This window comes from Flavobacterium branchiophilum FL-15 (assembly GCF_000253275.1).
GTDB classification, from domain to species: domain Bacteria; phylum Bacteroidota; class Bacteroidia; order Flavobacteriales; family Flavobacteriaceae; genus Flavobacterium; species Flavobacterium branchiophilum.
Genome location: NC_016001.1, coordinates 346,029 through 403,699 on the forward strand (window position 1 = coordinate 346,029; position 57,671 = coordinate 403,699).

At 33.7% G+C, this 57,671-nt stretch carries 45 protein-coding genes and 2 tRNA genes (2 of these 47 cut by a window edge); 29 read left to right on the plus strand and 18 right to left on the minus strand.

The genetic code is table 11. The features are described from left to right. Nucleotides 1–508, plus strand: the 3' portion of a protein-coding gene (odhB, locus tag FBFL15_RS01560) for a 2-oxoglutarate dehydrogenase complex dihydrolipoyllysine-residue succinyltransferase (protein WP_014082920.1). Its footprint begins 716 nt before the window's first position; 508 of the gene's 1,224 nt are visible here — the last part of the coding sequence; its start codon lies off the left edge, out of view; the stop codon is at nt 506–508. Between the two features lie 372 nt (nt 509–880). Here the strand turns inward: odhB and FBFL15_RS01565 are convergent, their stop codons facing one another. Next, nucleotides 881–1,924, minus strand: a complete 1,044-nt coding sequence (locus FBFL15_RS01565; RefSeq protein WP_014082921.1) for a Gfo/Idh/MocA family oxidoreductase — start codon at nt 1,922–1,924, stop codon at nt 881–883. 151 nt (nt 1,925–2,075) lie between these two features. Between FBFL15_RS01565 and pnuC the strand changes: the two genes are divergently transcribed. The 4 genes from pnuC to FBFL15_RS01585 all read left to right on the plus strand — a co-directional run bounded on the left by pnuC (nt 2,076) and on the right by FBFL15_RS01585 (nt 7,382). Further along, a complete protein-coding gene (pnuC, locus tag FBFL15_RS01570; RefSeq protein WP_014082922.1) occupies nt 2,076–2,696 on the plus strand; it encodes a nicotinamide riboside transporter PnuC in 621 nt (206 codons plus the stop codon). Next, nucleotides 2,657–4,777 (plus strand): DUF4301 family protein, encoded by a 2,121-nt coding sequence (locus FBFL15_RS01575; protein ID WP_014082923.1) that lies wholly within the window; start codon nt 2,657–2,659, stop codon nt 4,775–4,777. The genes pnuC and FBFL15_RS01575 overlap by 40 nt, the downstream gene beginning before the upstream one ends. A gap of 48 nt (nt 4,778–4,825) precedes the next feature. Further along, on the plus strand, nt 4,826–5,686 hold the full coding sequence (locus FBFL15_RS01580; RefSeq protein ID WP_014082924.1) for an MBL fold metallo-hydrolase: 861 nt from the start codon (nt 4,826–4,828) through the stop codon (nt 5,684–5,686). A 91-nt stretch (nt 5,687–5,777) separates the two neighbouring features. Then, nucleotides 5,778–7,382, plus strand: coding sequence for a S8 family peptidase (locus FBFL15_RS01585; protein WP_014082925.1), 1,605 nt, complete (start codon nt 5,778–5,780; stop codon nt 7,380–7,382). Between the two features lie 275 nt (nt 7,383–7,657). Here FBFL15_RS01585 and FBFL15_RS01590 read toward each other — a convergent pair whose 3' ends face one another. Then, nucleotides 7,658–8,047 (minus strand): HIT family protein, encoded by a 390-nt coding sequence (locus tag FBFL15_RS01590; protein ID WP_014082926.1) that lies wholly within the window; start codon nt 8,045–8,047, stop codon nt 7,658–7,660. A gap of 23 nt (nt 8,048–8,070) precedes the next feature. Further along, nucleotides 8,071–8,547 carry a transcription elongation factor GreA gene (gene greA, locus FBFL15_RS01595; protein WP_014082927.1) on the minus strand — a complete coding sequence of 159 codons (477 nt, stop codon included), beginning with the start codon at nt 8,545–8,547 and terminating at the stop codon, nt 8,071–8,073. A 226-nt stretch (nt 8,548–8,773) separates the two neighbouring features. Here greA and FBFL15_RS01600 point away from each other — a divergent pair, with 226 nt between their 5' ends. From FBFL15_RS01600 to FBFL15_RS01610, 3 genes are all read left to right on the plus strand, one after another. Then, on the plus strand, nt 8,774–9,238 hold the full coding sequence (locus FBFL15_RS01600) for a Rieske (2Fe-2S) protein (RefSeq protein WP_014082928.1): 465 nt from the start codon (nt 8,774–8,776) through the stop codon (nt 9,236–9,238). A 305-nt stretch (nt 9,239–9,543) separates the two neighbouring features. Next, a complete protein-coding gene (locus tag FBFL15_RS01605; protein WP_014082929.1) occupies nt 9,544–10,569 on the plus strand; it encodes a LacI family DNA-binding transcriptional regulator in 1,026 nt (341 codons plus the stop codon). Between the two features lie 467 nt (nt 10,570–11,036). After that, nucleotides 11,037–11,927 (plus strand): Rpn family recombination-promoting nuclease/putative transposase, encoded by an 891-nt coding sequence (locus FBFL15_RS01610; protein WP_014082930.1) that lies wholly within the window; start codon nt 11,037–11,039, stop codon nt 11,925–11,927. A 226-nt stretch (nt 11,928–12,153) separates the two neighbouring features. Here FBFL15_RS01610 and FBFL15_RS01615 read toward each other — a convergent pair whose 3' ends face one another. The 4 genes from FBFL15_RS01615 to FBFL15_RS01630 form a co-directional block, all read right to left on the minus strand. Then, nucleotides 12,154–13,188, minus strand: coding sequence for a glycosyltransferase family 9 protein (locus tag FBFL15_RS01615; RefSeq protein WP_014082931.1), 1,035 nt, complete (start codon nt 13,186–13,188; stop codon nt 12,154–12,156). A 21-nt stretch (nt 13,189–13,209) separates the two neighbouring features. After that, nucleotides 13,210–13,563: a hypothetical protein gene (locus FBFL15_RS01620; protein ID WP_014082932.1), complete on the minus strand. Its 354-nt coding sequence runs from the start codon at nt 13,561–13,563 to the stop codon at nt 13,210–13,212. Further along, nucleotides 13,563–14,537: a polyprenyl synthetase family protein gene (locus FBFL15_RS01625; protein WP_014082933.1), complete on the minus strand. Its 975-nt coding sequence runs from the start codon at nt 14,535–14,537 to the stop codon at nt 13,563–13,565. Before FBFL15_RS01625 ends, FBFL15_RS01620 begins: the two co-directional genes overlap by 1 nt. 80 nt (nt 14,538–14,617) lie before the next feature. Further along, on the minus strand, nt 14,618–15,721 hold the full coding sequence (locus FBFL15_RS01630) for an endonuclease/exonuclease/phosphatase family protein (RefSeq protein WP_014082934.1): 1,104 nt from the start codon (nt 15,719–15,721) through the stop codon (nt 14,618–14,620). A 136-nt stretch (nt 15,722–15,857) separates the two neighbouring features. On the opposite strand from FBFL15_RS01630, the gene FBFL15_RS16740 reads away from it, so the two are divergent. The 3 genes from FBFL15_RS16740 to FBFL15_RS01640 are packed head-to-tail and all read left to right on the plus strand — an operon-like array spanning nt 15,858 to nt 20,011. Then, nucleotides 15,858–16,271, plus strand: coding sequence for a carboxypeptidase-like regulatory domain-containing protein (locus FBFL15_RS16740; RefSeq protein ID WP_231847479.1), 414 nt, complete (start codon nt 15,858–15,860; stop codon nt 16,269–16,271). Further along, the gene (locus FBFL15_RS01635; RefSeq protein WP_231847480.1) at nt 16,195–18,627 is read left to right on the plus strand and encodes a TonB-dependent receptor; all 2,433 of its coding nucleotides are present in this window, start codon (nt 16,195–16,197) and stop codon (nt 18,625–18,627) included. Before FBFL15_RS16740 ends, FBFL15_RS01635 begins: the two co-directional genes overlap by 77 nt. Before the next feature lie 10 nt (nt 18,628–18,637). Then, the gene (locus tag FBFL15_RS01640) at nt 18,638–20,011 is read left to right on the plus strand and encodes a DUF5689 domain-containing protein (RefSeq protein ID WP_014082935.1); all 1,374 of its coding nucleotides are present in this window, start codon (nt 18,638–18,640) and stop codon (nt 20,009–20,011) included. Between the two features lie 345 nt (nt 20,012–20,356). Here the strand turns inward: FBFL15_RS01640 and FBFL15_RS01645 are convergent, their stop codons facing one another. From FBFL15_RS01645 to FBFL15_RS01655, 3 genes are all read right to left on the minus strand, one after another. Beyond that, a complete protein-coding gene (locus FBFL15_RS01645) occupies nt 20,357–21,016 on the minus strand; it encodes a hypothetical protein (RefSeq protein ID WP_014082936.1) in 660 nt (219 codons plus the stop codon). An 85-nt stretch (nt 21,017–21,101) separates the two neighbouring features. Next, nucleotides 21,102–21,500: a hypothetical protein gene (locus FBFL15_RS01650; protein ID WP_014082937.1), complete on the minus strand. Its 399-nt coding sequence runs from the start codon at nt 21,498–21,500 to the stop codon at nt 21,102–21,104. Between the two features lie 385 nt (nt 21,501–21,885). Further along, a complete protein-coding gene (locus FBFL15_RS01655; protein WP_014082938.1) occupies nt 21,886–23,487 on the minus strand; it encodes a fumarate hydratase in 1,602 nt (533 codons plus the stop codon). Between the two features lie 271 nt (nt 23,488–23,758). Between FBFL15_RS01655 and mce the strand changes: the two genes are divergently transcribed. Both mce and FBFL15_RS01665 read left to right on the plus strand, forming a co-directional pair. Further along, on the plus strand, nt 23,759–24,160 hold the full coding sequence (gene mce, locus FBFL15_RS01660) for a methylmalonyl-CoA epimerase (RefSeq protein WP_014082939.1): 402 nt from the start codon (nt 23,759–23,761) through the stop codon (nt 24,158–24,160). A gap of 204 nt (nt 24,161–24,364) precedes the next feature. Continuing rightward, a tRNA-Ile gene (locus FBFL15_RS01665) sits at nt 24,365–24,438 on the plus strand. A 49-nt stretch (nt 24,439–24,487) separates the two neighbouring features. On the opposite strand, the gene FBFL15_RS01670 is transcribed toward FBFL15_RS01665, so the two are convergent. Then, nucleotides 24,488–25,312: a universal stress protein gene (locus tag FBFL15_RS01670; RefSeq protein WP_014082940.1), complete on the minus strand. Its 825-nt coding sequence runs from the start codon at nt 25,310–25,312 to the stop codon at nt 24,488–24,490. Nucleotides 25,313–25,561: 249 nt separating this feature from the next. On the opposite strand from FBFL15_RS01670, the gene rimP reads away from it, so the two are divergent. Genes rimP through infB form a run of 3 tightly spaced genes read left to right on the plus strand, consistent with a single transcriptional unit; the run spans nt 25,562 to nt 30,302 of the window. Further along, the gene (gene rimP, locus FBFL15_RS01675) at nt 25,562–26,029 is read left to right on the plus strand and encodes a ribosome assembly cofactor RimP (RefSeq protein WP_014082941.1); all 468 of its coding nucleotides are present in this window, start codon (nt 25,562–25,564) and stop codon (nt 26,027–26,029) included. Nucleotides 26,030–26,038: 9 nt separating this feature from the next. Then, nucleotides 26,039–27,292, plus strand: coding sequence for a transcription termination factor NusA (gene nusA, locus FBFL15_RS01680; protein ID WP_014082942.1), 1,254 nt, complete (start codon nt 26,039–26,041; stop codon nt 27,290–27,292). A 46-nt stretch (nt 27,293–27,338) separates the two neighbouring features. Continuing rightward, nucleotides 27,339–30,302 carry a translation initiation factor IF-2 gene (gene infB, locus FBFL15_RS01685; protein WP_014082943.1) on the plus strand — a complete coding sequence of 988 codons (2,964 nt, stop codon included), beginning with the start codon at nt 27,339–27,341 and terminating at the stop codon, nt 30,300–30,302. Between the two features lie 61 nt (nt 30,303–30,363). On the opposite strand, the gene FBFL15_RS01690 is transcribed toward infB, so the two are convergent. Then, nucleotides 30,364–30,753 carry an SPOR domain-containing protein gene (locus tag FBFL15_RS01690; RefSeq protein WP_014082944.1) on the minus strand — a complete coding sequence of 130 codons (390 nt, stop codon included), beginning with the start codon at nt 30,751–30,753 and terminating at the stop codon, nt 30,364–30,366. A gap of 212 nt (nt 30,754–30,965) precedes the next feature. Between FBFL15_RS01690 and FBFL15_RS01695 the strand changes: the two genes are divergently transcribed. The 12 genes from FBFL15_RS01695 to FBFL15_RS01750 all read left to right on the plus strand — a co-directional run bounded on the left by FBFL15_RS01695 (nt 30,966) and on the right by FBFL15_RS01750 (nt 47,761). Next, nucleotides 30,966–32,294, plus strand: a complete 1,329-nt coding sequence (locus FBFL15_RS01695; RefSeq protein WP_014082945.1) for a c-type cytochrome — start codon at nt 30,966–30,968, stop codon at nt 32,292–32,294. 73 nt (nt 32,295–32,367) lie between these two features. Continuing rightward, complete coding sequence (locus FBFL15_RS01700) at nt 32,368–35,436, plus strand: TAT-variant-translocated molybdopterin oxidoreductase (RefSeq protein WP_014082946.1); 3,069 nt, start codon at nt 32,368–32,370, stop codon at nt 35,434–35,436. A 33-nt stretch (nt 35,437–35,469) separates the two neighbouring features. Continuing rightward, nucleotides 35,470–36,873, plus strand: coding sequence for an NrfD/PsrC family molybdoenzyme membrane anchor subunit (gene nrfD / locus FBFL15_RS01705; RefSeq protein WP_014082947.1), 1,404 nt, complete (start codon nt 35,470–35,472; stop codon nt 36,871–36,873). Further along, nucleotides 36,866–37,390 (plus strand): DUF3341 domain-containing protein, encoded by a 525-nt coding sequence (locus FBFL15_RS01710; protein WP_014082948.1) that lies wholly within the window; start codon nt 36,866–36,868, stop codon nt 37,388–37,390. Before nrfD ends, FBFL15_RS01710 begins: the two co-directional genes overlap by 8 nt. Nucleotides 37,391–37,397: 7 nt before the next feature. Then, on the plus strand, nt 37,398–37,958 hold the full coding sequence (locus FBFL15_RS01715; RefSeq protein ID WP_014082949.1) for a c-type cytochrome: 561 nt from the start codon (nt 37,398–37,400) through the stop codon (nt 37,956–37,958). A gap of 26 nt (nt 37,959–37,984) precedes the next feature. After that, nucleotides 37,985–39,307 carry a cation-translocating P-type ATPase gene (locus tag FBFL15_RS01720; protein WP_014082950.1) on the plus strand — a complete coding sequence of 441 codons (1,323 nt, stop codon included), beginning with the start codon at nt 37,985–37,987 and terminating at the stop codon, nt 39,305–39,307. 19 nt (nt 39,308–39,326) lie between these two features. Continuing rightward, on the plus strand, nt 39,327–40,466 hold the full coding sequence (locus FBFL15_RS01725; protein WP_014082951.1) for a cytochrome c oxidase subunit II: 1,140 nt from the start codon (nt 39,327–39,329) through the stop codon (nt 40,464–40,466). A gap of 33 nt (nt 40,467–40,499) precedes the next feature. Continuing rightward, nucleotides 40,500–42,296 (plus strand): cytochrome c oxidase subunit I, encoded by a 1,797-nt coding sequence (locus FBFL15_RS01730; protein ID WP_014082952.1) that lies wholly within the window; start codon nt 40,500–40,502, stop codon nt 42,294–42,296. Nucleotides 42,297–42,377: 81 nt separating this feature from the next. After that, the gene (gene ruvB, locus FBFL15_RS01735) at nt 42,378–43,400 is read left to right on the plus strand and encodes a Holliday junction branch migration DNA helicase RuvB (protein ID WP_014082953.1); all 1,023 of its coding nucleotides are present in this window, start codon (nt 42,378–42,380) and stop codon (nt 43,398–43,400) included. A 20-nt stretch (nt 43,401–43,420) separates the two neighbouring features. Beyond that, a complete protein-coding gene (gene queG / locus FBFL15_RS01740) occupies nt 43,421–44,329 on the plus strand; it encodes a tRNA epoxyqueuosine(34) reductase QueG (protein WP_014082954.1) in 909 nt (302 codons plus the stop codon). Between the two features lie 213 nt (nt 44,330–44,542). Next, complete coding sequence (locus FBFL15_RS15640; protein ID WP_014082955.1) at nt 44,543–45,883, plus strand: hypothetical protein; 1,341 nt, start codon at nt 44,543–44,545, stop codon at nt 45,881–45,883. 138 nt (nt 45,884–46,021) lie between these two features. After that, a complete protein-coding gene (locus FBFL15_RS01750; protein ID WP_014082956.1) occupies nt 46,022–47,761 on the plus strand; it encodes a hypothetical protein in 1,740 nt (579 codons plus the stop codon). 381 nt (nt 47,762–48,142) lie between these two features. On the opposite strand, the gene FBFL15_RS01755 is transcribed toward FBFL15_RS01750, so the two are convergent. Then, nucleotides 48,143–48,213: transfer RNA gene (locus FBFL15_RS01755), tRNA-Gln, on the minus strand. A gap of 235 nt (nt 48,214–48,448) precedes the next feature. Between FBFL15_RS01755 and FBFL15_RS01760 the strand changes: the two genes are divergently transcribed. Then, nucleotides 48,449–51,736: a glycosyltransferase family 117 protein gene (locus FBFL15_RS01760; protein ID WP_014082957.1), complete on the plus strand. Its 3,288-nt coding sequence runs from the start codon at nt 48,449–48,451 to the stop codon at nt 51,734–51,736. Nucleotides 51,737–52,628: 892 nt separating this feature from the next. Here the strand turns inward: FBFL15_RS01760 and FBFL15_RS15645 are convergent. The 5 genes from FBFL15_RS15645 to FBFL15_RS01785 form a co-directional block, all read right to left on the minus strand. Further along, the gene (locus FBFL15_RS15645; RefSeq protein WP_014082958.1) at nt 52,629–53,780 is read right to left on the minus strand and encodes a hypothetical protein; all 1,152 of its coding nucleotides are present in this window, start codon (nt 53,778–53,780) and stop codon (nt 52,629–52,631) included. A gap of 73 nt (nt 53,781–53,853) precedes the next feature. After that, nucleotides 53,854–54,714: a helix-turn-helix domain-containing protein gene (locus tag FBFL15_RS01770; RefSeq protein WP_014082959.1), complete on the minus strand. Its 861-nt coding sequence runs from the start codon at nt 54,712–54,714 to the stop codon at nt 53,854–53,856. 331 nt (nt 54,715–55,045) lie between these two features. Continuing rightward, complete coding sequence (locus FBFL15_RS01775) at nt 55,046–55,291, minus strand: hexameric tyrosine-coordinated heme protein (RefSeq protein ID WP_014082960.1); 246 nt, start codon at nt 55,289–55,291, stop codon at nt 55,046–55,048. 943 nt (nt 55,292–56,234) lie between these two features. After that, nucleotides 56,235–57,002 carry a DUF3050 domain-containing protein gene (locus FBFL15_RS01780; RefSeq protein WP_014082961.1) on the minus strand — a complete coding sequence of 256 codons (768 nt, stop codon included), beginning with the start codon at nt 57,000–57,002 and terminating at the stop codon, nt 56,235–56,237. Between the two features lie 81 nt (nt 57,003–57,083). Beyond that, nucleotides 57,084–57,671 carry the final stretch of an acyl-CoA dehydrogenase family protein gene (locus FBFL15_RS01785; protein ID WP_014082962.1) on the minus strand. The gene runs 591 nt beyond the window's last position, so the window shows 588 of its 1,179 coding nt (coding positions 592–1,179); its start codon lies off the right edge, out of view — the gene reads right to left on this strand; its stop codon occupies nt 57,084–57,086.

A 57,671-nucleotide genomic window follows, 5' to 3' on the forward strand; every position in this document is an offset into this window, starting at 1 on the left:
CTTGCAATTGTATCCAGATGTAAACTCTATGATTGACGGAAACGATAAAATATCTTATGATTTTTGTGATATTTCTATTGCGGTTTCTGGTCCAAAAGGCTTGATGGTACCTGTAGTAAGAAATGCCGAAAACCTTACTTTTAGAGGGGTCGAAGCTGAAATCAAACGTTTGGCCATCAAATCTAGAGATGGTCAGATAACTGTAGATGACATGACAGGTGGTACCTTTACCATCACAAATGGTGGTGTATTTGGAAGTATGTTGAGTACTCCAATCATCAACCCTCCTCAATCAGGTATTTTAGGGATGCACAACATTATTGAACGTCCAATTGCTGTAAATGGAAAAGTTGAAATCCATCCCATGATGTATGTAGCCCTTTCTTATGATCACAGAATTATTGATGGTCGTGAGTCTGTTGGTTTCTTGGTGGCCGTAAAAGAAGCCCTTGAAAATCCATTAGAATTATTGATGGGTGGTAATGCTCCAAAAGCATTAGAGTTGTAATACACCATTTTATAATATAAAACCCCCCTATTGAAACTTATTTTCGATAGGGGTTTTTATTTGAAAAAGAATCGAATGATGTTTTCAATCACACGGTTGATTTTTTAGGAATAATGTTTGTACTACATGTTGCTTTAGGGATAGTAATCCTTTTAGAAGCCCCCCAGCCCCAAAAAGGGTGTGTTATTTTGCACGAATAAAGTTTCTGAATGGGGTAATCAAAAAAGATTATTTCACAATATAATATTTCTTTTGGATTTCAATGAACGTTGTTTGAAACGTATTACCCGACCCTTGGGGAACGTCCAAAAGATAGTTGTATTTATTTGATTTTGTTTGTATTTTAATTATTTATGTAAAAAATTTATTATATTAAATATAAACTACTTTTTGTAGTTCTTGACTTTCGATGGCTTTTTCAATAATTGTCATTACCCGCACTCCATCATCAGACGTTACTGGCTCTTCTCTGTTTTGAGTGATGCTTTTGTAAAGTAAATCGTAAAAATGATAATAATTACCCTGTTTGGATTCGACATTTTCTGCAATAGATTTGCCGTCAATTTCCGTATTCAAATAACCACTGGCAGCAATAGGCTCTGTGCCCCATGTAGTCAAATTGGGTTTTTGTCCTGTTTTGAGTTGCTCTTCTTGTACATCGGCTCTTGGTTTTAAAAAACTCCCTTTCTTGCCATGTAGTATGTAGGATGCTGAAGGTTCTTTGACGAAAAAACTAGCTTTTAGTCTAACAGTCAATGATTTGTAATAAAGAAAAATATCGATATAATCATCAACTAAAGTTAAATTTCTGGTTTTGCGAATGTGGGCAAAAACCCGCTCGGGCATGCCAAACAAACACAAGGCTTGGTCTATCAAATGAGGGCCTAAATCTTTCAAAATGCCTGCACCATCGTTTGAAGTTTCTTTATGGATTTTGGGACTTAAATTAGGGTTATACCGATCAAAATGAAATTCGGCTTCTACCAATTCGCCAAGAACACCTTGATTTACAATGCTTTGAACCGTTAAAAAATCACTATCCCAACGGCGATTTTGAAAAACGGCTAATTTTAATTTTTTTTCAAAAGCCAATCGTTGCAATATTTTGGCTTGTTCTAATGTTGCGGTAAAAGCTTTTTCAACCACAACATGTTTGCCCGCCAAAAGTGCTTTTTGAGCATAATCAAAATGGGTGGCAACTGGTGTATTTACTACAATCAAATCAATAGACGGATTGTTTAAAATGGATTCTAAAGAATTAAAACTTTGAACATTGGGATAATCCTTTTGAATATTGGTTTGACTTCGCTCCCATGAACCAACAAGTTCAAAACCAGGATGTACATTTAAAAAAGGAGCATGAAATACTTTGCCAGACATGCCATAAGACAAAAGAGCGGTTTGGATTTTTTGCATATTTGTAAACAAGTTATAAATGTTGTAAAAGTATAAAAAACGACCTCTTATGGATGAAAAACTTTGAAAAAAAATAAAAAATTGATTTTTTTTATATATTTTAGCAAAATAATTATCATTTGATAAGTAATTCATTTTAAAACATCACAAAGTGCTAGATTTTTGGTTTGCCCAATACAAGAATGAAACTTTTTTGGAAATATTACTCGAAATCACAGCAGCATTGTTGGGCTTAGCTAGTGTTTGGTTTTCTAAAAAAAATAACATATTGGTATTTCCAACGGGGCTAGTAAATACAGCTATTTATGCTTATTTGTTTTGGAAATGGAGTTTGCTTGGCGATTCGATGATTAATGTTTATTATTTTGTGATGAGTTTGTATGGTTGGTATCTTTGGCAACAAAAAAGCAATCAAGCCGATTTACCTGTTACGATGATGGACAAATCCGATAGACAAAAGGCTGTGCTTTTGTTTTTAGGGGCGTTAGTTTTTGTGATTACAGTATATATATTTGTCCATAAATTAACCAATTGGATGTCGTACGTAGATACATTGATTACAGGATTGTTTTTTGTAGGCATGTGGCTTATGGCCAAAAAGAAAATAGAAAACTGGCTGTTTTGGATAGTAGGCGACATCATTTCGGTGCCATTATATTTTATAAAAGGCTATACCGTTACGAGTTTACAATATTTTATATTTACAATTATTGCCTTTTATGGCTTTTTAGAATGGAAGAAAATCTTAAACAAAACCAATCCAATATCATAAAAATTGCCTTATTTGGTCCAGAATCAACAGGCAAAACCACTTTGGCAAAACAATTGTCCGATCATTTTAGCACCGTTTGGACGCCTGAATTTGCTCGTGATTATTTGCAAGAAAAATGGCAAAACCATCAGCAAGTTTGCCAGCTCGAAGATATGTTGCCCATTGCTATTGGACAAACCAAGTTGGAAAACGACAATACGCTAAAAACAGAAAAACTGCTTTTTTGCGATACAAACTTGATGGTTACAAAAGTTTTTTCTGATTTGTATTATGGTTTTTGTGATCCAAATTTAGAAAAAGCGGCAAAAAAACATCGTTATGATTTGTTTTTTTTAACAGATGTTGATGTACCTTGGGAAAAAGACGATTTGCGAGACCGACCAACCAATAGGGTAGAAACGTTGGCTTTTTTTGAAAATGCTTTAAAGCAATACAAAAAACCTTACATCAAATTATCAGGTAACAAAGGGGTAAGGTTGCACAAAGCAGTTCAAATTGTTAATGATTTAATCAAAGCCAAAGCATTGGGGTTTTCGTCATTGGAGTTTGTTCAAATGTACGACCATCAATTAGATATCGACACGGTTGCAAACCATTTGGAAATATACAAAAAAGGCATTCCCAAAACTATCTTGGACAGACCTGCCAAAAAAAATGATGGCATTTGGGTTTTTTCTGAAAAAGAATTACAGGATTTTGCCCTTTATTTTGATCAAAAAAAGGAGCAACTCCAACTCCAAAAATTTGTACCCGCATCTGGAGCTGCAAGTAGAATGTTCAAATTTTTGAATGAATTTTTGAATGAATTTGACATTGAAAACGAATCGGTAAACGCTTATATCAATCGAAAAAATGCTACTGATTTGAGTGTTTTTTTAGCTGGATTAGAAAAGTTCCCTTTTTTTGAAAGCGTTTTTGCTACACTACGCACCTTGCACCCTGATTTTATGACGTGGGAAAGGGATAAAAAAATCTTGTTTTTTATTCGATATTTGATAGACACAGACAAGCTGGATTATGCCAATAAGCCTAAAGGTATTTTGCCTTTTCATAAATACCACAATTTGTTGGTGTCGCCAATAGAAGAGCATTTGGCAGAAACCATTGCTTATGCTAATGCCAACGGGGTTTCAAAAGTGCATTTTACAATTTCAGAACACCATCAGGATGCTTTTGAAAAAATTATTGCTAATGCAAAATCACATTTTGAAAACGAGGGTAAAACCACTATCGAAGTTACTTTTTCATATCAAAACACTGCCTCAGACACGCTTTCGGTAACATTGGATAATGAACCTTTTAGAGAGTCGAAAAACAAATTACTGTTTAGACCTGGCGGGCATGGTGCTTTGATTGAAAATTTAGGACAACTTGATGCCGATGTTATTTTTATAAAAAACATTGATAATGTTATTCAAAATAGAACCGAAGCCATTGCTAGTTACAAAAAAGCATTGGCTGGCATCATGCTTGATTTGCAAAAAAATATTTTTTCATATCTACATTGGATAGATCAACAACAAGAGGATGAAGCCATTTTGCAAGAAGTATTGCATTTTTGTAAAATCAATTTAAATATTAAAAGTTTTGATGATTTTGATAAGTTTACTTTTGAAAATAAATTGGTTTACTTGCATGAAATTTTAAACAGACCCATTAGAATATGCGGAATTGTAAAAAATGAAGGAGAACCTGGAGGAGGGCCGTTTTGGGTTAGAGACAAAAAAGGACGGGTGTCGTTGCAAATTGTAGAATCTTCGCAAGTAGATTTAAAAGTGGCTTCACAACTCAAAATCATGCAAAATGCCACCCATTTCAATCCTGTTGATTTGGTTTGTGGTATCAAAAACTATCAGCATCAAAAATTTGATTTGACACAATTTATCGATTTTGAAACTGGTTTTATTGTCGAAAAAAACAAAAATGGTATCGAACTCAAATCCTATGAATTACCAGGATTGTGGAATGGAGCTATGGCTCATTGGATAACCATTTTTGTTCAAGTTCCGTTGATTACTTTCAATCCTGTAAAAACAGTTAATGATTTGCTCAAACCAGCACATCAGCCTCAATCGATTTAAGTAAAATAAAAATATCAAACCAAAAATAACCTTTAAAATTGTATAATTATGACCTTATATCCTATTGAATCAGGAAATTTTAAGCTAGATGGTGGTGCCATGTTTGGCGTTGTTCCTAAAACCATTTGGAACAAAACAAATCCCGCCGATGCTAATAACCTCATAGACATTGCGGCCCGTTGTTTGCTTATTGAAAACGGCAACCGACTGATTTTGATAGACACAGGAATGGGCAATAAACAGTCGGATAAATTTTTTGGTTATTATTCGCTTTGGGGCCATCATTCGATAGACCATTCGTTGAGTCAATGGGGATTTCATCGAGATGATATTACAGATGTGTTTATGACTCACCTGCATTTTGATCATTGTGGTGGTAGCGTTCAATGGAATAAAGACAGAACAGGCTACGAACCTGCTTTTAAAAATGCCCAATTTTGGACAAACAGCAACCATTGGGAGTGGGCCACAAAGCCCAATCCGAGAGAAAAAGCCTCTTTTTTGGCAGAAAATATTTTGCCTATGCAGGAAAGTGGACAATTAAAGTTTATCAACAGACCAGACAATGATTTTTTGCCACAATCAGAATTGGATTTTGGAATTTACTTTGTAGATGGGCACACCGAAAAAATGATGGTACCACATATTCAATATCAAGACAAAACCATTGTTTTTTGTGCCGATTTGTTGCCAACAGCTGGGCATATCCCTTTGCCTTATGTAATGGGTTATGATACCAGACCTTTATTGACCATGCCCGAAAAATCAAAACTTTTAACTGCCGCAGCCGAGCATAATTATTATTTATTTTTAGAGCATGATGCTCATAATCATATAGTTACTGTAGAAAATACCGAACGAGGTATCAGGTTAAAAGACGTATTTCGATGTGATGAAATATTAAAATAAAGTTAATTTGACATTTTTTGTAACAATTTCATATTAATTTTGACTTATCGCAAGCCAGAAGGCTCAAGTTTTACTCATAAAAAAAGGATACATGAAAAAAATACAACTTACACAATGGTCGCTCGTGGCGGCTTTGGCATTTTGCCTTTCGGCCAATGCCCAATCAACAAGTGGCTTTACAACCAAAAAAGCCGCTTTGACAGATAATCAACTCAAAAGATGGAGTCATTTGGATTTAGCCAAAGACAGTATTCCAGGTATGAGTGTGGACAAGGCCTATGCTGAATTACTACAAAACAAAACGGGAGTTCCTGTTATTGTTGGTATTGTAGATTCGGGAGTGGATATTGAACACGAAGATTTGAAATCGGTTATTTGGACTAATAAAAAAGAAATTGCAAACAACGGCATTGATGATGATAAAAATGGATACATCGACGATATTCATGGCTGGAATTTTTTAGGTAATATTACCAAAGAGGATTATGAATATGTACGAATTCTAAAAAACAAAAGCTTGGTAGATGAAGCCACTTATTTAGTAGCAAAATCTTATAATGATAAAAAAGTAGCCGAGGCCAATACCAATATTTTGCAACTCGAACGGGTGTTTGAAGGCACCACAAAAGCAGACGAAGCTTTGCGCAAACATTTAGGAAAAGATACCTATACAGCCGATGATTTAAAAGCCATCAAGTCTGATGATGCTACGCTGATGAGAAGCAGTGCCATTATGCAACAAATGCTCAATTATGGAATGCCTATTGATGCTTTAATCAAAGAAGTTAAAAAAGAATTAGACGATTTTAAGAGCATTGCTAATGGCGATAATTTAAAAAACGACTACCGAAAAATTTTGGGCGACAATCCAGATGATTTGAAGGACAACAAATATGGCGACAACAATGTGATGGGGCCAGATAAAGAAGAAATTTTACATGGAACTCACGTTGCAGGAATTGTAGCTCAAGTCAGAAACAATAATATTGGTGGCGACGGTATTGCCAATCAGGTTCAAATTCTAACGGTAAGAGCGGTTCCAGATGGCGACGAATATGATAAAGACATTGCTTTAGGTATTCGCTATGCGGTGGACAACGGAGCCAAAGTAATCAACGCCAGCTTTGGAAAAGACTTTTCGCCACACCAACAATGGGTTTTTGATGCTATAAAATATGCCGAAAGTAAAGATGTATTGATTGTACATGCTGCAGGTAACGATGCCAAAGACATTGATACGGAGCCAAATTTCCCTAACGACGCTGCCGACAAAAAAAAGGAATTTGCTGATAATGTGATTACCGTTGGGGCATTAAATTTTGAATATGGCAAACAAATGGTTGCTGATTTTTCTAACATTGGAAAAATAAACGTAGATGTATTTGCACCTGGTGTAAAAATATATGCCTCTACTCCAAATAATGGTTACCAATTTTTGCAAGGAACTTCAATGGCTTCGCCCAATGTGGCTGGAGTAGCTGCTTTGATACGTTCGTATTATCCAAAATTATCGGCCAAACAAGTGAAACATATTTTGATGGACTCTGGTACTTCTATTAACGAAAATGTGGCATTTGCTGGCAACGTCAATGATGTTAAACCTTTTGCCTCGCTTTCCAAATCAGGAAAAATTGTGAATGCTTATAACGCATTGAAATTAGCAGCTAAAATGAGTACCCAAAAAGGTAAAAAATAAATAGTCAATTATTTTTTAAACCATAATAATTAATATAAAAAAGGTTCTTTTGATTTTCTCAAAAGAACCTTTTTTGACTTTACTAAATACATCAATATATACCTTTACCTACTTGTGCTTTTTTTTGAAGTACCGAATTTTTGTACTATTTGATGTTTGGTCAATATCCAAAAGTTATTGTGTTTATCCAGCATCATAATCGATAAACCCATCGACGCTTGTTGCAATCAAATGATGGAGTATATTAACGAGTATTTGATTGTAAACCAAAAATATTATAAAAATTTTTGTATCTGAAATGCCAATTCAGTAAACTCATTGGCTGTTAGCGTTACTTTGTTTATAAACCTCATTTCGTCCATTTCGTTGATTGGAATCAAATGAACATGAGCATGTGGCACTTCTAAACCCACAACAGCTACGCCAACTCGTTTGCAAGGCAACGCTTTTTCTAAGGCAGCAGCAACTTTTTTGGCAAAAAGCATTAACTCAGTATATTGTTCGTCTGACAAATCAAACAATTTGTCAATTTCTTGTTTTGGAATACAAAGTGTATGTCCTTTTGCATTTGGATTGACATCTAAAAAAGCTAAAAAATCGGATGTTTCTGCTATTTTGTAACAAGGAATATCACCGTTTACAATTTTTGTAAAAATAGAACTCATAAAATAGGGTGGTGTTAAGCGGATTAATCGCGGGTAATTTCAATAATTTCAAATTGTATCTTACCATTAGGTACTGTTACTTCGGCTATTTCTCCAACGGATTTACCCAAAAGGCCTTTGCCAATAGGCGATGTAACCGATATTTTACCGCTTTTAAGGTCGGCTTCACTTTCTGCAACAAGGGTATAAGTCATAGTGGCACCATTTGCCATATTTTTGATTTTTACTTTTGAAAGTACCAATGCTTTAGACACATCCAACTGCGATTCGTCTATTAATCGGGCATTTGCATGTATTTCTTCTAGCTTTGCTATTCTCATTTCTAGCAAACCTTGTGCCTCTTTTGCGGCATCATACTCTGCATTTTCAGATAAATCCCCTTTATCGCGTGCATCGGCAATATCTTGCGATGCTTTTGGACGCATGACATTTTTTAGATAATCTAACTCTTCTCTTAATTTTTTTAAACCTTCGGCTGTGTAATACGATACTGCACTCATAAATTTGTTATTTATATAAATAGAAAAAATCCCATCTCGACGGGATTTTTTTCCACAAAGATATTATTTTTTTTATTAATTCAAATTTTTTTAACTATTTTGAGTTTCAAAGTTACATAATTAAAATTTATTTTAGTTCAAAAAAAAAATTTTTTTTTCAACAGAAAACATATTATTTACTCTAATTAAAATATTACTTTTATGGTTTATTTAAAAAGTATTTAAAATGATGGTATTTAGAAAATTAATAGAACATATAACGAGCTCGTTTTATAAAAAAATAGTGGTTTTTATATTCATTGGATGTTTGTTTTCGTGTTCAAAAGAAACCATAAACAACAACAATCCTTATTTGCCAAATTATACTTTTACCTACAATGTAGATTTGAATTTGCCTAGTCATTCAAACCTACAATTTGCAGGAAACGGTATTACAGTAACCACTCAAGGAGTTGGGGTTCGGGGTGTTTTTGTGTTCAATACAGGAAGTGGCTATACCGCTTGGGATATGGCATGTCCTAATCAGAGTTTGAGCAGTTGCTCTACCATGACGTTGAGTGGCATCAATGCTGTTTGTCCGTGCGACGACAAAAAATACAGTTTATATACAGGACAATCTGCGGGTATGACTTACCCCTTAAAAGCCTATAGAGTAGAGGTGAACGGAACAGTTTTGAGGATATACAACTAACAAAAAATGCAGAATAAATTATGTAACACCACATTTTTATTTGCAATAATGCTTTTTTTATAATTTTACAAATTCATTTTTAGTCAAAAAAAATCTAGTTTATACAATATTTTTTGTATTTTTACAGCATTTAATCTTATTTTTGATACCCGTTTATAAGCTGTCAGATCAAGTGGTCTAAAATATTGCAAATAAACAGCTTATGACATTTTTATGTTAAGTCATAACAATAAATATAGGTATGTTACAAAAACAAGAGATAATGAAACAATGAGCTTTAAGACCACTTAACAAAAAGTATCGATATGAAAATCAGAGCCACACTCAAACAAATTGCTAAAGAATTAGGAGTATCTGTTTCTACTGTTTCTAAAGCTTTAAATGACAGCCCCGAAATTAGTGAACCTACCAAGATAAAAATTCAGGAATATGCTAAATTAAAAAATTACAAACCCAATTTGACAGCGCTGAATTTAAAAAATCGAAGCACCAAAACCATTGGTGTTATTATACCAAATATACTCAACTCTTTTTTTGCAAAAGTATTTAGTGGCATCGAAAAAGTAGCCGAAGCCAAAGGATACAATGTAATAACGTGTATTTCTAACGAAAGCTTGGAAAAAGAAATTCATGCTCTCGAAATGTTGAGCAATGGCACAATTGATGGATTTATCCTATCGATTGCAGAAGAAGCACAAAAATTGGGTGAATTTTCTCATTTTTTAGAAATAATAAAAGAAGGAATTCCAATTGTAATGTTTGATAGAATAGCCGATGAAGTGCATTGTGATAAAGTAGTAGTTGATGATTATGAATCGGCATTAAATGCCATGCAACATTTGATAGATTCACAATGTAGCAGCATTGCCTTGTTTTCGTCGATTGATAATTTAAGTGTAGGCAAGCTTAGAACAAAAGGATATTTTGACGCACTAGAAAAAAACAACATATCCATAGACCCTCAAATCATAATCAGAACCGATAATGAACATGAATTTAATATACAAGCTACGGCATTATTTGACACACAAAAAGTAGATGGTATTTTTGCTTTAGACGAGCATGCCTCTGTATCGGCAATGAAAATGAGCCTAAAAGCAGGTTATAAAATTCCAGATGAGGTATCTGTCATTGGATTTGCAGATGGTGTTTGGTCCAGAAGACTCACACCAAGCTTGTCCACCGTGAGCCAACATGGCCCTGAAATTGGTGAAGCAGCTGCCCAACTTTTGATAGCACGATTAGAAAGCAAACTGGAAAATTACCATTACAAAACAGAAATTATCAAAACAGAACTGCGTCAAAGAGAATCAACCAAAAAAATAGGCTAATTCATTTTGATTGCTGTTTTTGATATAAATGATATTGGGGTAAAACAGCAAGCGGATGTACAAAAGTGAATTGTAAAAGCAAGTAAATTATTATATTTTTATTTTAAAAAAATAAATATATAGGTAAGTGATTTTTTTATTGAAAGGATAAAATCATTATTTATGTTGATTGTTACTATGAAATTATTGATATAAACAACTTTGCATTTATCTAAATACAAGTATTGATTTTTAGTGTAATTGATAAAATATCAATAAGTTAGTAATGCGTTATATCCCGCCTGAACCCTTTGGAGTGCTAGTTAATAAAAAACAAATGACACTGCTATAGAAAACCCCTCTGTTGTGCCCTCATTCCAATACAAAAACCACAACCTTAAAAAGTTGTGGTTTTTTTGTAGGTTTAAGAGGGGTATAAATTTTGATAAATATTAAAAAAAAAAGCTAATTTTGTAAAAAAATAAAAGATGCGATATTTAGACCCCAAAAACGATTTGGTTTTTAAGCGGATTTTTGGCGAACATCCTCATTTATTGATGAGTTTGCTCAACGAACTTTTGCCATTGGAGGTGCCCATCAAAAAAATAAAATACCTGCCAACCGAAATGGTGCCTCGCATTCCTGTTTTTAAAAATTCGATTGTAGATGTGCGTTGTTATGACGAAAACGACCGCCAGTTTATCGTAGAAATGCAAATGCTTTGGACAGATTCTTTCAAAAGCCGGGTGGTTTTTAACGCTTCAAAAGCTTATATCAAACAAATTGAGCGAGGCGAAGAGTATAAAAATTTGGAACCCGTTTATTCGTTAAGCATTGTAAATGAAGTGTTTGAACCTTTGCTTGACGACTATTTCCATCATTATAAAATAACCCACACCGAACATTCTGATAAAATTATCGAAGGTTTGGAATTTATTTTTATTGAATTGCCAAAATTTAAAAGTAAACAAATAAGAGATAAAAAGTTGAATGTTTTGTGGCTTCGATTTTTATCAGAAATAAAAGACGGACAAGAAGATATTCCCGAGGATTTTAAAAACGACCCTTCGATATTAGAAGCCTCGGAATATGCAAAAGAAAGTGCTTATACCAAATCCGAGTTAGAAGCTTATGACCGTTATTGGGATTCTATTTCTAGCGAAAAAACCTTAATTACAGAGGCTTATGATGTAGGGAAAGTAGAAGGAAAGATAGAAGGAAAGATAGAAGGGAAAGTAGAAGGGAAAATAGAAAGAGATAATGAAATCATCCTTAATGGTTACAACAATGGGTTTTCTATTACTCAATTGGTTCAATTAACCAATCTGACGGAACAAGAGGTGCTTATGATTTTGAGAGATAACGGAATTGAGGTTTAAAAGGAATTTACCCCGTCAATATCCCATGCCATAGGTTTTTTTTAAAAATCCTTGCTCATCGTAACACCTCCAAAAGTGGCAATCTAGCCCCGACTGGAGTGGAAATCCTTTTTGTTTTTTCTTTAAAAACAAAAAGATTGTAGCGTAAGGCGGGAACTGGCCCTGCGTGGAAATACCAAAAGTGGCGGCTCCTCATTTTGAAATGTTTTTGGGGTTTAATTTGAATTTATTGTAATATTTGTTTTATTTTATTAATTATTTCATCGACTTTGATGGTTTGCATGACGTTTTCGTATCCTGCTACTTTTTTGTTTCCATAAATAGAGGTGGGCAAGAGAGGGTACTGATTTCTGTTGGGCACAAGGGCATAGTCTATGGGCTGGTTGAAGGGCAAAAAACCTGCATAAGGGTGGGTTGCTCCCCATAGGGTGAGTACTTTTTTGCCTAGCATGGCGGCTATATGGGCGTTGCCGCTATCCATAGAAAGCATGAGGTCTAATTGGCTGATTAAGGCCATTTCTGTTGCTAGGTCGAAGCATCCTGCCATGTTGTAAACATTTGGATGAGTTGCTGCGAGGGTTGTCAAGAGTTGTTTTTCTTTTTGTCCTCCGCCAAACAAAAATACTTCATAATCAGGATTTTGTGCGAGGTTTTGTATTAGTTTTTGCATCAAATCAAAGGGGTAAACTTTGGATTGATATTGTGCAAAAGGGGCAATTCCTAGGTGCTTTTTGTTGGGTTTTATCAGGTTTTGTATGGCTTTGTTGGGCTGAAAATTTGGAAATATTGGGCTGGCATTTTTGATTTGAAAGCCTAATTGTTCTAAAACTTCAATTTGTCTGTCGAAAACGGTTGTTAGCGGTTTGAAAATTTTGTTTTTGGGTCTGGTAAGGGCTTTTTTGACTTTTCGGGCTTTGTTGATTTGTGCCGTTTGAATGCCAGAAAAGGCCATCAATTGGCTTACAATTTTTGATCGAAGGACGTTGTGCCAATCGGCAAAAGCATCGGGTTTTAACTTTTTTAGATCGATAAACAAACGGAGGTTTCCTATAAACCCTTTGTGCCTTTTTTTGTCGTCGAAAGCAAAGAATGTTAGGTTTGGAATGTCGTCGAAAAAGGGTTTGAAAAAGGGCCTAGAAACCATGGTTATTTTTAAATTGGGATACAAATGGGCAAGTTTTCTGATGTTTGGCACGGTCATGGCAACATCGCCCATGGCAGATAGCCTGAATATCATAAGGTGTTTTATGGGTTTGCTCATGTTTTTTTTTGGAATTTAATATTAATAATGGGCTTTGTACCATACTTTCATCCACTCTCGTTTGAGTATTAAAAAGCATACTTGATTGGCCAGGACAACTAAATCTGACCCGTCTAATGCTTTGATTTGATTTTCTGGAACGTCGATAATGTAGAGTAAATTGAGGTATGAGCCAAATTTGTGGGCTATGAGTTGGTATATTTTTTCGTGCAAAACATGTTGTAAGTCTTCGGGGGCTATATCTGGTTTGCAATCTAATGCTTCGTTGGCCAAATTAAAATCTTTGGTAATTTGTACTACAAGTTTTGAATACAAGTTCTGATTTGTAGCTGTTTCCCATAAGGCTTTAGGGTGTTGTGGCGTTTCAAAAGTCATTATACGGTGCGTTTCATTAAATTTTGTCCAAATACATGTAGTATCTGTTTTTTTTCTGGCTCTATATCCAATGGTTGTAATACATCAAAAGCTTTTTGAGTGTATAATGCTATGGCATTTTGAGTGTTTTCAGCGGCTTTTGTGTCTGTAAAAATTTGTTTTACAAGTGCAATTTTTTGGGTATTGTCTTCTATATTTTGTTGGTATAAATCTAGCAGTTGCTGTTTTTGTGTTTGGTCGGCATTTTGGAGTGCCGTCAAATATAAATATGTTTTTTTGTTTTCAATAATATCGCCACCTACTTGTTTGCCAAAAGTTTTAGGATCGCCAAAAGCGTCTAAAAAATCGTCTTGAAGCTGAAATGCAATACCTAAATTTAGTCCAAAATCATAAATTAGTTGTGCATTTTCTAATGAAGTTTGAGCAATGATGGCACCCATTTTTAGGGCTGCGGCTACTAAAACGGCTGTTTTATATTCAATCATTTTGAGGTATTCGTTTATGGAAACACCAACTCTGGTTTCAAAATCTACATCCCATTGTTGTCCTTCGCAAACTTCGAGTGCGGTTTTTGAAAATAATTTTGCCAAATCTCTAAAAACGGGTGGTTCGTATTGCTCAAAATATTGGTAAGCCAATATCAACATGGCATCGCCCGAGAGGATGCCTGTGTTGATGTTCCATTTTTCATGTACGGTTTGATGCCCTCTTCTAAGTGGGGCATCGTCCATAATATCGTCGTGAATTAATGAAAAATTATGAAAAGTTTCTACTGCCATTGCAGCAGGAAGGGCTTGTTTGTAATTGGCATTAAAGATTTCTGCCGACATTAAGGTTAATACAGGTCGCATTCTTTTGCCCCCAAGCGATAAGATATAGTCAATAGGGTTGTATAAATTTTGTGGTTCTTTGAGGTACGATTGTTTTTGTAAGTACGCTACAAATAGACTTTGATATTCTGAAATGGTGTGCATGTTTTGTTTTTTGGCAAATTTATAATTTTATTTAATGATTATTTTAAACAAATAACCAAAAATATCCTTTTTTTTAATCATTATTTGACTTCTTTTACTAAGTATATAAAAGCAGGAAAGTGATCGCTAAAACCTACCTCGTTCAAAGAGTGTCTTAATGGATAACCTTTGTAGGCACCTGTAGTTTGTACCATAAAGGATTTGTTGTATATGCCAGACTTCCAATACATAAAGGTCGAAAAATCCTTCTGTAATAAAGTTTCAGAAACCATGATTTGATCAAATATATCTCCAGCATCTCTATAAAATAGGGTGGCATTACCGTCTTTTGCCATTTGTTCAAAGGGGTTGTAAACGCCAAATTTGGCAACATCATTTCGAGACAATTTGGCTCCAATTCCTTTCTTAACAGAGTTGTTGTAAGGGCCGTCATTTAAGTCACCCATTGAAATAATTTTGGCATTTGGATTTATTTTATAAATAGAGTCCATAATTTTTCGGTTCAATCGGCCCGCTTCTTCTCTAAAAGGGCTGCTCTTTTTTTCGCCACCCGACCTTGAAGGCCAGTGGTTTACTAATACATGTACCTCTTCGCCATCTAAAAAACCGGTAACCAACAAAATATCACGAGTATAAATCCTGTGATTATTCACATAATCGGTTTTGTCATTTTCCATTTTGTCTTCATCTGTTTCTTTTTCTTTGGAATCTTTAGCTTGATTTTTATAAATAAGTAAAGGAATATTTGAAGTACTAGTGGGTTGAAAATATTTTTTTTGATACAACAATGCCACATCAATGCCACGATGGTCTGGCGAATCAAAATGAACAATGCCATAATTGTATTTGGCTAATTGAGGTTCTTTTATCAAATCTTCTAGCACACCCCGATTTTCAATTTCAGATCCTCCAATAAGCGTAGGGGCATTTGGGTTATCAGGAGTGCCAATGCCAGAAAGTACACGGGACAAATTTTTTAGTTTTTGATGGTATTTTTCAGATGTCCAGTTTTGGGCTCCATTTGGAAGCCATTCTTCGTCGTTGTTTGGATTGTTGATGGTGTCAAATAAATTTTCAAAATTATAAAAAGCAACCGTGTGTATGGCCACTTTTTTAGCTTGAGATTGTACCGCCGCAATTGAGAATAACACAAAAATGAAGGTAATAATTTTTCTAATTTTCATATTTAATAGCATTTTAATTAAAAAGTTTAACATAAACTTGGCAACAAAAGTAATTAATATTAATATAAAATGTACTTTTGCACTATTAAGAAATAATAATTCCTTGTTATAAGGATGATTTAATTAGATGTAATTTATGAAAAAACTTGTTATTAGTACTTTATTAGTTATGCAAGTATTTTGGGTGTTTGGACAAACTGCTTCCAAAATTACAGGAAGAGTTTTAGACTCCAAAACCAAAAATGCCATTCAAAACGTAGAAGTTAGTCTTCAAAACACCCATTTGACGGAGCTAACAAACCCAAATGGTGAATTTGAACTTTCAAATGTAGCCTTTGGAATACAAATTATAAAAATTAGTAGCCAAGGTTATGTAGAACAACAAATTCAAATAACGGTTGAGAATGGCAAAACAACCTCTGTTGGCGACGTTTTTTTTGAAAGAAGACGTAACAACCGAACAACAAAACAGTTTGATAACCATTACAGAAGGTGCTTTGAACGACGAAGTGAATGGATCCGAAAGTACAGCAAGTTTATTGCAATCTAGTAGAGATGCCTTTTTGCAAGTAGCCGCTTTTAATTTAGGTCAGGCCCGATTTAGTGTAAGAGGAATTGACAATGAATATTCTAGCGTAATGATTAACGGTATTTTGATGAATAAAATGGCCGATGGTCGCCCACAGTATGGTGATTGGGGAGGCTTAAATGATGTTACTAGAAATCAAGAGTTTACAAATGGTTCTGCTCCTTCTGATTATATTTTTGGAGGTATTGCTGGAACTCAAGAAATCAATACAAGAGCGTCGTTGTATAGAAAAGGTAGCCGTATTTCGTTTTTAAATACCAATACCAATTATAGTTTTAGAGCCATGGCTACTACTTCGTCTGGAATGCAAACAGATGGTTGGGCATATACGCTTTCGGCTGGAAGACGATGGGCTGAAAACGGCTATTTTGATGGTACTAATTACAGCGCCAATTCGCTTTTTGCCAGTGTCGAAAAGAGAATCAACAACAAACATAGCTTGAACTTTACCTCTATCCTTGCTCAAAACAAACGAGGTAAAAATTCGCCAAATACACAAGAAACTTTAGACTTGATGAGCGATAAATACAATTCATATTGGGGATTTCAAGAAGGAGAAAGAAGAAATTCTCGTTATAAAAAATCTGAAGAACCCATGGTAATGCTCACTCATTATTGGACTGTGAATGACAAAACCAGAATCAACACCTCTCTAGCTTTTCAAACGGGTCAAATAGGCAATAGCCGATTGGATTATACCAAAGTAGATAATCCAGACCCTACTTATTATAGAAAACTACCAAGTTATTATACCAATTATTTTAATAACGATGTATTTGTGGGTAACACCCCATTTTATGTGAATGCGGCAGCAGTAACACGAGCTAATTTTTTAGCCAATCCACAGTTAGATTGGAAAAATATCTACAAAATTAATCAAGAAAATTTAGCTAACGGCAGCAGAATTGTGCTTTATGAAGACCGTAATGACGAAAATATTGTAACTTTTAATACTAATTTAGCTTCGCAACTAACAGATCACATATTTGTAAATGCTGGTTTGAATTATCAAAATTCGATTACCAAAAATTTTAAGAAAATGGTCGATTTATTAGGAGGTAATTATTTTACAGATGTCGCTACTTTTGGATTATATGGCGATCAAAACCAATCGGATTTGAACAATCCAAATAGAATTATTGGCAAAAATGACCAATACGGCTATAATTATAATATTGAAGCTTCAAGATTTGACTTTTTTACCCAATTCAAATTTGTATTTAAAAAAATAGATTTTTATTTGGCACAATCTTTTTCCAAATCAGCTTATCAGCGAGAAGGTTTATACAAAAACGGTTATTATCCTGATAATTCCTTTGGCAAAAGCGAGACAATTGATTTTGAAAATTTTGGTTTCAAAGGTGGTTTTACTTATAAAATTTCGGGGAAACATTATGTTGATTTTAACGGTATTTATATGTCAAAAGCTCCAAATACTAAAGATGTTTTTGCCAATGCCCGTGTTAATAATTTTATTACAGAAAATATTGAAAATGAAAAAATTAATGGAGGCGATTTGAGTTATATCATCAAAACACCAAAATTCAAATCCAGAATTTCGGCTTATTATATCGAAACTAAAAACAGTACCGACATCAATTTTTATTATGCAGACGGTGTCAGTGTAGGCACAAGCAGCGGTGCTTTTGTTTCGGAAATTGTTACTGGAATCAACAAACGCAACAAAGGACTCGAAGTGGGATTGGAATACCAACTTTCTGCAACGGTAAAGTTTACAGGAGTTGCGGCTTTGGGTAATTATACCATAACAAACAATCCAGACGTTAAATTGTCTAATGATTTGGCTGCCAATGTGGTGTCTTACGGAGCTGCCAATTTAGCGGGTTATAAATTATCTGGTTCGCCTCAACAGGCTTTCTCTTTTGGTGCAGAATACAGAGACCCCAAATTTTGGTGGATTGGTACTAATATCAATTATTTAGCAGAAAGTTATGTGGATGTTTCCACCATCAAAAGAACCAACAGCTACTTTACTTCGCCAGACAATGCTGGCATTACCATCGATCCAGCTAAAGCCGACAATTATTTAAAACAAGAAAAACTAAATCCATTTTATTTGCTCAATGTTGTAGGTGGAAAATCTTGGAGAATACAAGGCAAAACGTTTGGTTTATTTGCCAATATTAATAATCTTTTGAATGTGGCTTATAAAACGGGTGGTTTTGAACAATCCAGAAATGCAACTTACAAACAAGATTACCAAGACCATTATAGTGGCGGTAATTTAGTTTTTGGTCCAAAATACTTTAATGGTTACGGACGTACTTATATGATTAATATTTATTTGAATTTTTAAATATATACAAATGAAAAAATTTGCAATACTATCGACAAGTTTATTACTTACATTGCTTTCTAGTTGTGTAAACGATACTTTTGAAACTCCCACTCCCTCTTGTGTAAGCCCTAATTTGGCCAAAACTAAAGAAGTTTCTAATATTTATGCCATTGCTCCAAATCCTACGGGAACACCAGCCAATTCTCCTATTTATACCGCAGACGACATCATAGAAGGTTATGTGATCTCTAGCGATGAAGGCGGAAATTTTTATAAAAGCATGTATGTTCAGCCAACAGACGGCAGCAAAGGTTTTAATATTTCTATTGATGAAGGCAATGTTTATACAAAAGACATGCAACCAGGCAAAAAAATATTCGTAAAAATGAAAGGTCTTGCTTATGCAAATCCAACCAATTATGCTCGAGGCCTCATTATTGGTGCTCCGCCAACAGAGCAATATGCCGTGGACAGATTGTCTAGTTTAACATACAAAAACAATATTATCCCTTCTTGCGATATTATTAGCGAAGATGCTATTGTAAAGCACATTACACTAGCACAAGCCAAAGCGAATGACACCTATTTAAATACACTTGTAGAGTTTGACAACGTACAATTTGAATCGGAAAACATCACTTACGATCCCGTTCGTACAGACGATTTTGATTCGAGCATCAACATTACCGATGGAGCTACTACGCTAACCATTAGAACCAGCCGATATGCTAATTTTGCGGGTAATATTGTACCATCTGGAAGAGGCAAAATAAGAGGTGTACTAACCAAATACGGTACAGGGTCTAACCCATTTCAATTGGTATTAAGAACGGAACGAGATGTTAAATTAACAGGGCCGAGAGCCGATTTTTCGCCTGCATTGGTTGGTAACAACATCCAATATTTAGGAACTATTTCAGAAAATTTTGAAAGTTATCCTACTACAACGGCAGGTTATAATTTTCCAAAATATATCAACGATGCTTTTGTAGGCAGTAGATATTGGGACGTAAAATCTTTTTCAAATAATAAATATATTCAAATGACTTCTTTTGGGGCAGGGCCAAATAAAGCCTATTTTATAGTGCCAGTAGATTTTACAGCCGCCAATAGTATTTCGTTTAAAACCAAAGATGGTTATAATGTAGGTGCCGTTTTGAAAGTGTATTATGCTACCAATTATACTCCAGGAGGCAATATTGCTCAAGCTACATTGACCGATATTACTAGTAATTTTACAATTGCCAGTGGCACAACTACAGGATATGCTGTAAACTTTACAAATAGTGGCACGTATGCTTTCCCAACTGCCTTAACAGGTAATGGTTTTGTAATGTTTGAATACAGTGGTACAACCAGTATTACAACCACTATGCAAATAGATGATATTTTAATTAATTAGTTGTAAGACAAACAAAAAACAAAAGGCTGTCCCTTGTATGGGATAGCCTTTTTTTATGGTATTTGTTGATACATATAAGCAAAACAATCAAGGTGCTTATTCTAAAAGTCAGCATAAAAAAATAGTATTGTCGTTATAATGAATCCAAATGCTGACTGTATTTGTACAAAAAAATTAATGTTGTTTCTACTACGGCCTCAATCAGTGCCTATGTCGGATTGCATGATGTGATTTTTCTCATCAAGTTTTTAATACCAAATATATTTTATATGTATATTTGGTATAAGTAGTACATTCTATAGTTTTATAACCTAAAGTAGTTAATTTTTTATAAAAAATTTTACATTACGGTATTTCTATGTTGGTATTTATTTTCATACGATTTTCTAATGCTATGGTAACTGTTTTACCATTTGGGGTGTGCCAAGTTGCTTTTGTAACGATTCCATGTTTAATATGCTGTAAAACACCCATTTGTTCATAGCCATGCATACAACACATATCAAAACTTGGAATCAAATTTTCAGCGACTTTTTTTATACTAAAATCATAAGTATCAATGTGTTTCTTTTTCTTTAAAATCATCATTTTTACTTGTACAATGCTGTCTGTCTCTTCCTGTACTTGATAGGTAAATTCATGCTTTTTATCGTTTTTAAATCGATTGTCTTCAAGATCCATTGTGTTGAGGTATTTGAAAAATAAACTCGTTGTTCCATTTGTTCCAATACTGTCTTTGATGTTAAAGGAATGAACTTTTTTGGTTTTATAATCAAATAATTTTCCTATCAATGAATAATCCATTCTATATATTCTAAAAAAATAGGTATCGTTGGCGGTATTTGAGTAGCTTACAAATTCCTGTTTTGCCTCTTTGTCTATAATTGCATATTTCAAAAAGGTGTCAAATTGGTATTTTTGTGCTTGTACATTAAATAATTGACAAAATAGTATAAATGTCAATACAAAAAATTTGTTGTTTCCTTGGGCTGTTTTGTTTTTCATAAACCTTATTTTTTTTTTGTTTTACAAAAATATAAAATGTATTGATATAAATTTATAAATAAATTAAAAAAATAATATTTTCTTTTTATTTATGACTTTCTTTCAAAAATGCTGCCAATTCATAAGACGGATGTGCAAATGTAGGTGCTTTTTCGGTGATGCTAACCGCTCTTTTTTTGTTTAGTTTATATACTACATCGGCATTTGTGGTAAACAATAAAGCTGACATAAACGGATTATTAATATACTGTAACAATACTACCTCCGCCTCGTCTATCGACACGATTTGTTGCACTTCATCTTGTTGGTATTTGTATTTCAATTCCAATTTTAAAACGCCATCAACAACTATTGGCCAAACATAAATATTCATCAAATCTGTATTGCCAATTCTTTTGGCAAGTGTAAGTTTTGCAAAAGTACCATCCTGTAAACTGGTTTTGACTTGTGCATAAAAACGATTGAAGGTTGCTTTAAATGGCATGGTAGGGTTGTTTTAAAAAGCCTCAAAGATATTAAAATAACTTTGAGGCTCTACTAAATTTAAGCAAATTTTAAAAACGGACATCAAATTTTTTCGGTCCAATTGTCCATCATCAATGGCTCAATTTTAAAAAATAGGCTACTATTAATTACTATATTTTGGGCGTTACCACAAAGTTCGTGCTATCCGTTTCAAACAACGTTCATTGAACTCCAAAAGAAATATCATATTGTGAAATAATCTTTTTTGATTACCACATTCAGAAACTATATTCGTGCAATACAACACTCCTATTGGGTGCTGTGGGGCTTCTAAAGGATTTTCACTGCTATCTATAACGCTAAATACGGTAAACAATAGTTTGTATTTTTATGTAAATATTATTTTATAAATTTTCAAAAAAATCATTCCCTTTATCATCGGTAATGATGAAGGCCGGGAAATCTTTTACCGTAATTTTGCGAACAGCTTCCATGCCCAATTCTTCAAAATCAACAATTTCTACATTCAAAATATTTTCTTGTGCCAAGATGGCTGCTGGCCCTCCAATGGAACCCAAATAGAATCCGCCGTAGGTTTTGCAGGCGTTCATCACGTCTTTGGTGCGGTTTCCTTTGGCAAGCATTACCATACTGCCTCCCGCTTTCTGAAATTCTTCAACATAAACATCCATTCTGCCTGCTGTCGTTGGTCCAAAACTTCCTGATGGCATTCCTTCTGGAGTTTTGGCTGGCCCTGCATAATAAATGGGGTGGTTTTTGAAATAGTCTGGCATCGGCTTGCCTGCATCCAAAAGTTCTTTGATTTTGGCATGGGCAATATCGCGTGCTACAATCAAAGTTCCGTTCAATTTCAAACGGGTTTTGATGGGGTATTTAGACAATTCCGCCAAGATAGAAGCCATCGGTTGGTTCAAATCAATTTCGACTGGTGCTTCCAAATGGGGTGCTACTTCGGGCAAAAATTGTTTTGGATTGGTTTCTAATTGTTCCAAAAACAGTCCGTCTTTAGTGATTTTCGCTTTGATGTTTCTGTCGGCAGAGCACGAAACGCCCAAGCCCACAGGACAAGAGGCAGCGTGACGAGGCAATCGAATCACACGTACATCGTGAGTGAAATATTTACCACCAAACTGTGCTCCAATTTGGCTTTCCTGACAAATTAGTTGCACTCTTTTTTCCCATTCTAAATCCCGAAAGGCCTGTCCCGACATGTTTCCTGTTGTTGGTAAATGGTCAAAATAGCCCGCAGAAGCTTTTTTTACGGTAGCCAAATTAGCCTCGGCAGAAGTCCCACCAATGACCAAAGCCAAATGGTATGGCGGACAAGCAGAAGTTCCTAAGTCTTTGATTTTCAGACGTATGAAGCTTTCTAGTGATTTTTCGTTTAATAAAGACTTGGTTTGTTGGTACAAATACGTTTTGTTTGCCGAACCGCCTCCTTTGGCTAAAAACAAGAATTCATAAGAAGCCCCTTTTTTGGCATAAATATCAATTTGGGCTGGCAAATTAGACCCTGAATTTTTCTCTTCAAACATCGAAATCGGTACAATTTGTGAATAACGCAAATTGCGATTTTGGTAAGTATTGAAAATTCCTTTTGACAAGAATTCGGCATCATCGGCACCGGTATATACATTTTCGCCTTTTTTGGCCATAACAATTGCAGTCCCAGTATCTTGACAGGAAGGCAATTGACCTTCCACAGCAACAACGGCATTTTGCAACAAATTATAAGCTACAAAACGGTCATTATCCGTAGCTTCTGGGTCGTCTAAAATGTTTTTTAGCTTTTGCAAATGTGCTGTTCTCAACATAAACGAAACGTCGTTCATGGCTTCTTGGGCTAGCAATTCCAAGCCTTTTGGGTCAACGGTTAGTATTTCTCTTTCGCCTAGTTGTTCAACTTTTACAAAGTCAGCACTGATTTTTTTGTATTGGGTATCGTCTTTTTGAATTGGATACGGGTCTTGGTATATAAAGTCCATGGTATAATATATTTTTTTTGAGCTGTAAAATTAATAAAAATTAGGTAAAAACCATGTTTTATGTTTTTTTTTATAACAAATTAACGAAAATTTTAGAATTAATGTTAAATTCTTTATGTTGGGGAAAATGGTTGCTCTTTTTTTTAAATTGTTTTTTTACATCGATAATGGCATTCAAAATTATATTATTTATAAAATAATCGGTATAAATGGTAATTATTATGTTGTAAATCACGAAATTTGTTGCCTATAATTCATAAAAAATGTAAAAATGAGAAAAATAGAACATATTGGTATTGCTGTAAAAGATTTGGAAGCGTCAAATGAAATTTTCGCAAAATTATTTGGAGCTCCCGCCTACAAAGAAGAAACGGTGGAATCGGAAGGGGTAATGACGTCTTTTTTTAGTAATGGCCCTAATAAAATTGAGTTATTACAAGCTACAAACCCAGAAAGTCCAATTGCTAAATTCATTGAAAAAAAAGGGGAGGGGATTCATCATATTGCTTTTGATGTGGCTAATATTGAAGAAGAAATAGCCCGTTTACAATTGGAAGGATTTGTAGTTTTGAATCAAACGCCCAAAAAAGGTGCCGATAATAAAATGGTAGCTTTTTTACATCCTAAAAGTACAAATGGTGTATTGATTGAATTGTGTCAGGAAATAGTATAATAATTTGCCAACACATTATATATAAAACTTTTTAGCTTGTTAAACAGCAACACCTCAATGATATTTTACATCATGAGGTGTTTTTTTATTCTACTAAAATCTTTAAAATCAGTGAATTAAATTTTTTTTGAACATTTTAATCAAAACATTTAAAAATTGTTTGCAAATAAACAATAAATGTATTAATATTGCACTCTCAAAAATGGTCCTATAGCTCATTCGGTTAGAGCAACTGACTCATAATCAGTAGGTGCTTGGTTCGATTCCAAGTGGGACCACTTTAAAATCGTAAATAACTTAATTTTAAGTGTTTACGATTTTTTTTTGTTATACTTTAAATGTTATTACAGGCAATGTTGCATGATTGACAATACTTTCGCTAATGCTGCCATTAAAAAAATGCGAAATCCCTTTTTTACCATGTGTGCTTAGTCCAATCAATTCGGCTTGAATTGCTTTTGAAAAATTAAAAACACCTTTTTCTACACTCATATCATTATAGATGTGGGTTTCGAAGTTTTTAATATCAAAATCGCTAACAAATTGTCGCAATAATTCCTCTGCAACTGCTGTAGTTTTGAATTGTGTGGGGGTGTTGATGTAAACCAAATGCAATTTGGCTTGGTTTTTTTCGGCAAATTGGATCACTTTATGAAAATTAGTTTTGATTTCTTTAGAAAAATCAGACGCAAAAACAAAATGATTGACTTCAAATACGGGCATCTCTTTTTTAATAATTAATACGGGAACATCTACATTTCTAACTACTTTCTCTGTATTAGAGCCAACTAATATTTCTTGAATTCCGTTACTTCCATGAGACCCCATAACAATCAAATCGATATTGTTTTTTTGAATTAATGTCAGGATGCTATCAAAAACCCTTTCTAATTTAATGATTTCGGATACTTCTAAACCATCTAAAAAGTCAGCATCCATTTGTGCTTCTAATTTTTCGATGGCTTTGTTTTTAAAAAACATAATTTCAGGTATATTTTCACCTTTTTGAGCATTTTCACCAATTAAATGCGGTAATTCAATGCTGTGTAATAATATAATTTCGCCATTGTGTTTTTTTGCAATTTGAGCCGCAACTCGTAGTGCATGTTCTGAATGTTCAGAAAAATCTGTCGGTACAAGTATTCTTTTCATGGTAAAATAATTTAAGTGATTGATAATCTGATTGATAACTCTGTGTTTTTTTTAGTGATAACATATAGCTTGTGCCATGTATATCCGTTTCATTGGTTCAGAATCATATTTTTTTTCGATATAAAATTAATAAAAATTAATAACATTTCAAAAGGTTTTTTGTCATTTAAAAAAAATAACTATATTTGCACCGTTATTTATTAAGAAATTAAATAATGAGGGGACGATTGTCCCCTCTTTTTATAAAGTATGACATTTAAAGAAAAGGTTTCAGCATTGCTCAACAATTGCTTGGATACACGACCAAGTTTGTTTTTAGTGGATTTAACAATAAGAGACGATTTTAAAATAATCGTTACCTTAGACGGCGATCATGGGGTAGTCCTTCAAGATTGTATAGATGTTAGTCGCGATATTGAGCAGCATTTGGACAGAGAAGAACAAGATTTTTCGTTAGAAGTAGCTTCAGCAGGAGTTTCATCTCCTTTAAAATTAATTCGTCAGTACAAGAAAAATATTGGACGAACCTTGCAAGTAAAACTTGCAAATGAAATTATTGAAGCAAAATTGATTCAAGCTAACGAAGATTTTATAACTTTGTCGTGGCAAACGAGAGAACCAAAGAAAATAGGAAAAGGAAAGGAAACTGTTGATAAGGTACAAGAAATAGCTTATACTGAAATCAAAGAAGCAGTTGTTACAATAACATTTAATTAAAAATTTGGCATGGAGAATATTGCATTAATCGAATCGTTTTCAGAGTTTAAAGATGATAAACTGATAGATCGTGTTACTTTAATGGCGATCTTGGAAGATGTATTTAGAAACGCATTAAAAAAGAAATTTGGATCGGATGATAATTTTGATATTATTATCAATCCAGATAAAGGCGATATGGAAATTTGGCAAAGAAGAGTTATTGTAGCCGATGACGATTTGGATTTGGACCATTTGGAAATAACCCTTACCGATGCCAGAAAAATTGAACCTGATTTTGAAATTGGCGAAGAGGTTTCAGAAGAAGTTAAACTTGTTGATTTAGGAAGACGTGCCATTTTAGCATTAAGACAAAATTTAATTTCTAAAATACACGAACACGATAGCACTAACTTATACAAACAATTTAAAGACCTGATTGGCGACGTATATACCGCAGAGGTACACCACGTGAGACCAAAAGTTGTTATTTTAGTAGATGATAGTGGCAATGAAATAGTTTTGCCAAAAGAAAAACAAATTCCATCGGATTTCTTTAGAAAAGGTGACAACGTTCGTGGTATTATTGAAAGCGTTGAATTGAAAGGCAATAAACCTCAAATTATTATGTCTAGAACTTCAGAGAAATTTTTAGAAAAATTATTTGAACAAGAAATACCTGAAGTAGCAGATGGTTTAATCATTGTGAAAAAAGTAGTTAGAATACCTGGCGAAAAAGCCAAAGTTGCTGTTGAAACTTACGACGATCGTATAGATCCTGTTGGGGCTTGCGTAGGAATGAAAGGCAGCAGAATCCACGGTATAGTTAGAGAATTGGGTAACGAAAATATTGATGTAATCAATTTTACAAACAATGCCCAACTGTTTATTACTAGAGCATTGAGCCCTGCAAAAGTATCGTCTATCAAAATAAACGAAGATACTAAACGTGCTGATGTATTCTTAAAATTAGATGAAGTATCAAAAGCCATTGGTCGTGGCGGTCATAACATTAGACTAGCTGGTTTGCTTACGGGTTATGAATTGGATGTTATCCGAGAAGGAGAAGTAGCTGGAACAGTTGCCGACGAAGACGATGTGGAATTGACAGAGTTTTCAGATGAAATTGACGCTTGGGTTATTGAAGAGTTTGCCAAAATTGGGTTGGATACAGCAAAAAGCATCTTGAGCCAAACAGTCGAAGACTTGGCAAGAAGAACAGATTTAGAAGAAGAAACAATAGAAGAAGTAATGCAAATATTAAAAGAAGAATTTGAAAATTAATATTTCTCTTTTATAAAATATAATAAATAAATTTTAAGGTTATAATATGTCTGAAGAAAAAGTGATTAGAATAAACAAAGTTTTAAGGGAGTTGAATATTTCCTTAGAAAGAGCTGTGGATTATCTAAAAGATAAAGGCATTGCTATTGAAGCAAACCCAAATACAAAAATTTCAGATGACGTATATAACGTCCTTTGCGGACAATTTGCGGGCGACAAAGGCAATAAACAGGCTTCTAAAGAAGTGAGTGAAGAAAAAAGAAAGGAAAAAGAAGCCTTGAAATTGGAAAGAGAACGAGAAATCGAACTCAAACGCAAACAAGAGGAAGAACGTCAAAGACTAGAAGTTATCAAAGCAAAAGCAGTGATGGCTGGCCCTGTTCAGGTAGGGAAAATTGACCTTAATCCAAAAAGCAACCAACCAAAACCTGTAGAAAAACAAGAAGTGGAAGCTCCAAAAGCGGCTCCAATTGTTGAAAAACCTGCAGAAAAAGTGGTGACCGAACCAGTAAAAGTGGCTGAGCCAACAAAAGTGGCTGAGCCAGTAAAAGAGGTTGTTATTGAAGTTTTGAAAACAGAGGTACCTAAAATTACCCCTCCAAAAGTAGTGGCCAAAAAAGTTGAAGTATTAAAGACAGATGCTCCAAAGCATATTGCCAATATCATTCAACCAAATAAGGCTATCAAACCCAACAATGCAGAGAAACCTAAAGAAACTAAAAAAGAATCTCCAGTGGTTGAAGTGCCAAAAGAGGAAACTTTTACTACGCAATATCAAAAATTATCTGGAGCTACTTTAACAGGTCAAACTATTGATTTGTCTCAATTCAATAAACCAAAAAAGAAAAGCGAGCCAAAAATTACGCCCAATAAACCAGGAACACCTAATGCAAATAATGCTAATGCTAATAAAAATAAGCGTAAGAGAATTGCACCAAAACCAGGTACTCCAAAACCAACAGGTACTACCAATACAGGTACTCCAGGGGCTAACAAAATTGTTCCAAATACTAATAATAGTAACAATAACAATAATAATAATCGTGGAAATAGACCAGGTTTTGTAAAAGGGAACAGACCAGCAATTGTTGCCAAAGTAGAGCCTACTGAAGAAGACGTTAAAAATCAAATTAGAGAAACTTTAGAAAAACTTCAAGGAAAAGGAAACAAATCTAAAGCCGCTAAATATAGAAGAGATAAAAGAGAAACGCACCGTCAAAAGTCTGATGACGAACAACGTGCACTAGACGAAGGCAGTAAAACCATCAAAGTAACCGAATTTGTTACTGTGGGCGAAGTAGCCATTATGATGGATGTGCCAATTACAAAGGTTATAGGTACTTGTATGTCGCTTGGTATTATGGTAACTCAAAACCAACGACTTGATGCTGAAACACTTACAATTGTTGCAGATGAGTTTGGATATGAAGTAGAGTTCATTACTGTTGATATTGAAGAAGCCATAGAAGTGGTAGCCGATAAAGAAGAGGATTTAGAAACCAGAGCTCCGATTGTTACCGTAATGGGACACGTAGATCATGGTAAAACCTCTTTGCTGGATTATATTCGTAAAGAAAATGTAATTGCAGGCGAGTCGGGAGGTATTACACAACATATTGGTGCTTATGGAGTTACGTTGGATAATGGTCAAAAAATCGCATTTTTAGATACACCTGGACACGAAGCCTTTACGGCCATGCGTGCCCGTGGAGCTCAAGTAACCGATATTGCAATTATCGTAATTGCTGCAGACGACGACATCATGCCACAAACCAAGGAAGCAATCAGTCATGCCCAAGCAGCGGGTGTACCTATTATTTTTGCTATCAATAAAGTGGATAAACCAAATGCCAATCCTGAAAAAATTAAAGAAAGATTAGCTGGAATGAATTTACTAGTTGAAGACTGGGGAGGCAAAATTCAATCACATGATATTTCTGCAAAAGTAGGTACAGGCGTAAAAGAATTATTAGAAAAAGTTTTATTAGAAGCCGAAATTTTAGATTTAAAATCCAATCCAAATAAAGCCGCACAAGGTACTGTTGTCGAAGCCTTTTTGGATAAAGGTAAAGGGTATGTATCTACCATTTTAGTACAACACGGTACTTTGAAAATTGGAGATTATATGTTAGCAGGAAAACACCATGGAAAAATCAAAGCCATGCACGATGAAAGAGGGCATGTAGTCAAATTTGCAGGTCCATCTACTCCAGTATCTGTTTTAGGTTTGAATGGTGCAGCAACTGCTGGTGATAAATTTAATGTGTTTGAAGACGAAAAAGAAGCCAAACAAATTGCTTCAAAACGGGCTCAATTGATGCGTGAACAATCGGTTCGTACACAACGACACATTACTCTTGACGAAATTGGAAGACGAATTGCTTTAGGTCAGTTCAAAGAATTGAATATTATACTTAAAGGAGATGTTGATGGATCTGTTGAAGCATTATCAGATTCGTTTTCAAAATTATCTACAGACGAAATTCAAATCAACATCATTCACAAAGGTGTTGGTGCTATTACTGAAACGGATGTTATGTTGGCCTCTGCCTCTGATGCTATTATTATTGGATTTAATGTTAGACCTGCCGGAAATGCTCGTCAATTGGCCGATAAAGAAGAAATCGATATCCGAAACTATTCCATCATCTACGATGCAATCGACGATTTGAAAGATGCTATGGAAGGGATGTTATCTCCTGAAATAAAAGAAGAAATTACAGGTACTGCCGAAATCAGAGAGATATTCAAAATTTCAAAAGTAGGCTCTATTGCTGGATGTATGGTTATTGACGGAAAAATAGCTAGAAATTCTAAAATAAGAGTAATTAGAAATGGTGTAGTAGTATTTACAGGAGATTTATTGGCATTAAAACGTTTCAAAGACGATGTGAAAGAAGTATCAAAAGGATATGATTGTGGTATTCAAATTAAAAATTATAACGATATTGAAGAACGTGATTTGATAGAAGCTTACCATGAAGTATCTGTTAAAAAGAAATTAAAATAAAATCTAAATTTATTATAAAATAAAACGCCTTAATTTTCAAGTTAAGGCGTTTTTTTATGATTTATTTTTTAGGTTTAATCAAAAATGCAGCTGGATACTTTTTTTTGAGGATAACCAGATTCCTCTCCGCTTCAATTCTTGTTTTAAAATTACCAATCCAAACCTTATAATTAGGTGTGTCAAACACAATGGAAGAATCGTATTCTTTATTGTTTTTTTTAACAGTTGCTAATATTTGTTTGCTATTTTCGCTGTCGCCATTATAAATTTGAATCTTGTATTGACTGTCATCAAACGTTATAGTGTTCGTTTTACGTCTTTCTTTCAGTAATTTTTCAAAAATTTGATCCTGAATAAGTGTTGTTTTTGATTCCTGAGCAGTTGATTTTGAATAAAATAAACCCAAAAAAAGGGCTAAAATAATGGATTTTTTTATGGTGTAAATGTTCATAAAGGATTGATTTTTATGCAAATATAACATATAAAAAGCCTAATGAAAAGTTAAAGTTTATTTAGAATGACTATAAATTAAAAATATCCTTTGTTATTACTTTTAGGAATAGTTCTTAAATTGTATTTTTGTGCAAGTTTTTAAAGAAACGCTAACGATTTCTTTATAAAACCTAATAAAACAATAATTTTTAGTCGATAATCATTAAAAATATGAAAAAGGTGGGTAACCCTAATTCGATTTCAAGGAATTTAATTTTAAGCTTAGCACTATTGCTAAACATTTCCTTAACGTCTTTTGCTCAGAATGCTGCTCCAGCCGCAGCTCCTGCTACAGAAGCCGCTGCACCCGCAGCTGCTGGTACTGGAGACGCTGCTAAGGGTAAAGAATTGTTTAATACTAATTGTGCCGCTTGCCACAAATTAGACAAAGACATGACTGGGCCAGCACTTAGAGGGATTTCTTCTAAGGTAAGTACAGATTGGTTGTACAAATGGATTCGCAACAGCTCTCAAATGATCAAATCAGGAGATGCAGAAGCTGTCCGAGTAAGCAAAGCATACAATGGAGCAGTAATGACTGCCTTTCCTCAACTTTCGGATGCCGATATAGACAATATTATTGCCTATACCAACGAACCAAAAGCTGAAGCTCCAGCTCCAACTCCAAATGGAGGTGGCGATGTAAAAAACGCTAATGCAGGAGGTGCATCAAACAACATTGTACTTGGGGCATTGGCCGTAGTGATGTGTATTTTGATTGTAATGTTGTTTATGGTAAACAATGTGTTATCCAAAATAGCAAAAGCAAACGGAATAGTTCCTGAACTAAAAGAAGCCAAATTACCAATTTGGAAAGCATTTGTTCAAAACCAATTTTTAGTATTGGTTTCAGCAATTGTAATGCTATTATTAAGTGGTTATGTAGCTTATGGTTTCTTGATGCAAGTAGGGGTAGATCAGGATTATGAACCTATTCAACCTATTCATTATTCACACAGAATACATGCTGGAAGCAATAAAATAGATTGTAAATATTGCCACTCTTCGGCAAGGGTAAGTAAAAATGCAGGCATACCATCATTAAATGTTTGTATGAATTGCCATAAAAATATCAGTGAAGTATCTGATACTACAGCAACTGCCGAACATTCTAAAGCTTTTTACGACGGAGAAATCCAAAAATTATACAAAGCCGTAGGATGGGATGGTACTAAATATACAGGAAAAACAGAGCCAGTAAAATGGGTTCGTATTCATAACCTTCAAGATTTTGTTTATTTCAATCACTCACAACACGTTTCTGTGGCAGGGGTAGAATGTCAAACTTGTCATGGTCCAGTTCAAACGTATGAAGTAATGAAACAATTTGCTCCATTGACAATGGGTTGGTGTGTGGACTGTCATAGAAAGACAGATGTTAAAATGGAAGGCAATGCGTATTATACAAAAATACACGAAGAACTTTCTAAAAAATATGGTGTAGAAAAATTAACTGCTGCACAAATGGGTGGTTTAGAATGTGGAAAATGCCACTACTAAATGAATTGGCTACATTACTACCAAATTTTAAATAGATAATAGAAAAGAATAAACGAATTAATTATAAAAAAATATGTCATCAAACAAAAAATACTGGCAAAGTGTTGAAGAACTAAAAGAAAATAGTTCTATTGTTGAGACACTTAGAAATAACGAGTTTGTTGAAGAAATTCCAACCGATGAATTTTTAGGTGATAAAGAGTCTTTATCTTCTTCTTCAACAACAAGACGTGATTTCTTAAAGTATGTTGGATTTAGTACAGCCGCTGCAACTTTAGCTGCTTGCGAAGGTCCAGTACACAAGTCGATACCTTATGTTGTTCAACCAGAGCAAATCATTCCTGGCGTTGCAGATTATTATGCAACAACTGTTTTTGACGGTTTTGATTTTGCAAACCTTTTAGTGAAAACAAGAGAAGGTCGACCAATTAAAATTGAAAACAATACCATAGCAGGAGCCAAATTTGCTGCAAATGCAAGAGTTCATGCTTCTATATTATCCTTATATGATAGTATGAGATTGAAAAATCCTACTATTGCAGGAAAAAATGTTGCTTGGAATGAAGTAGATGCCAAAGTTAAGGCTAGTATCGCAGAAGCTAAAGCAAAAGGAAAACAAGTTGTGTTGTTAACCAACACGCTTGCAAGTCCTTCTACAGAAAAATTAATTGCTGAGTTTATTAATGCCAATCCGAATGCTAAACACGTTGTTTACGATGCAGTGTCTGCTTCTGAAGCGTTAGACGCATTCCAATTGGTATATGGTGAAAGAGCATTGGTAGATTATGATTTTTCTAAAGCTTCAGTAATTGTTTCTGTTGGTGCCGACTTTTTAGGAGATTGGCAAGGGGGTAATTATGCAACTGGCTATGCCCAAGGAAGAATTCCTAAAAATAAAATAATGTCAAAACACTTCCAGTTTGAAGCAAATATGTCATTATCTGGAGCAGCAGCTGATAAAAGAATTCCAATGTCTGCAGCAGTTCAAAAACAAGCTTTAGTACAGCTTTATAATGTTGTAACTGGTGCTTCAAACGCAGTAACATTAGACGAAAAAGTTAAAGCCGAAGTTAATAAAGCAGCCCAACAACTTAAAGCCGCTGGCTCAAAAGGAGTTTTGGTATCAGGTTTGCAAGATGTAAATGCTCAATTATTGGTAATAGCAATTAATAACGCATTAGCAAGCGAATCTTTTAATACAAACGGTACAAGACAAATAAGAAAAGGTGCTACAGTTCAAGTAAATCAACTGATTAACGACATGAAAGCTGGACTTGTGCATACGTTGATTATGAGTGGTGTAAATCCTGTTTATTCTTTACCAAATGCTAAAGATTTTGTGGAAGGACTTAAAAAAGTTTCCCTTTCAACAACCTTTACCCTTAAAGAAGACGAAACAGCATTAGCTTCTAATATTGCAGCAGCAGCTCCTCATTTTTTAGAAGCTTGGGGAGATGTAGCTATTACAAAAGGGTCTTATGCTTTAACGCAACCTACAATCAGACCTTTATTTAATACCAAACAATTTCAAGAATGCTTATTAGCATGGAATAACAATCCAATGTCTTATTATGATTATTTGAAATCAGTATCTGCATCTTATATTGCTGGATCAACATGGAATCAAGTATTGCATGATGGTGTTTACGTTGGTGTTGCTTCTGGATCAAGTGCTGCTCCAGGATCATTTTCATATAGTCAAGCTGCTTCTATTTTATCACAATCAAAACCAAGTGCCGATTTTGAATTGAATTTATATACCAAAACGGGTATGGGTGATGGACAACATGCCAACAACCCTTGGTTACAAGAATTCCCAGATCCAATTACAAGAGTGTCTTGGGATAATTATGCTACTATTTCTCAAAAAGATGCTGAGGCATTAGGATTAGAAAATGAAATAGTTGCAAATGGTGGTTTGAATGGAAGTTATCTAAACCTTGAAGTAAATGGCGTAAAATTGGAAAATATTCCAGTTATTGTTCAGCCAGGTCAAGCAGAAAAAACTATTGGACTTGCTTTAGGATATGGAAAAAAAGCAGGATTAAAAGAAGAAATGCAAGTAGGATTGAATGCTTATACCTTGTATAAAAATTTGAATGCTAATCAAACAGCCAAAGCTACCAAAGCTGGCGGAACACATGAGTTTGCTTGTGTTCAAGGTCAAAAAACTTTGATGGGTAGAGGCGATATTTTAAAAGAAACGACGCTTACAATTTTCAATACAAAAGATGCTGAAGAGTGGAATGAACCAGTGAAAGTTTCATTAGATCACAAAGAGGTAGATGCAAAAACTGTTGATTTGTGGGATTCATTTGACCGTTCAAAAGGACATCATTTTAATTTATCAATAGATTTGAATGCTTGTACAGGCTGTGGGGCTTGCGTAATAGCTTGTCATGCTGAAAACAATGTTCCTGTTGTTGGTAAATCTGAAGTAAGACGGTCACGTGATATGCATTGGTTGAGAATTGACAGGTATTATTCTTCAGAAGATACTTTTGCTCAAGATGATGAGAAAAAAGATGGCTTTGATGGCTTATTTGGCGATAAAGGTTCATTAGGAGGATTTGGCCAAATGGAACATGCTTCTGCCAATCCACAAGTGGCATTTCAACCAGTAATGTGTCAGCATTGTAACCACGCACCATGCGAAACGGTTTGTCCTGTTGCGGCAACTTCACATGGTCGTCAAGGACAAAATCAAATGGCATACAACAGATGTGTGGGTACTCGTTATTGTGCTAACAACTGTCCGTATAAAGTGAGAAGATTCAACTGGTTCTTGTACAGCAAAAACAGTGAATTTGACTACCACATGAATGATGATTTAGGACGTATGGTTGTAAACCCAGACGTAAATGTTCGTTCAAGAGGGGTAATGGAAAAATGTTCAATGTGTATTCAAAAAACACAATTGACTATATTAACAGCTAAAAAAGAAGGCCGACCAGTTGCTGATGGAGAATTCCAAACAGCATGTTCAAGTGCTTGTCAAACAGGTGCTATGATTTTTGGAGACGTAAACGACAAAGAAAGTCATATCGCAAAATTAGCTGAAGACAAAAGAATGTACCATTTACTGGATCATATTGGCACAAAACCAAATGTGATTTATCAAGTAAAAGTCAGAAATACTTAGAATTATTATTAATTTAGAAATACTATAAAGGATATGTCGTCTCATTACGAAGCACCCATAAGAAAACCCTTAGTTATAGGTGATAAAAGCTATCATGATGTAACAATAGATGTAGCAGCACCTGTAGAAGGTAGAGCAAACAAACAATGGTGGACTGTATTTACAATTGCCTTAACAGCATTCCTTTGGGGATTAGGTTGCATTTTATATACAGTTTCAGAAGGAATTGGAACATGGGGATTAAATAAAACAGTTGGTTGGGCATGGGATATTACTAACTTCGTTTGGTGGGTTGGTATTGGTCATGCTGGAACTCTTATCTCGGCAGTATTGTTATTATTCCGTCAAAAATGGAGAATGGCAATCAACCGTTCAGCAGAAGCAATGACCATTTTTTCGGTTGTTCAAGCAGGTTTATTCCCAATTATACACATGGGTCGCCCTTGGTTAGGATATTGGGTATTGCCAATACCAAATCAGTTTGGTTCATTATGGGTTAATTTTAACTCTCCATTACTTTGGGACGTGTTTGCAATTTCTACTTATTTATCTGTTTCATTGGTTTTTTGGTGGACAGGTTTGTTACCAGATTTTGCCATGTTGAGAGACAGAGCCGTAACTCCTTTTAATAAAAAAGTATATGGTATATTGTCTTTTGGATGGAGTGGTAGAGCAAAAGATTGGCAAAGATTTGAAGAAGTTTCATTAGTTTTAGCGGGTTTAGCAACTCCATTGGTTTTATCTGTACATACAATTGTATCTATGGACTTTGCAACTTCCGTTATTCCAGGTTGGCACACCACGATTTTCCCTCCTTACTTTGTTGCTGGAGCGGTTTTTTCAGGATTTGCAATGGTAAATACGTTGCTTATTATTATGAGAAAAGTTTCTAATTTGGAAGCCTATATTACTTTACAGCATATCGAATTGATGAACATTGTAATCATGATTACGGGTTCTATTGTGGGGGTTGCTTATATCACGGAGTTGTTTATTGCTTGGTATTCAGGAGTTGAATATGAACAATATGCTTTCTTAAATAGAGCAACAGGACCTTATGCTTGGGCATATTGGGCTATGATGACTTGTAATGTGTTTTCGCCTCAATTTATGTGGTTTAAAAAATTAAGAACAAGTATCATGTTTTCGTTTGTAATTTCAATTGTAGTAAATATTGGAATGTGGTTTGAACGTTTTGTAATTATTGTAACGTCATTGCACAGAGATTACTTGCCATCTTCTTGGACTATGTTTTCGCCAACATTTGTAGATATTGGTATATTTATCGGAACAATTGGATTCTTCTTTGTATTATTCCTTTTATATGCTCGTTCTTTCCCAGTGATAGCACAAGCAGAGGTAAAAACTATATTGAAGTCATCTGGAGAGTATTATAAAAAACGTAGAGAAGCAAATAAAGATTCACATCATGAGTAATAAAGTTATATATGCCATTTATAATGATGATGACATTTTAATGGATGCCGTAAAAAAAACACGTGCAGCACATCATCATATCGAAGAAGTTTTTTCACCATTTCCTGTACATGGTTTGGATAAAGCCATGGGATTAGCCCCTTCTAGAATAGCCATTTGTGCTTTTATTTATGGGCTTATTGGAATGTCTTTTGGAACATTTATGATGGATTATATTATGATTCAAGATTGGCCACAAGATATTGGAGGAAAACCAAGTTTTAGTTATTTGGAAAACATGCCAGCATTTGTTCCAATTATGTTTGAAGAAACTGTATTTTTTGCAGCTCACTTAATGGTTATTACTTTTTATATGAGAAGTAAGTTATGGCCATTTAAAGAAGCAGAAAATCCTGATGTAAGAACCACAGATGACCACTTTTTAATGGAAGTGGCTGTAAATAATAACGAAGATGAACTAGCTTCTTTCCTGAAAACTACAGGTGCTATTGAAGTTACAATCATTGAAAAGCATTAATATAGATATGAAAAATATATATAAAATTGCCGCCATTTTGAGTTTATCAATAGGATTTACATCTTGTCATGATAAGTCAGAGCCAAACTACCAATACATGCCAAACATGTATGAATCTGTAGCTTATGAAACGTATTCTGAATCTGATGCCTTTAAATCTCAACGTGGTTTAGCTGGTAAAGAAGGTCAGTTACCTGCAATTGGAACTATTAAAAGAGGTTTTGTACCTTATGAATATCCCAATACGACTGCAGGATATGATGCTGCAAAATTAAATTTGAAGTCGCCTTTGGATTCTATTTCTGAAAAAGATATGGACAAAGCCAAAGAACTTTATGGAATTTATTGTGCCATTTGTCATGGAGAAGCTGGAGATGGTAAAGGAAAATTGGTTACTCAAGGTAAATTTTTGGGTGTACCAAGTTATAAAGACAGACCTATTACGGAAGGTAGTATATTTCACGTTGAAACTTATGGTTTGAATGCTATGGGTTCTCATGCTAACCAATTGAATACCAACGAAAGATGGTTAGTTGCAGCCTACGTATTAAAACTAAAAAATCAATAATTGTAAAACAACTTATCTAATTTGATATGTACACATTTTCTAGTAAATTAAAGACATTTTCACTTATCCTGATGGTAATCGGTATCTTAGGGATAGGTATAGGTTTTATTTCTGCACCAAAAGATATTCAAGAAGTTGAACATATTTTGTCGGCAGAATCACACGGACATGAAGGTGCAACTGCACATGAAGTCAAAAAACATGATGCAAAAGCTGAAGCGGAACACAAAGAACATTTAGAGCACGTTTTGGGTCAATTACAAAACAAACCTTGGGCTGCATTGTACGTAGCATGTATCTTTTTCATGTTGCTATCCTTAGGTGTTTTAGCTTTTTATGCTATTCAACAAGTTGCTCAAGCAGGTTGGTCACCAGTTTTGTTTAGAGTAATGCAAGGTATTACAGCTTATTTGCCAGTAGCTTCTGTAATCTTTTTTATTATATTGTTGCTCTCTGGCTTGCATTTTAATCACTTATTTGCATGGTTGCATGAAGGTGTTACCGATCCTAAGAGTCATCATTTTGACAAAATTATTACAGGTAAATCTGGCTATTTAAACTTTCCATTTTGGATTATTAGAGCAGCTATCTTTTTAATAGGATGGAATGTGTATAGACATTTTTCAAGAAAAAACTGTTTAGCTCAAGATGAGTCAAATGACAACTCTTTTTTCAAAAAGAATTTCAATATCTCAGCTATGTTTTTAGTATTTTTTATTGTTTCAGAATCCATTATGTCATGGGACTGGATCATGTCTATTGATCCACATTGGTCTAGTACATTGTTTGGTTGGTATGTTTTTGCTAGCTTTTTTGTTAGTGGTATTACAACTATATGTATGGTAACTTTAATTTTGAAAGCACAAGGATACTTAGAACATGTAAATACTAGCCACATTCACGATTTAGCAAAATTCATGTTTGGTATTAGTGTATTTTGGACATATTTATGGTTCTCTCAATTTATGTTGATATGGTATGCTGATATTCCAGAAGAGACTACCTATTTCTTTACCAGAATTCAGTATTATAATTTACCATTCTTTGGAGCTGTGGCTATGAATTTCTTATTTCCTGTTTTGATATTGATTAATACTGATTTCAAACGAATTACTTGGGTTTTGGTTATGGCAGGTACAGTAATATTATTAGGACATTATGTAGATTTTTTCAATATGATTATGCCAGGTACAGTAGGTACTCAATGGTTCATTGGAATACCTGAAATAAGTGCTATATTATTCTTCTTAGGTTTATTTATTTTTGTAGTTTTCAATGCTCTTTCAAAAGCACCGTTATTACCAAAAAGAAACCCATTTATTGAGGAAAGTAAACATTTTCATTATTAATACTTAAAAGAAAAATTAAATGACAAGTTTGTTGGTAATTATAGTTTTAGTTTTATTAGCTGTTGCTGTTTGGCAGTTAATTAAAATATTTGATCTCACTCAAGTAGGAGTTCATAATCAAAATACACAAATTGCAGATGATAATGACAATAATATTCAAGGTTATTTGATGTTTGGTTTTGTTGGTTTTATCTATGTATTTACGATTTATGCTTTAATTTCTTGGGTTAGTTTTATATTAGGTACTCCTGCTTCTGAACATGGAAGTATTGTAGATACTTTGATGAATACTTCTTGGACTTTGATTATGATAGTTCAAGTAATCACTCAAGCACTTTTACATTATTTTGCATTCAAATATAGAGGAAAAGAAGGACAAAAAGCGCTTTATTTTTCTGATAATAATAAATTAGAAGTTATTTGGAGTACTATTCCTGCTGTTGTATTAGCTGGTTTGATTATTTTTGGTTTATTTGCTTGGAATGATATCATGTTTGTTGATGAAAAAACAGATGATGTAATTGTAGTAGAAGTTTATGCTCAACAATTTAATTGGACTGCTCGATATTCAGGTAAAGACAATGTGTTAGGTAAATCAAACGTTAGATACATTAATGGAGTTAATACATTAGGTGTTGATATGTCTGATCCAAATGCTCAAGACGATATTGCTACTAAAGAATTGCATATTCCAAAAGGGAAGAAAGTTTTATTCAAATTCCGTTCTCAAGATGTTTTGCATTCTGCTTATTTTCCACACTTTAGAGCTCAAATGAATTGTGTTCCTGGTATGGTTACTCAATTTGCTTTTACACCAATATATACTACTTCAGAGTATAGAGAATTTCCTTTTATTGTTGAAAAAATAGCAAAAATCAACAAAATAAGAGAGGAAAAATCAGCAGAATTGGTTGCAAATGGTGGAACTGCTTTAGATCCTTATACTTTTGATTATTTATTATTATGTAATAAAATTTGTGGTTCGTCTCATTATAACATGCAAATGAAAGTAATTGTTGATACACCAGAAGATTATAAAAAGTGGTTAAGTGAACAAGGTACGATTGCAAAAGCTATTGCAGATGAAAAATTAGCCAATCAACCAAAACCAGAAATTGTAGCTACAACTGCTGTTGCTGTTGATTCAACAAAAATGTAATATAATTCAATTTTAAATTTATAAATTTATAATATGTCAGCAAATAGTCACGATCTTGCACACGATCAAGAACACGAACACCACCATAAAGAAACATTTATTACCAAATATATCTTTAGTATTGATCATAAAATGATTGCTAAGCAATATCTTTTAACAGGTATTGTAATGGGTATTTTGGGTGTTGGAATGTCTCTTTTATTTAGAATGCAATTGGCTTGGCCAGAAGAGTCTTTTAAAATATTCAGTATTTTTCTAGGTGAAAAATTTGCTCCAAACGGAGTAATGTCTAATGATACTTATTTGGCGTTAGTTACAATACATGGAACTATTATGGTTTTCTTTGTATTGACTGCTGGATTAAGCGGAACTTTTAGTAATCTTTTAATTCCGTTACAAATTGGAGCTCGTGATATGGCCTCTGGTTTTATGAACATGATTTCCTATTGGCTTTTCTTTTTGTCGAGTGTTATTATGGTAATTTCTCTTTTTGTAGAATCTGGCCCTGCAAATGCGGGTTGGACAATATATCCACCTTTAAGTGCTTTGCCACAAGCCATTTCTGGTTCTGGTATGGGTATGACACTTTGGTTAGTATCTATGGCTATATTTATTGCTTCTTCGTTAATGGGTTCTTTAAATTATATAGTTACTGTAATCAATTTGCGAACAAAAGGGATGAAGATGACAAGATTGCCATTGACCATTTGGGCTTTTTTTGTAACAGCTATTATTGGTGTAGTGTCATTTCCTGTATTGTTATCTGCCGCATTATTGTTGATATTTGATAGAAGTTTTGGTACTTCTTTCTTCTTATCGGATATATATATTGCTGGTGAAGTATTGCAATATCAAGGTGGTTCACCTGTATTATTCGAGCATTTGTTTTGGTTTTTAGGTCATCCTGAGGTGTATATTGTTTTATTACCAGCTTTAGGTATCACTTCTGAGATTATTGCTACTAACTCTCGTAAACCTATATTTGGTTATAGAGCCATGATTACTTCTATTTTGGCTATTGCATTTTTATCTACCATTGTATGGGGACATCACATGTTTGTATCAGGTATGAACCCTTTTCTTGGTTCTGTATTTACCTTTACTACTTTATTAATTGCGATACCATCTGCAGTAAAAGCTTTCAATTATATTACAACACTTTGGAAAGGTAATTTACAAATGAATCCTGCTATGTTGTTTTCTATCGGTTTGGTTTCTACTTTTATAACTGGTGGTTTAACTGGAATTATTTTAGGGGATAGTACTTTAGATATCAATGTTCATGATACTTATTTTGTAATTGCACATTTTCATTTGGTTATGGGTATTTCGGCACTTTATGGAATGTTTGCGGGTATTTACCATTGGTTTCCAAAAATGTTTGGTAGAATGTTAAATAAAAATTTAGGATATATTCACTTTTGGGTAACTGCTGTTTGTGCTTATGGAGTATTTTTTCCAATGCACTTTATAGGTATGGCAGGTCTTCCAAGACGTTATTATTCTAATACGGCATTTCCTTTATTTGATGAATTACAAGATGTAAACGTAATTATTACTGTTTTTGCTCTTGTTGGCGGTGCTTTTCAATTGGTATTTTTGTATAATTTTTTCTCTAGTATTTTCTATGGTAAAAAAGCAACTCAAAATCCTTGGAAATCCAATACTTTAGAATGGACAACTCCAGTAGAACATATACACGGAAACTGGCCAGGTGCTATTCCAGAGGTACACCGTTGGCCTTATGATTATAGCAAACCAGGACATGATGAAGATTTTGTTCCTCAAAATGTACCTATGAAAGATGGAGAAGTAGATTTACATCACTAATCTTTTTAAAATATCTTGGAACCTCTCAATTTTTTGAGAGGTTTTTTCATTTTTATCTATATCATTTTTTATCTTTGCTTCATGAATGAAAATTTAGACCCTACCAATCAACATTATAATAATGAGGAATTAGATCTTGAAAAAAAATTAAGACCTTTATCCTTTGACGATTTTGCTGGTCAAGATCAAGTGTTGGAAAACTTAAAAGTTTTTGTTGCAGCGGCCAATCAGCGTGGCGAAGCCCTCGATCATGCTTTATTTCATGGACCACCTGGGCTTGGCAAAACTACATTAGCCAATATTTTGGCAAATGAATTGGGTGTTGGTATCAAAATAACTTCTGGGCCTGTATTAGATAAACCTGGCGATTTAGCTGGACTTTTAACCAATTTGGATGAAAGAGACGTTTTATTTATCGACGAAATTCACCGTTTAAGTCCTGTTGTTGAAGAATATTTATATTCTGCAATGGAAGATTTTCGTATAGATATTATGATAGAATCAGGGCCAAATGCTCGCACGGTACAAATTAATTTGAACCCTTTTACACTTATTGGAGCTACGACCCGTTCAGGATTATTAACTGCTCCTATGAGGGCACGTTTTGGTATTCAAAGCAGGTTACAATATTATTCTACGGCCTTACTCACAACAATAGTTCAGCGTAGTGCTTCTATTTTGAAAATGCCTATTTCAATGGAAGCTGCCATTGAAATTGCGGGTCGTAGCAGAGGTACACCTCGTATTGCCAATGCTTTGTTAAGACGTGTTCGTGATTTTGCACAAATAAAAGGCAATGGAAAAATTGATATTGAAATTGCCCAGTATGCTTTAAAAGCATTAAACGTTGATGCCCACGGTTTGGATGAAATGGACAATAAAATATTAAACACGATAATTGATAAATTTAAAGGTGGCCCAGTAGGATTATCAACATTGGCCACTGCAGTATCTGAAAGTAGTGAAACAATAGAAGAAGTGTATGAACCCTTTTTGATTCAAGAGGGTTTTATAATGAGGACTCCTAGAGGTCGAGAGGTTACTGAAAAAGCATATCAACATTTAGGAAAAATAAATGTAAATATTCAAACCGGTCTTTTTTAAAATTATTTTTTGACCCATTTATGAAATCAACTTACACTGCATTTATAAAATCCGAAGCCTTAAAGCTCGGATTTTTTTCAGTAGGTATATCAAAAGCTGCTTTTTTAGAAGAGGAAGCTCCACGATTAGAACTTTGGTTAGAAAAAAACCATCAAGGGCAAATGAGTTACATGGAACGTCATTTTGATAAACGATTGGATCCTACCATACTTGTTCCAGATGCCAAAAGTGTGATATCGCTTTTGTTTAATTATTATCCTTCTGAAAAGCAAATTGAAAATACCTATAAAATTTCTAAATATGCTTATGGTCAAGATTATCATGATGTAATTAGGGATAAATTAAAAATATTAATGCAAGCTATCCAAGACCAAATTGGACAAGTATCGGGTAGGGTTTTTGTGGATTCTGCCCCAGTTTTAGACAAAGCTTGGGCTAAAAAAAGCGGATTAGGTTGGATTGGGAAAAATAGTAATTTAATAACTAAAAAAGCGGGTTCTTTCTTCTTTATAGCAGAAATTATTTTAGATTTAGAATTAGATTATGATACCATTACCACAGACCATTGTGGTACTTGCACTGCCTGTATTGATGCTTGTCCTACACAAGCCATAGTAGCGCCCTATCAAGTGGATGGTAGTAAATGTATTTCGTATTTTACTATTGAATTAAAAGAACAATTGCCTAATGAGCTCAAACAAACTTTTGATGATTGGGTATTTGGATGTGATGTTTGTCAAGATGTATGTCCTTGGAATCGGTTTTCTAAACCCCATCAAGAGCCTTTATTTTCAGCTAAAACAGAGATTATTAACAATACAAAAGCAGATTGGGAGTTTTTATCAGATGAGAGTTTTAATGAAATATTCAAAAATTCACCTATAAAACGTATTAATTATCATAAATTTTTTAATAATTTATTAAAATAATTGAATATAAAATATTTTAACATATTTGTGATTTATTTTTTTAAGGTTTTATTTTTTATTTATTATCTTTGTACCAAATTAGCCATAACTATATCGCCGACAAAATACTACTTATTTAAGGTGAAGTACATAAAATATTAGTTTTAATAGATAGGGTTTTATAATACTAAATTAGTTATACTTTTTTAATATAATAAATAAAAAATAATTTATATGAGAAAAATTCACTTTGTTTTACTGTTTTTAATAGCAGCAATTAAAATTCAAGCACAAGTAGGTGTTGGGACTATAAATCCAACAGGTACGTTTAATGTTGATGGAGCTAAGGACAACGCTACCACGGGTACTCCAACAAATGATCAACAAGCCAATGATTTTATAGTTACATCTACAGGCTTAGTAGGTATTGGAAAATTGATTCCAAAGGCTATCCTTGACATTAATTCAACTAGTGGTCAGATTGTCAATACAAGATATTCAACAACTGCAAATGCGGGACCTGGTTTGATTTTAAGAAAATCTAATGCCGCAAATAATTTAGACAATGGTGCTTTGTTAAGTGGTGACTTAATTGGTAGAATTGCATTTTTTGCTAATACGGGTTCAGGATATAGTACAATTGCTAATAGCGAAATGAGGTCTGAACAAGTAGGTACTTCTTCTAGTACAAATGTAGGATCGAAAATTATTTTTGCAACGGCTACTCAAAATACTACATCATTAACAGACCGTATGGTGATTTTAGATAATGGCAAAGTGGGAATTGGAATTGTAAACCCATTAAATATGCTTGTTGTAAGAGGTGTAAATGCACAGCCCTCTGCTCAAAACCTAGATCAAACCAATGCAACCTTTAGAGTAGATAGCAATACCAATCACGCATTGGATTTTGGTACATTAAATGATACACCTTTTGGAGCTTATATTCAAAGTCAGAATAAAACGGCAGCAAATGGTTTGGCATTGTCATTAAATCCTTCGGGAGGTAAAGTCGGGATTGGGCTTGTTTCACCAAGTTATGATTTGGATGTCAATGGAACAGCAAGAATTGCTACTGTACCAACCATTGCTACTGCTACCAAAATGTTAGTGAAAGACCCATCTACTGGACAAATTTCAGAGCAAACTATTAGTGGCGGTACAACACCATCAACAGTTGTGTATGTAAATGCAGCTACTCCAGCAACAGCAACCATATTTGATACTGCCAATCCAGCAGTAACTAATAACAACGCTTTTAAAAATTTAACTACTGCCATTTATGTTGGCACAGATGGTAGCCAATGGACAAGTGATGGCACTGTTTATTCTACCTATGCTCCCTCTTTTCAAGGGGCTAGCGATGAGTTTACCGCTACTGCAAGCCAAACGGTATTTACTCTTTCAGGATTGCCAAAAGGTAAAGTATGGTTTTTTAGAAACGGTTCTCGATTAACTAACAATTGTTATACCGTAGTAGGCTCGAAAGTTACTTATATTCCTGCAAATAATGGAGGTGCTTCGCTTGGTACAATTGTAGCTGGAGATATTATAACCATTGATTATGTAAAATAATTTTTCTTTTTTTAACAAACAGAGATAATTATTTAATTTACATATATGAAATCGCTATTAACAGCTTGTTTGTTGTAAACAAATAGTAATATAAAAGCGATAACCTATATGACCGATTAAAAAACAAATTTTACATATATGAAAAAAATATTTTTAATACTATGTGTTATGGGGTTTATTACCTCAAAGGCACAACAATTTGATGCCGTACACGTTTTTAACAAACAAGGTATTTTTATCAAAAGCGATCCTGATGCTAATTTAGTAAATCGTCGTGGAGTAAAAGCTACAGGTTTGGTTGAAAACGAATCTGTTGACAGATGGGGCAATCTTTATACCGTGCCAGGCAATATTGGATACCAAAATTATTGGACAACAAATCACTTGGTAACTTGGACGGCTCAAAATCAAAGTAAGGCTTTGGTTGCTTCGCCTGCAGATGTAACTGTAGTAATTGGAGCAAAAGCAGGCTATAGAATTATTACAACGGGCTCTGCAAATACAGGAACGGCAAATTTAATTATTGCAGGTACAGCTACTAGTCTAGGGACATTTAATGGTGGAGGAACGGTGGTTTTTGAAGCCAGTCAGAACGTTGGTGTCAATGGTTTTACGGGTATTACCGTACAGTCTGGAGCCACTTTGCAATACGGTACAGATTGGACTAAAACATTTACTATTGGACCAGGTCAGTTGGATGTTTTAAGCGGTGCTACATTAGAATTTAGAACTAAAAATACTACTCAAGCAGAGTTTATGGGACCTGGTATGCGTATAAGTGGTACTCTTAATATGATTGGAAATGGCACTACTACGGGCGGGATATACAAACCATATTCAGCTACATGGGTTTTAAATAGTGGGGTAATGAATTTGGTCAATTGTTCTTTAGAGCTTTCTAATACCTTTGGGCTAGGTGCAAGTGACCCATTGGCGGGCTATTATTCTGGTACACTTAACATCAATAAAGATTCTGGCTTAATAATAAGTTCAAATGCTCTAACAGAAGGTATAGCTGTCAATGTGGCAGGTAATGGATCTGGAATCTCTGGAACGCCTCAGGCTGCTATATATGGATATGGTACTAGTTCTAGTGGAATTAATGGGGTAGTTACCCTAAAAGACGATACTGTGATAGCTTTTGTAAATACAGTGGTACACCCTGTTTGTGCTAATATTACTGGGCCATACAAATTAACATTTGGTTGTCCTACATCAGGAACAAATAGTTTGGCTTGGTTAGCTGGTAATAGCACCCATACAGGTGTAATGGAAATTGCTTATGGAACCGCAAAAGTGGTAGCAGCAGAAGGTACAAGCGGCTCACAATATGTAAACTTAAAATCAGGAACTACCTTGTGGTATAATGTGCTATATGCAAGTGCTAAATCCTGGCGGGCAGAAGCCAATACATCTATCATTCTTTCAAATTTTGAAGTTACCCTTAATAATCAAGAGTCTATTCCATTGCAAGCCATTTTTTCTGGCAATGGCAAATTAACTTTAGCATCAGGAAGCGACTTAGAGTTGGCAGCCTCGCCACATACTTGTACGGGTAATTTAACTGTTAATAGTGGTGCCAAAACAGGGGCTGCTATTGCTTCGGTAGTATGGGCTGGGCCACTAATTATGTCTGGAGCTACAAGTGCATTAAATGTAAATAATGTTTCTAATGCTGCCTCAAAGTTGAAATGTACTACTTTTACTGCGGCAAGTGGTTTTACAGTTAATGTGCCTAACTTAACAGCGGGTACTTATGATATTTTAGAACGAACAAATACAGGAACCAATACTATACCAACTGTGGGTACTAATGCAAGTGGCTTAACCGCAAGTTTTAGCTGGGTTGGTAACATCTTAAAAATGACTTTATCTTAAAGTATATAATAAAATAATTCACCTTAAAAAAGATTTGAAATACATTCAAGTCTTTTTTTTGTTTTACTTGGTAACAAATGCCAATTTATACCAAATATACATATAAAATAGTTCAATCTATTGGTTCTTTTTTGCTAAAATGAGTCAAAAAAAATAGTTCCGTAGCCCAGCTATGCAACGATTTTTTTGGAAAATTTTTTCTAAAAAATAACTACGTATCTTTGGACTATTTTATAAATATATTTGGTATTAGAATATGGAAAAAATGAAATTCAGATATAAAATAAAAAATAACCAATTGATTTTATAATGAATTTTTGAGGTTTTTTTATATAATAAAAAAAGGTTTATCTAATATTAGATAAACCTTTTTTAAATAAGTTGGTCTACAAGGACTCGAACCTTGAAAGACTGCACCAAAAACAGTTGTGTTACCATTACACCATAGACCAGCTTTGATTTGTAATCGGGTGCAAATTTATAGCTTTTTTTGTTTTGTGCAAACTTTTTTTTGACTTTTTTTTAAAAAATTTTAGTTGTAACATTTTTTATTTTTTAAAGTCTTTATAATCAGTAACCAATTTTGAAATAGCCATAAAAAAGAAATAGATTTTTGTAGTAAATGAACTGTCATTCCATAAAAAATTGTTTCTTTGTAGCGTTATTTTAAATTCAATATAATTTTTCATGAACACCAAATCTTTTAACTTTAAAAAATGGAATACCATCACGGGGTGGTTTGCTTTTTTGATCGCATTGATTACTTATTCTTTAACGGTTGAACCCACAATGAGCTTTTGGGATTGTGGCGAATATATAGCAACAGCAGCAAAACTTGAAGTTGGCCACCCGCCTGGTGCACCCCTTTTTCAAATGATTGGTGCCTTTTTTGCCATGTTTGCTATCGATAAGGAACATATTGCCTTGATGGTCAATATGATGTCTGTTTTTTCAAGTGCTTTTACAATCTTGTTTCTTTTTTGGTCATTAACCTTACTTTTGGAAAAAATGATAACGCCGTTCAAAACGTTCGATAAAGATGTTCAAATTGCCGTATTAGCAAGTGCATTTGTTGGGGCTTTAGCGTTTACTTTTACAGATAGTTTTTGGTACAATGCCGTCGAAGCTGAAGTGTATGCCATGGCTTCTTTATTTATAGCTATTTTATTTTGGCTAGGACTTCGATGGGAAAAAGACATGCACACCCCTCGAGGCAACAAATGGCTGCTCGTGATCAGTTTGATGGTTGGTTTGTCTTTTGGAGTTCATTTTATGGCTTTATTAACCATTCCTAGCATAGGATTGTTGTATTATTTTAAAAATTATCAAAAAATAACGCCAAAAAACTTTATCATTGCTAATGTTGTGGTAGTAGCAGTATTGTTGTTTATTTTCAAATTATTGTTGCCTTTAACCATGTCGTTGTTTGCCAAAACGGAGGTTTTTATGGTAAATCAAATTGGGTTGCCTTTCAATTCGGGTACCATTTTCTTATCGATATTGATTATTGCGGGTTTTTATTACGGACTTCAATATACCAAAAACAAAGGTTATGTACAATGGAATACGTTATTGTTGTCTGTGTTATTTATTTTGATTGGTTTTTCTACTTGGTTGATGTTGCCTATTCGGGCCAATGCCAATACTGTAATAAACGAGAACAAACCATCTGATGCTGCCGAAGTTTTGGCTTATTATAACCGTGAGCAATATGGCGACAACCCTTTATTTTATGGGCCTCAATTTACAGATATGTTTGCTGGATTGGATGAAGAAACGCCTTATTTAGACGAAAAACCCAATTATGAACGCGATTATCAAACAGGAAAATATGTGATTGTAAACAATTATATCAAGTCCAAACAAAATTCTAGTAATACTCAAAAAACCATTTTACCAAGGATGTGGAGTACAGAAAATGCCGAAAATTATATGGCATATACAGGCCCTTTGGAATTTAAATTGGATCCTAATTATGATTATTCGTCAGATTTGCCTCAATATGGCATAGACCCACAAAAATTATCAGAAGAAGAGTTGTCTGCAGCCGTAGCACAAATGCAATCAGAAGTAGTAAAATCCATTTCACAATTCAAGCAAGCTTATGCAGCCCATCAAATTGATAATGAAGATTACATCAAATTCCTTCGCAATTATAAAGATTATTTGATCATTGAAAAACCAACTGCCGCAGCCAATTTTGGATTCATGTTCGATTTTCAGTTTGGTTATATGTATGCTCGTTATTTCTTGTGGAATTTTGTTGGCCGACAAAATGATATACAAGGAAAAGGGGATGTTTTGGACGGAAATTGGTTGAGTGGTATCAATTTTTTTGATGAAGCACGACTTGGATCGCAATCCGATTTACCAGACGATGTTGTAAAAAACAAAGGACGTAATACCTATTATTTCTTGCCATTTATTTTAGGACTTATTGGTGTTTTTTATCATGCCAAAAAAGACTTAAAAAGCTTTTATGTCATTCTAACACTTTTTTTGTTTACAGGAATCGCCTTAAAAATATATTTGAACGAACGCCCATTTGAGCCTCGTGAAAGGGATTATGCACTCGTAGGGTCGTTTTATGTTTTTGCCATTTGGATAGGAGTGGGCCTATTTGCCATAATAGACTATGTTCAAAAATGGATGGCTCCAAAAGTAGCAGTTCCCGTTGTAACTGTTGTATGTTTGCTTGCTGCTCCTGTATTGATGGCAACTCAAAATTGGGACGATCATGACCGTTCTAACAAATATACTGCCACAGCCATGGCAAAAGCCTATTTGGATTCGTGCGAAAAAAATGCTATTTTGTTTACTATTGGCGACAACGACACCTTTCCGCTGTGGTATGCACAAGAAATTGAAAATTATAGGACAGATGTTAAAATTGTTAATACCAGCCTTTTTATGACGGATTGGTATATAGACCAAATGAAAATGAAAGCCTATAACTCCGAACCACTCAAAATTTCGTTCAAACACCATCAATATGTTGGTGATAAACTCGATTTTGTAATTTTCAAAAAAACAACAGAGGAGCGTTTGGATATTAAAAAGTTTTTAGAATTTATTGCTTTTGACGATCCACGAACTATGGTAGAATTGGGTAATGGACAGAAATATCATTTTTACCCAACAGATAAAATAAGAATTCCAGTGGACAAAAATACCATTATCAAAAACAATGTGGTACATAAAAAATACCACGATTCTATTGTGCCTTTTATAGATATTGATTTGAAAGACAATGGTTTGTATAAAAACAGATTGATGATGCTAGACATTATTGCCAACAACAATTGGGAACGTCCAATATATTTTAGTGGTGGTAGTTTTGGCGACGATGATTATTTGTGGATGAAAGAGTATTTGCAATTGGACGGCATGGTTTACAAGTTGGTTCCTGTAAAAAACAAATTAGACAAAGAATCAGGTGTAATGGAAATGGGACAAATAGATGCTCATAAAATGTATGACATTGTCATGAAATGGGATTGGGGCAACTCTGGTAGCACAACAATATATCATGATCCAGAAACCCGCCGCAATAGCATTACTTACAGAACCAATTTGTCCAGATTGATGGATCAACTCATTGTAGAAGGACAGCACCAAAAGGCCAAAAACATCATCGATTTGGCACTTAAACAAATGCCAGTGGATTATTTTGACTATTATGTAGCTTTGGAACCTTTTGCTAGGGGATATTATCAAATTGGAGCTCAAACAGATGCTCGAAAACTTTTAGATCAATTGATTCACAAATATGTTCAAAATCTTAAATATTATGGCAATTTGACACCAAGAGAACAAAATTTTATACAATTAGAAATTATTACTAATATTGAAAGATACAGAAGCATGGTTCAAGTAAGCAAAGAAGCCAATGACTTAACGTATTACAACAAAGCCAAAGCTACTTTTAATAGCATCAACAAACATTTTGAAAGATTTGGACGAGATAATGAATAGTAATTATCAAATATGAAAAAAGCACTTCTTAAAAGGAGTGCTTTTTTTTTACTTATAATCCTATTAAAAATATTTATAACCAATAACGACGATTTTGCCCTAATGCAATTAATTGGCATTAACATAGGTTAGGTTTTTACCAAACACTTATTATACTATATATACATATAATACCAAACATTCATATAAAAAAGTCCAATCTGCTAGATCTTTTTCTCCAAATATTTCACAAAAAAATAGTTCCGTAGCCTAGCTATGAAAAGATTTTTTTATAAAATTTTGAAAAAAAATAGCATTGCATTTTTAGACTATTTTATAAGTGTTTGGTATAAAATAGTCCAATCTATTGGTTCTTTTTTGCTAAAATGAGTCAAAAAAATAGTTACGTAGCCTAGTAATGCAACGTTTTTTTTAAATTTTTTCTAAAAAATAACTACGAATCTTTGGACTATTTTATAAATATATTTAGAATAACATACAAATTAATCTAAAATATTTTTTGCAATAAAGAGTCAGATAAAATTGTTCCGAAACCAACAATTGAGCTGTTTTATATCCTTTTTTTATAAATTCAACTATGTATTTTTTTGACCATTTTATAATAACGGAAATCGTTATTGCATTTATTCGTATTTGCTCGGATCGTATATGAGCTTTTTTATAAACATATTTGGATATATCACATCAAGGTAATAAATGAAATTATTAAAGAATTTTTTTTGTTATTGATAAATGTCTAAGTAGATAATATTAAAATAAAAGTAAAAAACTACTTCAATTTTATTTCCTTTCGGATTTAAAATCAAAATAGTTTTCCTAATCAAAATCAAAAAAAACAACAAATAATAACACCTTTTAATTTAAATAGTAAGCTATTTTATATGCTAAAGTATTATGATTTTACTAAAAATGTTTGTTCGGTCGTTTTACTAATCGTTTTACTTATTTTGTTATAAAGTTCCACTTTGATAGTATGAGTTACACCATCAACACTAGTTCTGTTCATGCCTTCAAATACTATTGGATTCCAGCTTTCTATATAATACGGCGTTTGATCAATTGTTAATCTAATGCCATAAGTATTGCCAAGTTTGGCTAATGTTGGGCTAGGAACTACATAATCCAATAAAATTTTACTATATTCGCTACTTCCTGTGTAAGTTCTGATAGGTCTTGAGGAATAAATTTCGTCTGTTGTTAAGGTATTTCCAGCATTAACACCAACTATAGTATTGCCCATTACCATATATTTGCCACTTATCATGGCTTCAGGGTTTTTGTATCCTTCATGATATGATCTTGATAAAAAGGCAATTATGGTATGTTCACCATCAGGCAAATTTAAAGCATAAGTATAGGGATTTCCTGCTGCAATATAAGGACTTCCATCAATAATTAAATGAACATGTTGCCCCATTGGCGAGAAAGCCAACCCGGCTGTGGTTTGATCTGGTGTTGCTATTCCAAATGTATAATTAGATACACCAAAATTAAATACGCCTGCTGTAAGAGTAAACCATGATAATGTAGGAGTTCCCATAGGAATATAAGAACCCGTTCTAACTGCAAAACTATAATTGTCCATTGGCAAAAGCGTTGTAGGAGCTGCGTTTTTTGTAAAACTTCCAGTAAGTCTATCTACAACTGCTGCATTAACATCCAAGCTACTTGGCTCTACTAATACATTTGAAAATGTAACCACATCATTTGTTTTACTAAAGTCTAAATTAACTTTTGTAACATTTTGATTAGACCATAAGTGGGCTAAATTTGTTTTCTCTATCAAAACAGTCAATTTTTGATCTGTTCGGCTAATTTTACCTACCAATGCGTAATTATTTGCAAAAGTGTTTGAGGCAGCAATCCACCGTTGAGCTGTAAAAGTACCATTTGCGGCAATTGTCAATCTAACAAAACCTGCTTTGTCCCAAGTACCAACAAATTCTGAAATATCCTGATTGACAACCATGGGGGTATTGTCTTTTGAACATGAACCTAGTACCATGCTAATAAATAGCAGAAATGTTTTAAAATAATTTTTCATAATTTTTTTAATTTTTAATATTTACGGCAAAGGAACATCATATTAAATTTTACTCCTATGGACATAAGTATTACTATATGGATAATGTTTCTAAAAATGTGCCTTTTATATTTTTTCTAAATTCTAATGGCGATACCGTAGTATTGTTTTTGAAGAATCTACTGAAATACAAAGGATCCTCAAAACCCATTTCAAGGCTAATTTTTTTAATGGAATCGTTACTTAAATACAATTTTTTTTTTGATTCTATTATAATTTTATCTATCAATATTTTTTGAAACGATCTTCCAAAAATTTGATTACATTTTCTGTTTAATGTCGATTTTGAGATATTTAAAACAGAAGCATAAAAATTTAAATCATGATGCAGTAAATAGTTTTGACTGATAAGTATTTCAATATCATTTGCAATTGCTGGTTTATTTATTTGCTCGATTGTTTGTGATTTAAGTTTTAATCGTACGGCATGTATCAAAATTATTTTCAACAAACTTGAAACCATCTCTATACTTGCAACGTTGGGTTGTTCCATTTCTTGAAGCATTTGAGCAATAATTCCTTTTATTTGTATAAAATCAACACTTTCTAATGTACAAATGGTGTTATAATACGGATTATTAAATAACAATCCTTGACAACCAATCTCTTTGGCATGTATATCGATACAGAAAAAATCGGGATGAAATTGAATTATTATGCCTTTGATAATTTTATCTGTTTCAAAATCCCATGAAACTTTTTGATATGGATATAAAAAAACAGCTGTTTTATGATGTATATGCCTTTTTTGGCAATCAATACATATATTGCCTATGCCGCTTTCGGTAAATATAATACTATAAAAATTACTTTTTTTGATGTTTTTCCAAAAGGAAATATCTTCAAAATGAAATATAGAAAAAACAGGTAGTTTTTTTGAATTATATAAATACATTTTTTTATCTATTATGGTACATGTAATTTTTTATATAAATAATAAATAGCTACTTATATTTATTTTTATAAATATCAAAAGGTATTTTATTGATATAAAGTAATACTATCGATTAATATTTATGGTACTATTTTTTTTAAAAATAACTATTGTTCTGCGTTGAAACACTACAAACTTTTAGAATGTAGTATCCCAACACAAACTCAATAACTTTAACATACATTTTCTAAATTGTATTTGGGGTATCAATTTTGAATAGTATATAAATAATAAAGTTACCGAAAAACAACAACTAATATTTTAAGTTTCTTTTTTAAATATAATTTTTGATTTAATCCTTTTTCCAATAATTATTTGCAGCTGCAATGGTTGCAAATTCTGTAGCTACAATTTGACTAATCATGATTAACATGGTGGCATCTGTTGCATATATTTCTCTAAGATTCATTCTGATTTCATTATCTGGTTGCAAAGTTTTTATGACTAATCTAGACATCAACATAGCTAAAGTTCTACCTTCTTCAGGGGTTTTAGTTATCAAAGTACCGTTGGGTATTAAGGTAGTGGTATTTGTCATATTTTTTAAATATTTTTAATAATTAATAATTCTTAAAACATTGTTAGGTTTCTATTTTTATTGACTAGTTGTAATACATAATTTATTAATGCAAAGTCTTTTTATCGTATCCTAATAAATAGAATCTTTTACCAATGCCTAATCATGTTTTTAATCATTACAAAACTAAAAATATAAACAAATTGCAATAAAATTATACCTACATGAAAGATACACATTCATTAAAATATAATGTTACTTTTATATACTAGTTTGATTTTTAATACAATAGAGTTGTAGAAAACTTATCTTTTGAAGAATATAAATTAAAAATCAATATATGTTGTGTATGTTTTTAGTATGAGTATGCACCACTTAATTTTTTTTTTAATAAATTGTTTGCATTAAAATATAGAAATACAACAAAATGTTGCTCTATATACATGATATTGTCCAATCAATTAGCTCTCTTTTACTAAAAAGAGCCCAAAAAAATCGTTGCATAGTTGGGCTACGGAACTATTTTTTTTGACTCATTTTAGCAAAAAAGAACAAGTAGATTGGACTATTTTATATGTGTATTTGGTATAAGGCCCGTCTAAACAGGTAAAAACATTTTGAGTTTTTGATTTAGAATTTTTGTATTTTAATATTTGGAATTGTACAATGCTGGAGCCATACATAGTACAAAATACGTATGCTAATTGACAATGTACAATAATGCGTTATTTTTATATCACTAAAAGATACGGTTTGTGTTTAGTATAGCTATATATAATACCAAATATATTTATAAAATAGTCTAAAGATGCGTAGTTATTTTTTAGAAAAAATTTTAAAAAAAAAACCGTTGCATAGCTGGGCAACGGAACTATTTTTTTTTGACTCATTTTAGCAAAAAAAACAAGTAAATTGGACTATTTTATATGTATATTTGGTATAATTTAATTTTTAAAAATTAATATTATTTAGCAAGTGTTTCTTCAATGGCATCCCAAAGACCAATTCGTTTAATCAAGGCCTCTTTTGAAATAATAGCCACTTCTTCCCATTTTTGAGCATCGTGGCCACACAAAGCCGCAACCATTTCCATGGCCATAGGGCTGTGCTCATCGGCATCAAGTGCTATATGTCTTTCAAAATAATATATAAATTTAGATAAATCCGATTCAGGAAAATTTTGTTGAATGTTTTTTAAAATCGCTGTAAACATGGTTGGAATTAAATCCTCACGACCAAATGTAAAAGCGGCTGCAATTTCATGGGCTTTTCCATTTGCAATGGTTGAAAATGTGAAATTCAAAAAATCTTTCACCTTATGATGGATGGGATTTTCTTGAATAATTTGAAAAATAGCATTGCTGTTTTTAACACGATCTACAAATTTCATTATAGTTTGCGTGTTGGCACCGCAAGCTTCCATGGCTTCTATATACATTTCAAAATGGCTCAATCGTCTGCCATCTATGGTCAAATCGGATTCTTCTGCAACGACAATTTCGTTAATCAAATACCGGGTCGTAGGATTTTCAGAGGCATACCAAGGGATGCTTGTACAGGTCAATTGATTTTGTAAAGATTTTAATAACGACATAAAATCCCACACCGCATACACATGATTTTCTTGGAAGCAATGTAAATCAGATATAGTTGTAATTTTTTGATACAAAGTATGTTGCAATAACTGTGCTTTGTATGGTGCAATGGTTTGATTAATAGTAGTTATAGACATCATTTTATTTTTTAACAAAATTAAAAAAAGCTTCTCAATATGAAGAAGCTTTTATAATTTATTTTTGGTATCGAATAAAAATTATTTAAAGGCAGGAATACCTGTAATGTCCATACCAGTTATTAATAAATGAATGTCGTGTGTGCCTTCATAAGTAATTACTGATTCTAAGTTCATGCTGTGTCTCATGATAGAATATTCGCCAGTAATTCCCATGCCACCAAGTATTTGTCTGGCTTCACGGGCAATGTGTATTGCCATGGCCACATTATTTCGTTTGGCCATAGATATTTGGGCTGTTGTTGCTTTGCCTTCGTTTCTCAAAACACCCAATCGCCATGTCAGTAATTGTGCTTTTGTAATTTCAGTTATCATTTCAGCTAATTTTTTTTGCTGTAATTGTGTACCTGCAATGGGTTTGCCAAATTGGATGCGTTCTTTGGCATATCGCAATGCGGTATCATAACAGTCCATTGCGGCTCCAATAGCTCCCCAAGCAATACCGTATCGGGCAGAATCCAAACACCCTAACGGGGCTCCTAATCCTGATTTGTTAGGCAACAAATTTTCTTTTGGCACTTTAACATTATCAAATATCAACTCTCCTGTAGATGACGCCCTCAACGACCATTTGTTGTGTGTTTCTGGAGTCGAAAATCCTTCCATTCC

Excerpts from the sequence above, each read along its gene's own strand:
- FBFL15_RS01760 (WP_014082957.1), top strand. The coding sequence starts at position 48,449 with ATGAACACCAAATCTTTTAACTTTAAAAAATGGAATACCATCACGGGG.
- FBFL15_RS01640 (WP_014082935.1), top strand. The coding sequence starts at position 18,638 with ATGAAAAAATTTGCAATACTATCGACAAGTTTATTACTTACATTGCTT.
- FBFL15_RS01630 (WP_014082934.1), bottom strand. The coding sequence starts at position 15,721 with ATGAAAATTAGAAAAATTATTACCTTCATTTTTGTGTTATTCTCAATT.
- FBFL15_RS01605 (WP_014082929.1), top strand. The coding sequence starts at position 9,544 with ATGAAAATCAGAGCCACACTCAAACAAATTGCTAAAGAATTAGGAGTA.
- FBFL15_RS15640 (WP_014082955.1), top strand. The coding sequence starts at position 44,543 with ATGAGAAAAATTCACTTTGTTTTACTGTTTTTAATAGCAGCAATTAAA.
- rimP (WP_014082941.1), top strand. The coding sequence starts at position 25,562 with ATGACATTTAAAGAAAAGGTTTCAGCATTGCTCAACAATTGCTTGGAT.
- FBFL15_RS01650 (WP_014082937.1), bottom strand. The coding sequence starts at position 21,500 with ATGCCATTTAAAGCAACCTTCAATCGTTTTTATGCACAAGTCAAAACC.
- FBFL15_RS01600 (WP_014082928.1), top strand. The coding sequence starts at position 8,774 with ATGATGGTATTTAGAAAATTAATAGAACATATAACGAGCTCGTTTTAT.
- infB (WP_014082943.1), top strand. The coding sequence starts at position 27,339 with ATGTCTGAAGAAAAAGTGATTAGAATAAACAAAGTTTTAAGGGAGTTG.
- nusA (WP_014082942.1), top strand. The coding sequence starts at position 26,039 with ATGGAGAATATTGCATTAATCGAATCGTTTTCAGAGTTTAAAGATGAT.
- FBFL15_RS01610 (WP_014082930.1), top strand. The coding sequence starts at position 11,037 with ATGCGATATTTAGACCCCAAAAACGATTTGGTTTTTAAGCGGATTTTT.
- FBFL15_RS01710 (WP_014082948.1), top strand. The coding sequence starts at position 36,866 with ATGAGTAATAAAGTTATATATGCCATTTATAATGATGATGACATTTTA.
- FBFL15_RS01580 (WP_014082924.1), top strand. The coding sequence starts at position 4,826 with ATGACCTTATATCCTATTGAATCAGGAAATTTTAAGCTAGATGGTGGT.
- nrfD (WP_014082947.1), top strand. The coding sequence starts at position 35,470 with ATGTCGTCTCATTACGAAGCACCCATAAGAAAACCCTTAGTTATAGGT.
- FBFL15_RS01655 (WP_014082938.1), bottom strand. The coding sequence starts at position 23,487 with ATGGACTTTATATACCAAGACCCGTATCCAATTCAAAAAGACGATACC.
- FBFL15_RS01625 (WP_014082933.1), bottom strand. The coding sequence starts at position 14,537 with ATGCACACCATTTCAGAATATCAAAGTCTATTTGTAGCGTACTTACAA.
- FBFL15_RS01715 (WP_014082949.1), top strand. The coding sequence starts at position 37,398 with ATGAAAAATATATATAAAATTGCCGCCATTTTGAGTTTATCAATAGGA.
- FBFL15_RS01565 (WP_014082921.1), bottom strand. The coding sequence starts at position 1,924 with ATGCAAAAAATCCAAACCGCTCTTTTGTCTTATGGCATGTCTGGCAAA.
- FBFL15_RS01620 (WP_014082932.1), bottom strand. The coding sequence starts at position 13,563 with ATGACTTTTGAAACGCCACAACACCCTAAAGCCTTATGGGAAACAGCT.
- FBFL15_RS01590 (WP_014082926.1), bottom strand. The coding sequence starts at position 8,047 with ATGAGTTCTATTTTTACAAAAATTGTAAACGGTGATATTCCTTGTTAC.
- FBFL15_RS01750 (WP_014082956.1), top strand. The coding sequence starts at position 46,022 with ATGAAAAAAATATTTTTAATACTATGTGTTATGGGGTTTATTACCTCA.
- FBFL15_RS01695 (WP_014082945.1), top strand. The coding sequence starts at position 30,966 with ATGAAAAAGGTGGGTAACCCTAATTCGATTTCAAGGAATTTAATTTTA.
- FBFL15_RS16740 (WP_231847479.1), top strand. The coding sequence starts at position 15,858 with ATGAAAAAACTTGTTATTAGTACTTTATTAGTTATGCAAGTATTTTGG.
- FBFL15_RS15645 (WP_014082958.1), bottom strand. The coding sequence starts at position 53,780 with ATGAAAAATTATTTTAAAACATTTCTGCTATTTATTAGCATGGTACTA.
- FBFL15_RS01585 (WP_014082925.1), top strand. The coding sequence starts at position 5,778 with ATGAAAAAAATACAACTTACACAATGGTCGCTCGTGGCGGCTTTGGCA.
- FBFL15_RS01575 (WP_014082923.1), top strand. The coding sequence starts at position 2,657 with ATGGAAGAAAATCTTAAACAAAACCAATCCAATATCATAAAAATTGCC.
- FBFL15_RS01700 (WP_014082946.1), top strand. The coding sequence starts at position 32,368 with ATGTCATCAAACAAAAAATACTGGCAAAGTGTTGAAGAACTAAAAGAA.
- mce (WP_014082939.1), top strand. The coding sequence starts at position 23,759 with ATGAGAAAAATAGAACATATTGGTATTGCTGTAAAAGATTTGGAAGCG.
- FBFL15_RS01720 (WP_014082950.1), top strand. The coding sequence starts at position 37,985 with ATGTACACATTTTCTAGTAAATTAAAGACATTTTCACTTATCCTGATG.
- FBFL15_RS01645 (WP_014082936.1), bottom strand. The coding sequence starts at position 21,016 with ATGAAAAACAAAACAGCCCAAGGAAACAACAAATTTTTTGTATTGACA.
- FBFL15_RS01725 (WP_014082951.1), top strand. The coding sequence starts at position 39,327 with ATGACAAGTTTGTTGGTAATTATAGTTTTAGTTTTATTAGCTGTTGCT.
- queG (WP_014082954.1), top strand. The coding sequence starts at position 43,421 with ATGAAATCAACTTACACTGCATTTATAAAATCCGAAGCCTTAAAGCTC.
- FBFL15_RS01730 (WP_014082952.1), top strand. The coding sequence starts at position 40,500 with ATGTCAGCAAATAGTCACGATCTTGCACACGATCAAGAACACGAACAC.
- FBFL15_RS01615 (WP_014082931.1), bottom strand. The coding sequence starts at position 13,188 with ATGAGCAAACCCATAAAACACCTTATGATATTCAGGCTATCTGCCATG.
- FBFL15_RS01775 (WP_014082960.1), bottom strand. The coding sequence starts at position 55,291 with ATGACAAATACCACTACCTTAATACCCAACGGTACTTTGATAACTAAA.
- ruvB (WP_014082953.1), top strand. The coding sequence starts at position 42,378 with ATGAATGAAAATTTAGACCCTACCAATCAACATTATAATAATGAGGAA.
- FBFL15_RS01690 (WP_014082944.1), bottom strand. The coding sequence starts at position 30,753 with ATGAACATTTACACCATAAAAAAATCCATTATTTTAGCCCTTTTTTTG.
- FBFL15_RS01670 (WP_014082940.1), bottom strand. The coding sequence starts at position 25,312 with ATGAAAAGAATACTTGTACCGACAGATTTTTCTGAACATTCAGAACAT.
- FBFL15_RS01780 (WP_014082961.1), bottom strand. The coding sequence starts at position 57,002 with ATGTCTATAACTACTATTAATCAAACCATTGCACCATACAAAGCACAG.
- greA (WP_014082927.1), bottom strand. The coding sequence starts at position 8,547 with ATGAGTGCAGTATCGTATTACACAGCCGAAGGTTTAAAAAAATTAAGA.
- FBFL15_RS01770 (WP_014082959.1), bottom strand. The coding sequence starts at position 54,714 with ATGTATTTATATAATTCAAAAAAACTACCTGTTTTTTCTATATTTCAT.